Genomic DNA, 46,711 nt, shown 5'->3' on the forward strand with positions numbered 1-46,711 from the left:
AGGCATCGGTGATGCTGGCGACGCGGGCTTCGCCATCAACGGTAACGTAGGTAAATTTCTGGTAGCTGCCGTCTGTCTGGGTGATGCTGTCGATGAGATTACCAGCTCCTACATAGGTGTAGCTGGTGACGTAGACTTTGCCATCGGCGATGCTGGCGTCTTCCGGGCTCAGGTCGAGCAGGACCTGGCTGAGGCGGTTCTGGGTATCGTAACTATAACGGGTGTTGCTGGTGACTTTGCCATCAGCGGCGACGATGCGTTCCTGGGACAGGTTGTTGCCAGTATAGATAAATTCAACCGACTCGCCATTGGCGTTGGTGATCTTGGACAACAGATCACCGTTGTAGCTGTAGGTGGTGACGTTGCCGCTGGTGTCGCTGGCTGTGGCTAACTTCCACGTGCCATTACTGCCCTGGTAAGTTTCTGTCTGGTGGCTAACGGTGTCTGTCCATGTCCACGTCGTGCCGTCGCTGCTTAGGGTGTCGAATTCCGCATTACCGGGGACACCTACATAGAACTGCCTGGTCGCGTCGTAGACAAATTTGCTGACGCTGCCGTCTTGCCCTACGCGCTGGACTTCACTGCCAGCGGTATTTAATGTGCCTGTGAGGTTGGTGATGCGGCGATAGCCATTGATCCACCAGGCGTCACCATTGTCATCAGACATTTTTCCCTGGCTGTTATAGGTGCGTAATAAAGAAACATCATCACCACGACCTGCCAGAACGGCATCATTGTCTTGTATTACGACGTTGCCGGTCGCTACATTGACGTAGGTTTTTTCACCTGCCTTGTTTGATCCGGATTGCCCCAGATTACCGCGCCCGCCCAAAGGAGCCAATGAAGCCTGATTCAATCCAACGCCATTTCCACCAACGATAGCAACCATGTGATTTCCTAATATGTTTTATTCAATTGTTTGTTTGACAGGAGCAAACTGACTCAACTGTCATTGTTCAAGGCAATAGTCCAAACATTTGAGGAATTGTTAAGGTGAAATCGAAAATAATTTGCATATCCATTGATTATTTTTATATTTGATAATTTTTATTATAAAAATAAAGCAATAAATAAAAATATTCCGAATAAATGATGGCCTCTTAATTTTAATGAAATTTGTTTTTAAGCTATTTTCGTGATCAATGCTTGTTGAACAATCCGGCAAAATCCACACTTAAATCTGCTTACTTCCCAATTTGTTGGCTAGAATGACGCCGTGTTTGCGCATTTGCAGCAATAATTATTGGGAAATTTATCGATGAATACTTCTACTGCCCCGGGCTTTGATGACGTCTTGCAAGAGGCTTTACGCGTCAGTCAGGCAAATGACGGTCCGGCGGCCATCAGCTTGTTTCAGCAGGCGTTGACGCTCAACCCTCAGTCAGCGGCAACTTATTGCCTGCTTGGTGCGGAGTACATTACGCTTGGCCAGATCGCTGAAAGCGAGGCGGCATATGCGAATGCCTTGGTGCTGGCACCTGATTTCCACGTGGCGCGGTTTCAGTTGGGGCTCTTACAGTTCACGTCTGCCAGAGTGGCGGTTGCGCTGCTGACTTGGCAGCCATTATTGGCTTTAGGGGATGATAAGGCGCTAAAGTTGTTTGTGATGGGATTTGCGCATATGGCGCAGGATGAATTTGAAACGGCTGTAAATTACTTTGAACGCGGCATTGTTTTAAATGCCGATATCCCGCCACTGAACATAGATATACAGCGAGTGATATCTGAAATCAGAAGCTTGCAGGAAAAATCTGAATTACATGCCACGACTTCAACCAACACAACCCTGACATCTACGACAACAGAAGACCGCACGCAAGAAGCGGATGCGGACGTGCATTTCTTGCTCTCAAATTATCAACAGCAAGGGCCTTTACATTGAGTAGGCTCTGATATGAGCAAGTCGATTTCCCCTGAAATTGATACCGCTTCGCTGAATAATTTCGTCAATGCGACCTGCGTTTAGCTCAGCCCTACACGTGTCCGCTCATGCATCTTAAAATCAAAAGCCACCTTGCGGTGGCTTTTAGACTCTATTACCAAGATGGCATCACCGGCTTAGTTTCCTCAAAAAGGAGCGGGAGTGGGATCACGTTGGGCTATCCGCAAAAAGCTCCAATTCTGCGTCTCGACGTTCAAATCGAGACCAGATAAAAACATCAATTTATGTGTAGTAGTTTCGATTTGATCTGACAGTAAGGCCTTGCCAAAGGTGAGGTTACCCGGTTTGATAGAGGTGCGAATCTTTATTAAACCAGCGCGTAAGCGCCAAGGAATAACCTCATGAATAGTATTTCTCAGGACGTCATTAAACACAAGGTCGGCTTGCTCAACCTTGCTACTGAACTTGGTAACGTATCAAGGGCTTGCGAGGTGATGGGCTTTTCCAGAGATACGTTTTACCGTTATCAATCTGCAGTGGATATACCAACAAACCTTTGTTGATACCTATTCGAAATGGGCCGCTGTCAAGCTATACACTACGAAGACACCCATCACCGCAGCAGATCTGCTTAACGACAAGGTCTTACCCTTCCTGGAAGAGCAAGGTATGGGCTTAATCCGTGCTCCGACAGATCGCGGGACGGAATACTGTGGCCGACCAGAAACGCATGACTATCAGTTGTATCTGGCGCTGAATGATATTGAACACACCAAAACGAAGGTGCGTCAAACACCTATTATTGAAGTGAAACGGCGGCTAGATAGCCGCCGTTTAATTTAACAAGTCTCAACTACTTTGACAGAAATCTCAACTTCTGCGGCAAGAATCTCACCTTCTGTGGCACTTTACGTGACATCAGAAGTGAGGGCCAAACACTTCAGATGTGGTACGTACCATGACGCGGCTATTCGCCGGAGTAGAAATATTCGACCACACCCAGTTGTGATGCTCCACTATCTTTTCTGCCTTCAGGTGGGGCCTGTCGCCAGTGGTGTGCGCATCCGACAAGGCAATCACATCAAAGCCATGTGAGGCAGCGGCGCGTATTGAGGTGTCGACGCAAAATTCAGTCGTCAATCCACACATGATAAGAGTATGGGCACCTGTGATTTTCAGGTGCGTAAGCAAACCGGTACCAGCAAAAGAATCACAGGCTGTTTTATCGACAAAGACATCACCAGGCGTAAAAGGCAGTTCCTGTATGACTTCCCATCCGGCAGAACCGACTAAAGCATCATCATTGGCATGACGTACAAAGATAACCTGGCCACTATGTTCACGGGTATAGTCAGCTGCATGGCGGATACGGGCAATGACATTTGTCTTGTCAAAACGCGGGGTTACGCCGTGCAACCAGGCATTTTGCATATCGATAATGATTAAGGTATTCATTTGGCAACACCTCAAAGGCCTAAAGCCACATGATACTGCTTTCAGGCCTCATGCGTGCAGTGCAGCAATATTAAGCTTCGTTGTATGTGATCACATTTGCAAAAAACTTGTCAAACCAGCATAGTCTGCACCATTTCACTGGCAAACAGAGCGATCAAATGATCTGCCACCGCCCTTACCCTGGGTGAACGCCTGACATCATCATGCATGACCAGCCAGAGTTTTCTTTGCAAAGGACAGGCTTCTTGCTCAATACGGCACAGGTCGCGATGACTCTGGCGCAAATAATGGGGTATCACCGTCACCCCTACGCCAGCAGCGGCGCATTGTGCCAGCACCATCTGGTCATTGCTGCGCAGTATGACCTTACGCTGCCCCAGATAATCTTCCAGCCATTGATGGTGTGGCGTGGCAGAATTTTTTTCATAGGCAGCAAATTCCCAGTCTTGTTGCTGATGCTTCTTCAGATAGGCTTTGCTGGCATACAGTCCATATCCTATGCTGGCCAGCGGCTTGATGACCAGGCCCGCCGTTTGTGGGCGTGCCATTCTCAAAGCGATATCCGCTTCGCGCTTACCCAGACTGACATGATGACGTTCCGCCAGCAATTCCAGCTCCACACCTGCCAGGCTGCTACACAAATTCTTAAGCTGAGGTGCTAGTACGAACGTAGATAAACTTGGTGGTGCAGAAATGCGCACTACACCTTCCATTTTACTTGCACTGAGTGCTTTTCTCTCAAAGCTGAACCAGCGTTCTTCTACTGCCCGCGCATGCTCAACCAGCTCATGTCCTTCCGTGGTCAATTGCCAGCCTCGCACCAGCCTGTCGAACAGGCGTAATTTGAGTGCCGCTTCCAATGTATCGATGCGACGGGCAACTGTCGTATGCTCAACCTGCAGGCGACGTGCCGCCCCGGTCAATGTACCGCAATCGACCAGTGCCAGAAAATAACGTAAATCATCCCAATTCATCATGGTGCAATTATGCACAGTCCAAGCGAATTTTTCAGCAATTTTCTTTCTGACCTAATTTGACTAAGCTGCAAGTCAGCAATCGCAGTGATCACCGTGATCAGACTTGTGATCCGATCAAACCAGCAGAGAGAGAATATGCAAGCCATACAATTATTATCACAAGGTGGACCAGAAGTACTTGAAGTTCGTGATGTTCCCATGCCTGTTCCCAAGCAGGAAGAAGTGTTGGTGCGCGTTGATTATGCCGGCATCAACTACGCCGATGTATATCAACGCAACGGGCAAAACCCGGCTAGCCTGCCCTGCATACCGGGGGCAGAAGGCGCAGGCATCGTGGTCGAAGGCAATGCTGAGCTGCCACCCGGCACCAGGGTAGCCTGGCTGTCACAAGCTGGCTCTTATGCCGAATACCTGGCCATACCAGCGTGGAAACTGATCGTTTTGCCAGCAGAAATCAGTGCAAAGGAGGCTGCAGCCGCCATGTTGCAAGCAGTCACCGTGCAATATTTATGTGAGACCAGTTATGGCGTACAGCCCGGCGATACTGTATTGGTGCATGCTGGCGCTGGCGGCGTTGGTCTGTTGTTGACCCAGGTCTTGAAACACAAGGGCGCAACAGTCATCAGCACTGTATCCAGCACAGGAAAAGCAGAATTAGCGAGAGCTGCCGGAGCCGATCACGTGATTTTATATACTGAGACAGACTTCATCACGGCCACCAGGGATTTGACACAGCAAAAAGGCGTGCATGTCGTTTATGACTCAGTCGGCTTGAATACCTATCTTGGTAGCATGGCAGTATTGCGCCCGCTGGGCAGCCTGGTCTTGTTCGGTCAGTCCAGCGGCAATGTACCGCCTATCGACCCCATGCATTTATGCCGCCAGGGTTCACTGTTCTTTACTCGTCCCACACTCGCCCATCACGTCGCCGACGCTGAAGACCTCAAATACCGCAGCCAACGCGTTTTGGGCTGGTTACGCGAAGGCATATTGCGCCTACGCATACATCAGGTATATCCACTGCAGCAGGCTGCACAAGCACACGCTGATCTGGAATCGCGCCAGACCACAGGCAAATTGCTGCTGGCTGTAAGCGCAGACGCAAAAGCCGGATTAGCCGGAGACTAAGATGAGCAAAATATTTAAAAATATCGTCAGCCTGATCTGCCTCGTTGCCTTAAGTTTGCCTGCCTGCGCTTTCACAGAACAGGATGCAGACAAGAATGAACAGGCACAAAAATATCTGGCAGGTACCTGGGCACTGATAGCGGCACCTGAAATCCGCGCCGATGGCAGTCGCGGCGAAACCTTTGGTGCAAATCCACAAGGCTTGCTCATCATCGACGGCACAGGTAGATATTCCTTACAAATATACAGAGCGGAGCGCAGCAAGTTCGCCGCAGGCGACAAGCGCAAAGGCACAGAAGCTGAATACCGTGCTGCAGCGATAGATACCAGTTCGCATTATGGCCGCTGCTTTATCGACACCGAGAGGAATGTGCTGGTGTTCAGGATAGAACATGCATCCTTTCCGAATTGGGATGGCAGTGAACAGGCACGGCAATTTGAGTTAAAGGCTGACGTGCTAAGCTATCGCGTACCAGCCGACGCTAGTGGCAACGGCACTACTGCAATTTCGACCTGGAAGAAGTTACATTAGCAAAGCTTATTAAATACGTAAATGCTCCACCGCGGTCTGTGTTGAAACAGCCGCAGTCAGCAAGAACAAGCACTAATCCACTTGACTTAATACCAACCCCATGCGATCGTCCATGCTCTAAAAAATTAAAGTGCATGGGGAAAACACTAGCATGGATAGCTTTCAAAACAATGACTTTTCAACAAGTCAACAGACACCATCTGGCACGCTGCAACTGGAGTTCAGGGGCAGCGGCAGCGAATATTTCCGCATCTGGATAGTCAATTTATTGCTGAGTATTATCACCCTGGGTATTTACACCGCTTGGGCCAAGGTACGCCGCAACCGCTATATCTACTCCAGTACTCATCTCGGTGGCAGCAGTTTTGAATATCATGGCAATGCCATCGCCATACTCAAGGGCCGCATTGTCGCTTTCGTGTTTGTCTTTGGCTATCAACTGGCATTCAAATTCTCTATAGGCCTGGGCTTTGCGATGATGTTGATGATGGTCGCAGTCATGCCCTGGCTGGTCTGGAAGAGCTTGCAGTTCAAACTGTATAACTCCAGCTACCGTGGCATACGTTTTGGTTTCCGTGGCACCGCGGGTCAGGCATACAGCACCTTTTTGCTCTGGCCTTTGCTGGCAGGTTTCACTTTGTATTTATTGGCACCTGTATTTCACCAACGCCTGAAAAGATTCCAGCATAACGAAAGCCGTTTCGGCAGTACGCATTTTTCTTTCAATGCGGGCGTTGGTCAGTTTTATTGGGCCTACCTGGTTGGTGTAGGTATCATGCTGGCAGGCATTATTGTTATCAGCGTAGGTTTTGGCAGCACAGTGCTGGCACTGTTTGCTGGTGGCCGTGGGGCCAAAGTTGATGTTGCTGCAATAATGTCATTTGCCCTGTTTATGTTCGTCCTGTATATGTGGATGTTTGCCATCTACCCTATCTTCCTGACCTTGCTGCAGAACCTGATCTGGAACCATACCAAGCTGGGTGATCATCAATTCAAAAACAATCTGCAATGGGGTCGCATGACTTTCATTGCCATCACCAATATACTTGGCATTGTATGTACGCTTGGTCTGTTTATTCCTTTTGCGCAAATTCGTTCACTGCGGTATCGCGTTGAAAGCCTGGAACTGGAAGTAAACGGCAGCCTCGATGATTTCATCGCTGAAACGCAAGAGCAGGTCAACGCCACTGGCGAAGGCATGGCCGATTTACTGGATTTTGATTTATCTTTATGAACAAAGTTGCCGCCATCTATTTTGATGGCAAAACCTCGCGCCTGCACCATGTAGAATTTTCGGTGCAGGGCGACGTAGCCTATGTAAACGACCTCATCACTGGCCCTGACCAGCAAATCATCCGCAGTTGCCCTCTGTCTGAACTGCGGGTATCAGAACGTACCCGTCATGCCGCGCGGAAAGTCACCTTCAGCGATGGTGCTTATCTGGAAATCACCGATCATGCGACCTTCAATGTGATACTGGAAAATACTGGTTACCAGGATTCAACCGTGGTTCAACTGCAGCAAAGCTGGACTGGCACACTGGCAGCACTGGCCGCTGTCATCATCACACTTACTGTGGGTTATGTCTACGGCCTCCCCGCCGCATCACGCGTCGTAGCGTTTTCCGTTCCGGTATCGGTAGAACGCAAGCTGGGTGATGGTTTGCTGGCGTTTTTGGACAAGCATATATTCCAGCCATCAAAACTGCCGGCCGCAAGGCAGGCTGAATTGAGTGCACGTTTCCAGAGCCTGCGACCACCGCGCAGTGGTAGTCCGAAATATCAACTGGTGTTCCGCAAAAGCGCCATAGGCCCAAATGCCTTTGCGCTACCATCTGGCGACATTATCATCACCGATGAGATCATTGCGCTGATGAAGGACGATGATGCGGTAATGGGCGTACTGGCGCATGAACTGGGCCATTTGCATGAGCGTCACCTGACGCGCCGCATCATACAAAGCTCAGCGGTCGGCGCTGCGGCGACTTTGTTGTTTGGTGACGTATCAGCAGTCATTGCCAATATCCCGACCCTGATGCTGGATATGAAGTATTCGCGTGATGCTGAGACTGAGGCAGATGACTACGCCATGCAAATGCTGGATGCCAATGGCATCGCCCGCGAACACCTGGCAGCGGCCTTTGAAAAGCTGGAAGCCCTGGCTCCTGGCGTATCGCCCTATATATCCAGCCACCCCTCTGGCAGCGAGCGTGTCATGCGCATACGCGGTAATAATTGAGATCAGGTAGAAGCCAGCAATGATCTGGCTTCTACGTTCTACCAACCTCTATAGCAGATACTGCAAACACAATATCCAAATAATCAGCACCCGTAGTCAAGGTGCTGATTGTCATTCATGGGGTGCTTTTGGCAACAGTTGCAGCATCAGATTTCACCGGTTTTAGTGTCTGCAAACGCTGCTCCAGTAATTTCAGACGTCCACGTATTTCTTCACCAACTGAAATTTGCGGATTGGAATACCCGTCGCTCTTGCCTGCTTCTTCTTCACGCTGTTTGATGACGGGTCTTGCCGCTGCATGCGCTGCTTCAAAAGACAGGGTCTTGTTGCGCAATTGTTCGTCATACATGGCGCGACCAAAGAAGGTGAGATCGGATTTACTGCCACAGCCATAAGAAGTATGATCCGCATCCGACGCCGTCATGATCAGGGAATTCGCATCCGACAAGGGTGCCACCCAGTTACCCGCATAACAGGCAGATATGGAAATGACGCGGTATTTGATACCCGCCTCATCCAACCAACCCTTCAAGTCTTCTGGTGTGACGGATTTGACGCTGAGTGGCCACATGCCGGCAGACAATTCACCGTCACTGGCACCGTGAGAAGACATATGCAAGAACAGGATATCTTCATTGACATCCATGCGCTTGGCCATGTGTTGTATGGCCCGCTGCAAATTCAATGGAGTAGCCCAGGGTAAGCTATTGATGGTTCCTGGATTATTCGCCAGTTGCAAGCTGCGTCCAACGGCATCAAAGCGGTTTGCCATCACTTGGGTGACCATGCTGGTTTCATTCAGGAAGACTTTTTCTTCACCATAAGGGGCAAAGCTCAGGCTATACAGGTCAATAACGCCTGGCCTTTGTGCCTGAATATCAGCCAGTTTTTGATTCAACAAGGCGGCTTGCTCTTCAAAAACCTCCTGGCTAATTTCTGGTGATTTCTCACCACCTTCTTCATCGTTTCTTTCTACATACTTCGGATACCAGAAATGTGGGGGATTGGTGGTGATTTGCATAGCTATACTACTGAGCGTCACTAAGAATATAAGCGCTATGGACGAAACACGGCGATCACATGCCCTCCACAAAAAGACTGACTGAATTGCTATTGTTAACAAGAATGGTGCAAGATAGATCAGCCAACTAATGACCTGGCTAAAACTGTCATACGTGATCCCCCCCAGGTACATTGCCAGGCAAAAAGGCAGATTAAAGATCAAGGACAGAAACAGGCCTTGCGCCATGGATAGTACAAATAAATGACTGGCGCTGGGTGCAACACTGCCATTTTCTCCATCTGGATTAACAGGATTACGGCGTAAGCTGAAGCAAAGCCAGGCCCATGATGCAAAGGCAAACCAGTTTGCGCCTATGGCACGAAAATGGAAATCAGCAGGCCCAGCTATTGCCAGCCGCTGCAAGCACATCGTAGTCAGTATGTACCCAATAACCAGGATCAGCATGACGAAGGGCGAGGCAGGTATTCCTTCCCAGCGTGGGTGCTTCAAGAAGCTGGTTCTTAAAACCTCGCTTACTAAACGGGGCCATCCTGTTTTTTCTTCTGTACCTTGGTTTACCAATGAGATGGCAGGAGCCTGCGGTTCCACTCCGCTTCCTGCTTCTCCAAATTCATTTGCGGTATTGGTGATGTTGGATTCTGACATAAAAATTCAATATGATAATTACTGGGATTAAGTTTAAATTGGACGGTATTCGGAAGATTGACTGACAAATTCACTTTGCATAACTAAGGTCAAGCGACAAAGTTAGCGAGGCAAATTTATGCAATCAAAAAAAGACTGGCTCTATCTCTAACTTGACTGCAAATTTGACATACACATCTGCCTGCACTGCCTGTGCCAGCGCTCTCACCTCTGCCCCGGTGGCACCGCCATGATTAACCAGTACCAAGGCCTGCTTTTCATACACGCCTGCCTTGCCTAGTTGTCTTCCCTTCCAGCCACACTGATCTATCAACCAGCCTGCTGCCAGTTTGTAGTCACCATTATCCTGTTGATAGCTAACCAGCTTGGGATACACAGTCAGCAAACTGTCACGCTGGCTTGCCGGTACAATCGGGTTTTTGAAAAAACTGCCCGCATTACCTATTCGGGACGGATCAGGTAATTTGGCCTGGCGTATGGCAATGATGGCGGCACTGATATCCCTGGCTGTCGGGCTGTCAATCTGGTGCTGGCCCAAGTATTGTGCAACATCAGCATAAGCCAATCTTGCCTGCCAGCGTTTTGGCAAAGCAAAACGTACACTGACGATGACCATGCGGTCTTTATATTCCTGCTTGAAGATACTGTCCCTATAAGCGAAACGGCATGTAGCCTTGTCAATGTCGACTTGTTCTCCAGTGACAAAATCAAAGGCTGTCAGGCTGGTGAAGACCTCCTGAATTTCAATTCCATAAGCACCGATATTCTGTATGGGTGCAGCCCCCACCGTGCCAGGTATCAGGGACAGGTTTTCCAGTCCACCCAAGCCCTGCTCCAGCGTCCACAGCACAAATTCATGCCAGTTCTCGCCCGCTGCGGCTTGCATATAAACATAATTCTCATCTTCACCAAGAATTTGCCTGCCCTTCAAGCCCATATGCAAGACCAGGGCATCAACCTGGTCAGACAAAACAAGATTGCTACCACCACCCAATATCAGGCGAGGCATAGCCTTGAGATCAGCATCAGCAAAGATCGCTTGCAGTTGCGCCAGTTGTTCTATACGCAAAAACTGGCGGGCACGGGCCGCTATACCAAAGGTATTCAGGCTTTGCAGAGAATAATCTGCTGAAAATGTGAGTAAATTCGTCATAAGAGCCAAATTATAGCCTTTGCTCTCTCATGCCTGCCTGCATTTGCTAAAATGACGCTTAATTCATAATTTTAAGCAAGGAAGCAAGATGCCCTCATTTGATACCGTCTCTGAAGCCAATATGGTTGATGTCAAGAATGCCATTGATCAAACCAATAAAGTGGTCACCAACCGCTTCGACCTGAAAGGCAGCAGTGCCAAAGTTGAACAAAAAGACCGTGAATTGACTATCTACGGTGATTCTGAATTCCATCTCGACCAGGTTCGTCTGGAATTGACCATGACGCTGGCCAAGCGCAATGTCGATGTGCGCTTCCTGGACATGGGCAAAATAGAAAAAATTGGTGGCGACAAAGTCAAACAAGGCATCAAGGTCAAAAACGGCATAGAAACCGAAGATGCCAAGAAAATTGTCAAAGCCATCAAGGACAGCAAGTTGAAAGTACAAGGCAGCATACAAGGTGATGCAGTGCGCGTGACTGGCACCAAGCGTGATGACTTGCAAGCCGCAATGGCGATGTTGCGCAAGGAAATCAAGGACCTGCCTTTGGAATTCAATAACTTCCGCGACTGAACCAGCATGCGCTTGCCTGTGAAAAAACTGAAACTTTTAAGTACCCTGTGCCTGCTGGGCTGTGCTGCAATGGCTCATGCCACTGATATAGGCGTGGTCGGTTTATTTCCTGGCAAAGCTATCCTGGTGGTAGATGGTGCGCCACCGAAGACGTATACCGTTGGCAGCAATATCAGCAGCGACGCCAAGCTGGTCGATGCTGACCGTGAATCAGCTACTGTCGTGATCAATGGCAAGCGCAAAGTACTGACCATGGGGCAAACCGTACATCGTTCTGCGCCAAGCAGTGGCAACAGCGTTGTCCTGAAAGCAGGTGATCGCGGTCATTTTATGGCACCGGCCATGATCAACGGTGTCGGCATCAATATGCTGGTGGATACGGGTGCCAGCCTGATCGCTTTGCCGGCTGCAGATGCAATCAGGCTAGGCATTAATTACAGGCAAGGCAGGCAAGGCACCGCCAGTACTGCAGGTGGTGTAGTCCCTACTTATCTCATCAAACTGGATACCGTAAAAATCGGCGATGTTGAATTGCATCAAGTGGAAGCCTCCATCATCGAACAAGGCCTGAACGTACCCTTGCTAGGCATGTCCTTCCTGAACCGCATGGAAATGCGTCGTGAAGGGGATCAGATGACCTTGACGAAGCGGTATTGAGACTCATAGCACTAACTTGTACATCAACGATTAATTGCAACAGGTTCTGCGCTCTCAGGTCGTTCTGGTATTTCGGCCAACAGACATCGCGCACGTCTGTTGGCACATTAAGTCCACATCAAATTCAAGTAATTACTGCGCTGGCTTCAATAAGACTGCTTCAACCGTCTTTGCTTGACGGATTCTGCCAAGTCTTCGAGAACCTTGATGCTTGATTCCCAATCGATGCAACCGTCAGTCACTGACTGTCCATAAACCAGTTCTTTACCTGGTACCAGATCCTGGCGACCAGCAACCAGATGGGATTCAATCATGACGCCGACAATGCGAGTGTCGCCATCGGCAATTTGTTTGCCGATATCAGCGCAAACCGGGATTTGGTTGGCGGGATTTTTTGAGCTGTTGGCGTGCGACGCATCTATCATCAGGCGTGATGCCAGGCCGTTGCTGGCGATGTCCTTGCAAGCTGCATCAACACTGACAGCATCATAGTTAGGTGTTTTACCGCCACGCAAGATGATATGGCAATCTTCATTGCCATTAGTGGAAACGATAGCCGAATGGCCGCCCTTGGTGACTGATAAAAAATGATGTGGCTGCGATGCAGCCTTGATCGCATCAACGGCGATTTTGACATTACCGTCTGTACCGTTTTTGAATCCTACCGGGCAAGACAAACCGGATGCCAGCTCCCTGTGGACTTGTGACTCTGTGGTGCGGGCACCGATTGCACCCCAGCTGATCAGGTCAGCTATGTATTGCGGGCTGATGACGTCGAGGTACTCAGTACCTGCAGGCAAGCCGAGTTCATTGATGTTCAGCAGCAGTTCTCGGGCAATGCGCAGACCATCATTGATGCGGAAGCTGTTATCGAGGTAAGGATCATTGATGAGCCCTTTCCAGCCAACGGTAGTGCGTGGCTTTTCAAAGTACACGCGCATGATGATTTCCAGCTCACCGGCAAAGCGCGGGCGCTCTGCTGCCAGGCGGTGTGCATATTCCATCGCTGCCTTGGTGTCATGAATGGAGCATGGGCCTATCACGACCATCAATCTGTCATCCTGACCATGCAGGATGCGGTGCAGGGCTGTACGGGCATTGGCTGCGGTTTCCGACGCTTTCTCGGAACAGGCAAACTCACGTATCAAATGTGAGGGTGGAACCAGTTCCTTCATTTCGCGTATGCGTAAATCATCGGTGCGTTGCATGTTTTCTCCTGGTAAATACTAAAAAATATAAATCTATTCGCGTGTTAAACAGCAAGACCTGAAGACTTACCACAGAGGCACGGAGACACAGAGGGGGCACAGAGTAAATTCCATAAACTCTAGAATTTCATGTATTACCTGATTCGTTTTCCTCTTGCTCTTCTCTGTGTCTCCGTGTCTCTGTGTTGAGGGGTCTTGTTTAAAAAAAGCCATATCTATTCATTAAAACCTAAGCAAAAAAAAACCGCCTGATCGGGCGGTTTTTTAGAATTTTGGTTTGGCTCTTTTTCTTCGAGTGCTTACCGTCTTTCCACCGCCGCTGGCTTGGAATAGCTAAAATAAAAGAAGAAAAAGAAAGCAATGTGTTTCATATCAATATTTGCGTAGTATTCGGCTCAATTATTGTTTTTACATGGTTTCACTCGCCAAAACGAGTATTTCAAAACTATAGTGCCTCAGAATTCAGCAATTTGCAAGAATGTTCCCGAAATAAGCTTATTCATTTTTTGACACTTGCATGCATTCATACTCGTTCATACTCATTTTTTCCACAATGGTGGTGGCTCTGGTGGAATATCCCCTTGATTAGGATAAGCGCCAGGTACCGGGGCTTTTCTTTGGATGGCTGCTACTTGCGGCGTATTGCGGTTCATCCAGTTACGCAATTCATTCAGGTTGGCAGCGATATCGGCACGGTTGGGTGCCAGGCGGTTTGCCCGCTCCAGCAGGTTGAGCGCTTTTTCATTATCGCCTTGCGCAGCCAGAGCCACCGCCTGGTTATTCAATGCGGAAGCATCAAACGGGTTGATCTTGGCGGCTTCTGCAAATTTTTTACTGGCTGCACTATTATTTCCTTCCGCGAGGAAATTACGGCCTTCTGCATTCGGGTCTTGCGCATACGCATTTGCAACTGCACCTAGTACCAGCAAACTGGTACCGAGCATTTGAATAATTGATTTCATGACTTTCACGATCTCTAACTTTCTAAAAATTCTTAGTTACCCTGACTCAGTTACCCTGGTAGTAAGCCTTGGGAGCGACAGGCGGGAATGCTACCGGGGGCTTGCGTGGCTCAAAACTATAGCGCAGATATAAAGCCGCCGAGGTGTCATTGAAATCACCCGAGTTGTCTGCGCTGATCTTGCCACCCAGGAATAAATGCGGGGTCAGCTGGTATTCGGCTGCTCCACCCACTTTAAACGCAAACGCGGTCCTGGTCTGACCAGGGTAGCTGGTCTGAATGTTGATGCCGGGGTTGGCTGCGGCAAATTGTTCTAGCTCTGCCTGGTCTGCTGCTGAATTCGGATAATACAGGGCGGACAGTTCTCGGAAGTGCTGGACACCGAGCGAGGTGGCGAGCTGATAAGAGAATCTGCCTTTGCGTCCTGCTATCTCCAAAGGAATACCGAGCGCGACATAGGATTTGGGGCTGAAGTAGCCACCATGTCCATAGGTGAAGTAGCGCAGGTTTTTGTTGTAGAAGAAGGAGGTGAGTCCCAGCCCGGTGGTGAAGCTGAAGTCATTGGTTTTGTAGGCGCGCCAGTAGGCTCCGACACCAACTTCTGCTTCGGTATTCTTGGCGACGTTTTTACCTGTGAGTCCGTAGTAACCGAGGGTGGCGTAGACGCCACCATCTTCGCCATCGTAGGAGGTGTCGATCTTGACGCCAGTACGGGTAATACCACCCCAGGTGAGTCCGTAGAGACTGTCTTTGGCTCCGGCATAGGAGAGGTAGCTGTCGGTGACTGAGCGTCTGGCGATTTCTATACCTAAGCTGGCACCATCGTCGCTACCACTCCAGCGCAGGCCGCCGACTACGTTCTGGACGGGGAAGCCTATGGGGCTGGAGCCTATGTCGGCTCTGACACCTGCCATTTCGTAGCTGAGGTTGAGGGCGCCGCCTTTGGCTTCTTCATCTAGTGTGGCGACGTTGGATAAACCTTGCTGGCGGGCGATGGTGGTGAACGGGACTTTGCTGTATTTGGCGCGTTCTACCACGATGGCGTTGCGGCCAAACTGGCCTGAGATGGCGGGGTCGTTCAAATACAGGGTGCCTGCATCCACTACAACGGGGATGATCTTGAGGCCGAACTGGCCGAGACCCAGGGTGTTGATGCGGGCTTCGATCGGGATTTCTATATCGGTCAACGCGGACAGGCCTTTTTCTCCGCTGCGTGTTCTTGTGGCGACTTCGACTGAAACCTCTGTACGCTTGAGTTCGTTGATCGAGTCGATTTCTTTCAACAAAGCCGCTTCTTCGGCGCTCACATTGGCTGCCTTGACTGGCCTCGCTTTGCTTACCTGGGCTACGTTAGCGGGGGCAGCGGCATATTGTTGCGGCACAGGTACTGGTGCGGCTGAATAACTGGTCTTGGGTGGTACATAAGGTGTTAGTGGCGCATTGCTGGCACTGCTAGCACCGCTACTACTGGCATCGTAATTACTTCTGGGCGCAGTCTGATTTTGCAACAAATTAGCTTGTACAGGTGCCGCTTGAGTCAACGGACTACGGCTCAAATTTGCCGGTGGAATCTGATATACAGTAGCGGCCCCTGTCCCACTGCTGACATTACCGCTGGAACCACCCTGCACTGCCGCAGGCACTGCATTGCTTGCATAGGCTTGCTGAGTTACAGGCATAGGTGCGGATACAGGTGCAGGCGCTTTATTAAATGCGCTGGCAGGCAGTTGCGGAATAGTCGCCATAGCTGGTGGCGCAACGACCACCGGATTCGTTGCACGGGTTTGTGCAGGCGCCATGGTTGTAGCTGGCAGTTGCGGTATCACGTACTGCGGTGAAGCTTGTGTTGGCTGAGGTACCTGCGCGTATTGAGGTTGTGCATACTGCGGCTGCATATATTGAGGCTGTGCAGCCTGCAAAGGCACACCTACCGGAGCAAAAATGGCGCTCCTGGGATTAGGTGCCAGTACCTGTGGCGCAGGTGTGGCATAAGATGCGACTGCAGTCTGCGTTCTGCCGCTGCGGTCAGCAAAGGGATTGACGCTGAATTCATTGACATTGCCTGGCTGGGCTTGCGCGACCAGGCGTATCCCATTTGCACCCATATCAGTACCCGGCCTTTGCGCCTGTTCCAGCGCCAGGGCTTGCCTGAAGTATTCAAGAGCCTTACCACTATTACCGCGCGCACGTGCCAGGTTACCGGCCAGGGAAATAAAACGCGGATTAGCTGGCTGCTGTTGCATCAGCGTTGCCAAGTGCTGTTCTGCAGTGTCAAAGTCCTTGACCTGTATGGCGGCATATACCAGACCTTGCAAGACTTCAGGATTATCGGGTTCTGATTGCAATACGCGTTGATATAAATCCTTGGCAGAATCAGTATCACCCGCAGAAGAATAGATGCGTGCCAAAGCCAGCAATAATAAATTGTCTTCAGGGTCAGCCATCAACATGGGCTGAATAAAATTGAAAGCGCTGGCATAGTCACCCGCTTCGCGCGCGCGCTCGGAATAACGCATCGAGACTATGCGTTGCAAGTCTTTGTAATCAGTAACCTCTTCTGCCGTCAACTTGGGCATATCGGCAACCTTGCGCATGACAGCCAGCACTTCAGCTTCCTGATTTGCCCGCAACAAGGCCATGCCATATTGCAGCAACAAACCTGCCTGGGGATTAGGTGTGCTTTCTACTGCACGCTTGACCAGTGCCAAACCATGTGCAGGATCACCGACCTTCATATGAAAGGCCGCGATGATGCCAACAAATTCTGCATCATTACCGGCAGTATTTTCTATGATACCGAGCAATTCGCGCGCTCTTGCGGTATCGCCGCGGTTGACAAAGACATTCAGACGATCAACCTGCACCCTGGTCCAGAGACGCTTTTGCAGTTCGAACATTTCCGGTTTTCTGGCAGCGGCAGGCAGGCGCTCCAGCGTTATCAAACCTTCCCACCATAATTGCTGCATGGCGCTCAGCAAGGCGCTGGCATACAGGGCTTCGGCCTGTGGATTTTCTACATTGGCGATGGCATCCATGAGGGCACGTGCTGCGCCTGGGGCATTCTGGCCCAGATAAATCTTTGCCAAAGCAATGCGCAACCAAGGGTTGTCAGGCGTGATCAGCACCGCATCTTCCAGATTGGCCTGCGCCACGGCGATATTACCCGCTGCTTCAGCCGCCTTGGCCTTGTCCCATAGCTGCGTTGCCTTTAATTCAGACAACACCGTCATCTGGCGCGGCGACATATAGGCGCTCAACTCTTCCAGATCCTTGATGCGCTTCTGCAGAGCCAACAGGCCTATCAGACTGTCCAGCGCACCCAGATTTTTTTTATCGTCACGCAATACCAGACGGAAATTTGCTTCGGCACCGACCACATCATTTTCTGCCAGCAAGGCATCGCCTAGCTGCAATATGCCGACCGCTTCCTTGGGGTCCATTTCCACTGCTTTGCGCAACAAGGCAATGCCTTTGCTGCTATTGCTGTCTTCAAATGCAGTACGTGCATCGGCAATCATGCCCCAGTAATTGGCACGGTCAAAGGCTGGTTTCCATTGATCCTTGCGATTGGAAGGTGACAATTCCACCGCTTTTTGCAAGAGCGTGCGCGACTCGACAAATTCATCCTGGCGCATTTTTACCAGGCCCATGCCACCGTACCCGGCAGAGTCTTTGGGATGCGATTTGATCAAAGCCTGAAAAGCAGCTTCCGCTGTTTTCAGATCATTGTCGTCAAGTGCCTTGAACGCAGCGATGCGTGCTTTTTCTGGTGCTTCACTTCCCGACTTTGCCTGTATCTCGCCCTTATTACTGGTTTTGGACTCGGACCTGGATTCAGCCTTAGATTCTGGCTTGGATTCGGCCTTGGCAACAACCTCAGGTTTCGGTGCAGCTTCTATTTTTTGCTTGCTTTCGGCTGCGGCCTGCACTGCCGTGCTTTGCTTGGCTGCTGCCATGAGCTTGGCCGGGTTGGGTTTTTCTTCTGGCACTACCGGTGCGGCAGGGTGACTTAAACTGGCAAGACGTTCGCTGATGACTTGATCATTCGGGAATTTATCGAGATAACGGCGGAAGTGCTTGGCGTTTTCATTCTTCACGCCCATCCAGCTCAAGGCCTGGCGCCATGAATCGCCAGCTTGCTTGCCCACGTCCGCCTTGACGGTCAATTGCTCCAGCGCCGCCATACCTTCCACGCGGGTCGGTTCACGATAGGTCAACACCTGTGCGTACGCCAATGCATAGCGGGTATTACCCGGATTTTCTTTTTGCAGTTTTTCCAGGCCACGTTTGGCATCGGGATAGCCCGCCTTGGTACCTGCCAATACCTGGAAATATTCGAAAGCGGCGTCGCCCTTGAGTTTGGAAGGGTCGCCCATTTGCTTATAGGCTTCTACTGCACTGTCGGCATCACCCTGCTTTGCCAGTTTGCGCGCTTCTTCCAGTTGTCCGCCGCTACTACTGCCTCCCTGCAGGACGGCATTTTCAGCTGTGCGCAGTTGGGTGATCGTTGCTTGCGAACCGCGGAGTTTGGAATAATAAGACTTCGCCTGTGCTGTATTACCGGCCTTGGCCTCAAATAAAACCAGTGCCAGCAAGGCGTCGGCATTGGATGGTTCTATTTTTAATACTTTGCGCCAGGCATCAGCCGCATTTTCATCCTTGCCACGCTGTGCCCAGAATTGCGCCTGTTCTTTCAATTGTTGCGTCAAAGGGGAATTAGCGAGAGCCGTCCCGCTTTCCAGATATGCCGTCAAAAGCGCCAGTACCAGCGCTTTCTTCTTAAAAGTCATTCATGTCCCCTTTTCACTTCTTGGCTGGTGAGCGTATTGGCTAGCGATGTCTTATATACAAACACTCACTTCACCAGCATTTTGAAGTAAGCCAAGCTAAATAGGAAGTGTATGTGTGGCAGGAATTGTAAATCTATTGTAAATCCAATAAAAAAACCGCTCTATCTGAAAGATTTGAGCGGTTTTTTCGTATTTTTCGTATTTTTCGTATTAATAGCTTTACTGCCTAATTCCCCTGATAGTAAGCCTTGGGAGCGACAGGCGGGAATGCTACCGGTGGCTTGCGTGGCTCAAAGCTATAGCGCAGGTATAAAGCCGCCGAGGTGTCATTGAAATCACCCGAGTTGTCTGCGCTGATCTTGCCACCCAGGAATAAGTGCGGGGTCAGCTGGTATTCGGCTGCTCCTCCCACTTTAAACGCAAACGCGGTCCTGGTCTGACCAGGGTAGCTGGTCTGGATGTTGATGCCGGGGTTGGCTGCGGCAAATTGTTCTAGCTCTGCCTGGTCTGCTGCTGAATTCGGATAATACAGGGCGGACAGTTCTCGGAAGTGCTGGACACCGAGCGAGGTGGCGAGCTGATAAGAGAATCTGCCTTTGCGTCCTGCTATCTCCAAAGGAATACCGAGCGCGACATAGGATTTGGGGCTGAAGTAGCCACCATGTCCATAGGTGAAGTAGCGCAGGTTTTTGTTGTAGAAGAAGGAGGTGAGTCCCAGCCCGGTGGTGAAGCTGAAGTCATTGGTTTTGTAGGCGCGCCAGTAGGCTCCGACACCAACTTCTGCTTCGGTATTCTTGGCGACGTTTTTACCTGTGAGTCCGTAGTAACCGAGGGTGGCGTAGACGCCACCATCTTCGCCATCGTAGGAGGTGTCGATCTTGACGCCAGTACGGGTAATACCACCCCAGGTGAGTCCGTAGAGACTGTCTTTGGCTCCGGCATAGGAGAGGTAGCTGTCGGTGACTGAGCGTCTGGCGATTTCTATACCTAAGCTGGCACCATCGTCGCTACCACTCCAGCGCAGGCCGCCGACTACGTTCTGGACGGGGAAGCCTATGGGGCTGGAGCCTATGTCGGCTCTGACACCTGCCATTTCGTAGCTGAGGTTGAGGGCGACGCCTTTGGCTTCTTCATCTAGTGTGGCGACGTTGGATAAACCTTGCTGGCGGGCGATGGTGGTGAACGGGACTTTGCTGTATTTGGCGCGTTCTACCACGATGGCGTTGCGGCCAAACTGGCCTGAGATGGCGGGGTCGTTCAAATACAGGGTGCCTGCATCCACTACAACGGGGATGATCTTGAGGCCGAACTGGCCGAGACCCAGGGTGTTGATGCGGGCTTCGATCGGGATTTCTATATCGGTCAACGCGGACAGGCCTTTTTCTCCGCTGCGTGTTCTTGTGGCGACTTCGACTGAAACCTCTGTGCGCTTGAGTTCGTTGATTGAGTCGATTTCTTTCAACAAAGCTGCTTCTTCGGCACTCACATTGGCTGCCTTGACTGGCTTGGCTTTGCTGCTGTTGCTATTAGCAACAGCATATTGCTGTGGCACCGGCACTGCCGCCGTGTAGCTGACTTTGGGAGGCACATAAGGGCTGGCTGGTGTGTATTGGGCCAGCATGGTTTGCCCTTCAGGATAAGGGCTTTGCATGGTCGCGCCATTACTGTAGGTATCCGACCTACCACGGTTTGGCTCTGGTGGCGCACCGACTGCCGTTGGCATCTTGGGCTGCAAGGTATTGGCAGGTGGCGGCGCAGAACCCGCAGGCACACTGGCTGGAGCCGGCTGAGTTTTTGGAGCTACAGGCAAGCTCGGTAAGCTTGGAATAGTTTTGGGCACTGCACTGCCGGGCGCTACATTATTCAGTGGAACACCCGCTGGCGCAGGAGGCGTAGTCAGTGGCTTGCCGACTGGCGCAAATATACCGCCGGTAAAGTTACTGTTTGGTGCCTCTTTCAGAGCTGGCCCTGACGTTGCTGTCGGCGCGACCGTTTTCAATTGCGGTTGTTGCGAGGTAACTACGCCGCCAGATTTACGGTCAGCAAAAGGGTTCACCTTGAAATCATTCACCGTGGTGGCAGGCGCAGTATCCACCAGACGCAAACCATTCGGGCCTGAACCGACCACGGTTTTTTGTGCCTGCTCCAGCGCCAATGCTTTTTTGAAGTAACTGAGGGCACGGCTGTTATTGCCCTGTGCCCTGGCGACATTGCCTGCCAGTGCCAGGTAACGCGGATTATCAGGTTCCTGGCGCAGCAGCACACTCAGGTATTTTTCTGCGTTCTCCAGATCGCGCGCTTCCATTGCTGCGTACACCAGGCCTTGCAAGACTTCCGGGTTTTCTGGGTCGTTTTGCAAAACCTTGACATACAATTCCCGCGCAGATGCAGCGTCACCTGCTGCGGTATAAATACGTGCCAGTGTCAGCAACAACATGTCGTCGTCGGGTGTTGCGATCAGCATGGGTTGTATGTAGGCGTAGGCCGTTGCATAATCGCCCGCTTCACGGGCGCGTTCTGCATAGCGCATGGCCAATACTCTTTGCAATTGAGTGAAGGCGAGAATTTCTGCCTCTTGCAGATTGGGCATGGCTGCGACCCTGCGCATGGTGGCTTCGAGTTCACCTTCCTGATTTGCCTGCATCAGCGTACCAGCGTATTGCAAGAGCAAACCTGCTGCCGGTTTGGGGGTGTTTTGCACGGCCTCGCGCAACATGGCATAACCGCGTTCCTTATTTCCCAGTTGTATGTACAGATTCGCCATGGTACCGGTGAATTCCATATCATTGCCTGCGACCTGCTCTACGTTCGCCAGGATGTCTTTGGCCAAACCTGTATTGCCGCGCTTTGCCAGCAAAGTAATGCGGTCTATCTGCACCCTGATCCAAAGGCGTTTTTGCAGGTCTACCATTTCTTTCTTGCGTGACGCTGTCGGTATTCTTTCCAGTGTATTCAATGCTTCCCACCAGAGTTGCTGCATTTCGCTGAGCAAGGCACTGACATATAGCGCTTCAGGATCAGCTGCCTCAACATTGGTCATGGCTTCGATCAAGGCCCTTGCCTGCCCTGGCATATCGCGCTTCAGATAAATCCTGGCGAGTGCCATGCGTAACCAGGCATTGTCCGGCTTGATCATGATGGCATCTTCCAGCATTTTTTGCGCTGTATTGATGTCACCTGCAGCTTCGGCTGCCTTGGCTTTATTCCATAAATCTTCTGACTTCAGGTTAGCGATAATTGCCAGATGACGCGGTAACATGATGCTGCTCAGCGCTTCCAGATCAGTGATGCGTTTTTGCAAAACCAGTACGCCAATCACACCATCCAGAGCCCGGATATTGGTTTTATCTGCATCGAGCACACGGCGATAATTTTCTTCAGCGCCTTTCAAATCATTTTCTGCCTGTAAGGCATCAGCAAGTTGCAAGATACCGGCAGGTTCCTTGCCATTATGGGCAATCGCCTTGCGCAAGAAATCTATACCCTTGGCACTGTCGCCATCTTCAAAGGCATTCCTGGCTTCTGTCACGGTTGCCCAGTAGCTGGCATCGTCAGAGGCTTGCTTCCATTGGTCCTTGGATTGCGATGGAGAATAATCTACGGCTTTTTGCAGGAAGCTGCGCGCCTCTATGAATTCTTCCTGGCGCATCTTGACCAGGCCCATGCCACCATAGCCTATCGGGTTTTTGGGATAATTTTTGATCAGGCCCTGAAACTCTGCTTCAGCGGCCTCGATTTGATTGTCGTCCAGTGCTTTAAAGCCAGCGACACGGCTTTTCTCTATGGGATTTTCTGCCACTGGCTTGGGTTTTGGTACAGCTTTTTCAGCTTTCTCAATCTTCTCTGCTTTATCTATTTTCTCGGCAGCCTTGCTTTCACTTGGCTTGACGGTATGAGCAAGCGGAGGAGTCGGAGTAGCAGCAGGAGTCACGGTGGGGGGTACTGCCGGTGCTACCACAGTTTTGGACAAGCCCGCCATCCTGTCCCGGATAAGTTGATCATCAGGATGCTTGTCGAGATAGTGACTGAAGTATTTGGCATTTTCAGGCTTCATTCCCATCCAGCTCAATGCCTGACGCCAGGATTCTGTGGCTTGCTTGCCGACATCCGGCCTGTTACCCAGACCTTCGAGCAGCGCCATACCCTCTACTCTGCTCTGCTCGCGGTAGGTCAGCACCTGGGCATGGGCGAGTGCGTATTTGCTATTGCCTGGATTTTCCTTGATCAGTTTTTCCAGTCCCTTACGGGCTTCGGCATGGCCGTTCTTGGTACCACCGAGGACCTGGAAATACTCGAATGCGGCATCACCTTTGAGTTTGGAGGGGTCACCTATTTGCTTGTAGGCGTCGACTGCTGCCTCGGTATCGCCCTGTTTGGCAAGCATGCGGGCATTTTCCAGTTGGCCTACGCCACCATTGCTACCCTGGCGCAGCGCTTGTTCAACATTACGTATTTGGGCAGAACTTGCCTGCGTACCGCGCAAGCGCGAAAAATAGGTTTTAGCTTGCTCTGGATTACCTGCCTTGGCTTCGAGTACGGACAAGGCCATCAGGGCGTCGATATTATTGGCATCGACTTTCAACAATTTGCGCCAGGTATCCGCCGCATTGTCATCGCGGCCACGTTGCTGCCAGAACTGTGCCTGTTCTTTCAATTGCTGCGTCAGCGCCGTTTGCGCGAACGCAGTTTCGCTCTCAAAAAAAACCGTCAAAAGCGCAAATACTATCGCTTTTTTCTTGAAGACCATTTACTTCCCCTAATGATCGCTTTTTTCTGTGAGTCAGCTTCTTTATCGTCACCTCAGAAAATCAGCACTGTGTCAGGTTTTACATTAAAAGAACGGGCAGCGTTATCTGTTAATTTTACTCTTCAGATAGAACGCTGCCCCTCTCAATTTAGTTCAATTATTTCTTTTTATCTTCCAGCGCCAGGCGGGATGCCGCTTTTTTGCGCAAGAAGCGGAACAACATGGTCGCAGCAATCAGCGAAGCCAGCATCAGGAAAATAATCATGATAAAAGGCTGGGTAGACAAATGCCATTTGATCCATGTCCACCAGGGCAAGCTACCGGAATAATAAGTTTCACCTATCTGTGCATTGGCGATACGATCGCCCTTGATGAGAACCAGGTCACCCTGAAATTTACTACGCAGATCAGCCTTGTTCAAGCCCATGGTCAGGTCAGACAAACTGGCAGAGTCACCCGAGGTCATGACGATCACACTATGACCGCTGGACAAGGGCGATTCAAACTGCATCATGGCACCAAAAGCATTACCGGTTTTGGCCAGCATTTCACCGGCATGACGTTCCATGGTATCCAGGTCGCGGCCTGCCCAGCGTGTCACCAGACGCAAGAAGCCGGTAGGCAATTGCAGGCGGTTGCCGTTTTCATCCATGCTCATGGGCATATATTTTGACCATTGCTTGAGCAAAGGCAGGTTGCCACTGGCACCGATCAACAGGAAATCCTTATCGCTATGTTTTTCTACATCGGCACCACGGATCAGGCTGCTATTGAGCACAGGATAGCCAGTGGATTCGCCCATGCGGCCCATGACATTCAAGAACAATTCCATCTCTTGTGTATTTGGGCGGTCAGGCATGACGATGGCGGTTTGTGCCAGATCTGCCATACGGGTGAATGGGAAACCTGCATTCGCCATGTACGCCAGATTAGGCATGGCCGCATAGTGCGGCATATTCGAGAAATCGATCGTCGAATCCGGGTCTATGGCAGAGCGCACATTGTCCAGGTACACATCTTTACACGCACCCTGTTTTGGATAGTCGTAAAAGAAGTGGAATTGCAATTGGTTTTCTGCACCGATGCGGAAAGTCGGCACCTGGATTTCATCCTGGGCATAACGCTGACCATCCTTGAAGAACAGCATGACCGATTCCTTGATCTTGCCTTTTTCTACCTGACCACCGGACAAAGGCAAGGAGCGTACAAACTCATCATTGATACCAATATTCAAAGTCGATTTATCAACGGTAGGACGTGGCGTGAAGCGATAACGCAAATCGATAGGCACACCTTCTTTTTGCCAGGTGAACAAGTCAGGTGCAACGCGCAGATTCACACGGATCAGGTCAGGCGTCAGGCCATTGACTTTCAGTGCAGGAGGAGCAGCGAGTTCACCAAATTTGACTGGCCTGTCGGTAGGTAGCCACTTGGGTGCATCATAAGCTTTGCGTGGGTCGATTTCTTTCAAATTCTTGATCAGGGCAGATTCACCAGACATGGCCATTTGGCCCATCGTCAGCGCCTGCACAGCAATCTTGAGCTCATTGACATCACGTCCCAATACCAGCAATAACTTGGCTTTAGGATTGGCCGGGTTAGCCATGATGGCCAGTGTCGGACCTGCAATCGCTGGCAAAGTAATGCCTGCTGGCGCTTCATTGGCAGTGGCAAACAAGACAGCATTACCACGTGGCAGGGTATTGGCTTCGATAGGGAAACGCGCACCACGGTAAGAAGACAGATGACCAAACCAGGAGGCAACCACACCGGCATTGCGCAAGACTTCCAGTGACGGCGTCGCTGGCAGGATGAATGGCAGTTCCAGCAATTTGTTATCACGCCTGTCAAAGAACGGCGCTGGCAACATGCCCAGGTCATTTGCTAAAGTCAGTGGAGAAACCGTGAGTTCCAGATTGGTGGTATGACTGAGCTTTGCCCACAGGCTGGAGTGATAAGGGTCTTCACAATCCCTGGTGTAATGGCCTATGAGTTTGAAGCTGAGCTGGTTAAAGTCAGCGAAAAACCTTGGATCGATGACATCTTCACGCACGATACCTTTTGAGGTTTCTTTAGGCAAAGGTACCACGCTGACCAGTTCATTGTTGACCAGCACCTGTATGTGGGAAAGATCGGGCAACAAAGCAGGTGAATAAGCGATGCCATATTTGACCTTGGCTGCGGTAATCACTTCATCGCTGCGTACAGTAAAGGGGAAGGAGCGCTCGCCTTCTGTGCCGCGCAATTCAACGCTGGAGCTGACACCTATCATGTCCTTCAGGCTGATGTTATAAGTCTTTTGCCCGCCGATCACCGAAGTCGGCTGCAAGTCTTCCAGAGCCACTTTGTCAGTCGCCACAGGCTGGGCAGTGGCCACAGCACTGGCGCTTGCGCTGGCATGCTTGGATTTGGCTGATACATCATCATGATGTACTACACCTGTCAGGCCGCAAAGGATGGCCAGAGCCGTGCTACTGCCTTTGCGCGATAATTTAGCCCGAACACTTGTCACTATGGTTTTCACGATGGACGCCTCATTTATTTTATTCATATGCCCTGTTCTTTCCGCTACGTATTGCCTGATACTGGTACCAAACCTGCTGAAGCCGCGCATGCTGTGGTATGCGATTTCTTTCAATCCATTCAGCGGGTGGTCGATATCCCTGTCATTTGACCAGCTGAGCCAGACGTCGGCGCGGCCTATGGTGCAATTGATCAAATCCATTTCTTGCTGCAAATCCAGCGGCATGAATTGCACACTGAGCAGATTATCCTTGAAGAACACGGTCTTGGCAGGGAAGACTGACTCCCCGTTGGTGCCATACAGTGAAACCATCAAGTCTTCTTCCTTGTGCATCTGAAAACCTTCAGGTACACGGAAAGACATGCCGCCCATGGAGAAATCCTCAGTCCGACAGACTATGGAGTGACCATTATTCAAACGCAGGGTGGCATTCAATACTGCCCTGACCCTGTGGGTACGCCTGACCTGTTTGGATTCTGTGGCCACCGCCAGTGTTGCACCCAGGATGACCAGGTTATAGATCGTCCACAGCATATTGAGGATAACGGTATCCATCTCATAGGTATTCCACCACACCGCCCGGCCTATGCCGACAAAGAAGCCCAATATATTCATGCCCAGCATGATCAGATAAGGCTTGGAAATAGACCAGTCAAAATGCTCTTGCTCCACCAGACCACCTTTGGCAGTCACGTTGAACTTACCCAGTTTGGGGTTGATCAGCGCCACCAGCGTGGGACGGAAGATATACCAGGCCAGCGTTGCCTCATACACCTCGGCCCAGAAGGAATGCCGGTGCGCGCCCTGTATGCGTGAGTTGGTCAAATTGGCATGCAAGAGATGCGGCAATGAATACGCCGCAATCGACAAGGCCGAGGCCTTGATGATATGCACTTCAAAGAACAGGTAGGACAAAGGTGCCAGCAAGAACACCATGCGCGGCAAGCCATAAAAGAAATGGAGCATGGCATTGCTATAGCAAAGCCGCTGACCAAAACTGAGTCCCTTGCCAAGCAAGGGATTATCAGTACGGAAAATCTGCGCCATACCACGCGCCCAGCGTATGCGCTGACCAACGTGGGCAGACAGACTCTCAGTCGCCAAACCTGCTGCCTGTGGCAATGCCAGATAGGCAGTATTGTAGCCAAGGCGCTGCATTTTCAATGCGGTGTGGGCATCCTCAGTCACGGTTTCAACCGCAATGCCACCGACTTCTTCGAGATAAGTGCGGCGCAGGATGGCGCAGGAACCACAGAAGAAAGTCGCATTCCACAAATCATTGCCGTCCTGGATCAGGCCATAGAACAGCTCACCTTCGTTCGGTACATTGCGGAAGGTTTGCAAATTGCGTTCAAACGGATCAGGTGATAAAAAATGATGGGGTGTCTGTACCATGGCCAGCTTGGGATCAACCAAAAACCAGCCCATCGTATATTGCAAAAACGAGCGCGTCGGCATGTGATCGCAATCAAAGATCGCGACAAAATCGCCAGTGGTGCGCTTCAAGGCGGCATTGATATTACCGGCCTTCGCATGATTATTATCAGCACGGGTAAAGCACTGCACACCCACCGATTCTGCAAATTCGGCAAAGGCAGGACGGCGGCCATCGTCCAGGATAATGATATTGAGTTTGTCCTTGGGCCAGTCTATGCCCATCGCTGCCAGCACGGTGGGCTTGACTACGGCCAGGTCTTCGTTATAGCTGGGGATGAACAAATCTATGGTTGGCCAGGTCGAGGTATCTGGCGGCATCATCACCGGCTTGCGCTTCAATGGCCAGGCCGTTTGCAAATACCCCAGCAACAGCACCAGCCAGGCATACACCTCAGCCATGATCAGTACCAGGGCAAAGAACAGATCAATCAGATTGTCAGTGCCTATGGTGTAAGTAATACGCCAATAGATATAGCGACTGGTGGCACTGATGGAAAACATCACCATCACCAGTGAAATAAGCGTGCCGGTATAACGACGCAGATACAGCGCGGTACTGAAGATGATGATGGAAAACAGTGTTTGCAGCGGCAAGTCCAGCGGTATGCTGATACTGGTCCAGTACAAAAAGACTGCCACCATCAAAGCCAGAAAGCGTGGCGTCTTGCGCTCCCAACCCGGCCAGTTGACCATGGCACGCCCCAGGTCGTTGAGGCGACCGTAGAGATATCGGGAGTTAAGTATCGAACGCATTTAATCAACCAATCTGAAATTCGTTTGCAGCCAGGCCGTCAGCTCTTGCATATCATGGGTGGCAGAACAGTGCTGGGAGTAATACGACACCGGCGTCTGGCAAGCCAGTGCTTCGCTGACTGCTTCATCTTTATGAATGGTGACCGGTATGAAGCGTTTTCCCAGACTGCTGCGCAACATGCCAAAAACGTCACGGCTCAATTGTTTTGCTGCATCCATCTGATTCAACAAATAACAATAACCCAGAAATTCCTTGCGGTCGGCACAGTAATATTCGATCAGTGATTCTATGGATGGAATCGTTGAGTAGGAAGCAGCATCCGGCTTCAACACCACCAGCGCATAATTAGCTGCATGCAGTACCTGCTGTAAATAAATGCTGGGACCAGGTGGCGTGTCGATCAGGACCACGCTGTTTTCTGCCAGGTTCAAAGAAGCAAGCCGTTTTGCCAGCCACTTTGGATTGGCCTTGATCTCTTGCTCAAAAACTGCGCGCTGAGCTTCATCTACGCTACCGTAGGGCAGGAAGTCAACGCCATAGGCGCTTTCAAACAAGACATCTGCCCAGCCACTGTCCATTGTTTCTTGCTGCGCAATGCCACTGGCATCATCATGTGCCATACCAAAATGCAATCTGAGTGCATTTTGTGGATCCAGGTCCAGTATGGTGATGCGAGGACCAAGACGAGCCAGGGATGTCGCCAGATTGGCGGTGACGGTAGTTTTACCTACCCCACCCTTGGGAGAAATGACGGCAACTACCCTCATGGTTTAAATATTTTTTTAAAGAATGAATTGGTACCCGTATCAACTGGCTTGGCTTCTTCCTGCTTGCCAGCCAGACGACCAAAGACTGCACTGACAGGCTGGTCTTTGGCTGCGGATTTGTTCGTTATGCCTGGTTTGCGCACTTCTTCAACATGTTCTTGTACAGGCTTCACCGGCATGGCGTGTGCTGAAGGTATGCTATGTATGAAGGTAGCAGCAGGAGCAACATGTGCAGGAGCAGTGTTCACAGGCTTACGTGCACTGGCAATCGGCGCGACGCTTGGCGCAACATGTGCGGGGGCTTCGACTTCACGGGCAGGCGCGGGTATAGGCGCGGCTTGTGCCCTGTTGGAAAACAAGCCACTGCTTACAACTTCTTTTTGATTCGCAGCGCTTTGCTTTGTCGTTGCAGGCAAAATTCTTGATAAAAATGGTGATGCAGCTTCTACATCAGGTTCTTGCTCTTCGGCTGCAGCTTTTTGCATCAGCATTTGCTTTAAGGGCAATTGCGAGCTGTGCTTGATATTTGCATGAACCTCTGGCGCTGCTTGTACGGGGCTGGCTTTGACTGCCGTTGATCTGCTCACCGCAGATTTCGCGGCAGCGGGACGAAACGGGCTGTCATTCAACTGTACTGGCGCAGCCGATTCTTCTTCACGATGTTGTACACGTGCGGGTGCTGGCCCCGCATGCAAATGCACATCGCGCAACAAAGGCCAGCGTTGTCTCGCCAGTTCACTGTCTGCATCACGATTGATTTCGCGATACGCATCAGTTGATTGTCCAAATTTCTGAAAAAGATTTTTTACGTCATCATCCATAATGTCCACCAGTTCCGGTTACTTGCAGCGTCACGATCAAATTAACGACGTGTGAAATAAGACGGTTCTTCTGACTGCTTCTTCAAATCAAATACAAATAACTGCCCATCTTCGAAAACCCCGGCACGCTGCGTCAGGCGCAAGGACTTGTCCATGCCCAGGCCATCGAACCATTGTGCATAAACACCCTCCAGCAAAGCTGGCGACCAGTCCAGTGCATTTTCGCCGAACGCTACTTTCAGTGGCGAAGCATGATGGGCAACCACCAGGGCATCGGCCTCTTCCACCAGCTCGACCCAGCCCCAGTTCATTTCTGACCAGACCTGATTCATGCATGCTTCCAGCGCTTGCAGACTACTGCCATCATTCACATGAAAACCTGCTGCCATGGTACGACCCAATTGGTGCATGAATGCACGCAAATCTCCGGGTTCGCCCTTGGAGGCGAATTCAGCAGAAAATGCTCCCAGGAAAGATCGCCACTGGACTGAGCATTGCTGCTCTTCGTAATAACGAATAGTATTTGTCGACATGCTTATTGCACCTTTGCGTTAACTTTTTCTCTATGGCTACTATCGTGACACGCAAATCATAGAGAGTGTTGATTCGTTGCGACTTTACCACTCGCCTTTATTGCTAGTCCAGCCTATATGAATGGTGAAATGTCAACAATTAATAATAAGACCAAGCATTTATAAAAATTTAATTATTTTGCAAACCATTTTCACAATTGCAGAGCTAAAACCGCACTATTCCTTACTTTTTTCACTAAGCACGACACACTTACCAATGTAGGCAAGTGCGTCCACAAAAAACAGCAGGATAGTGATACAGGCGGAAGAATTTCAACCAGCTTGCGCAATTTGAATCTCAGCGCCCGCTCTTTAATCCGGCCAGCAACCAGTCTATGATTTTTTGTATGCTTAAAGACGCAGGATTGTCCGGCTTGTATTCGAGTACCGGACGCTCATAAGCGAGCGCTTCCTCGACTTGCGGACTTTCCTGGACGATGAAGGGAACCATGCGTTCACCCAGCCTGTCGGCAATCAGGGCAACGACATCTTGCGCCAGTTGCCGCTGCGAACCCTGGTTGACAATATAGGCTGAACCAACGTCAGCCTGACTTCTGTGGCCGTAGGTGGAAATCAATTCTTCCATTTCAGGCAAAGTGGAATACGAAGCAGCATCCGCCAGCACCACCACCAGCAAAAAGTCTGCTGCATGGATGGCCTGTTTCAGATAAACAGAAGGACCTGGTGGAGTATCAAGCAAAACGATGGCATTGGCTGGCAATTTTGCAGCCTGCAGTTTCTTGCGCAGCCAGGGTTCTTGCTGTTCCAGCACGTCTTCAAAGCGCATACGCTGTTTTTCGCCACCATTACCAAAGGGGACGAAGTTCAATCCAAACTGGCTGGTGTAACAAGCATCCATCAGTTTGGCACGCGCTGCCGTCAAGAGGCTGATGCCATTTGTCTCGCCTTGGTCAAGACCACCGAGATGCCATTGCATGGCATTTTGCGGATCGAGATCAATAACAGTGACAGGAAAACCACGCTGCGCCATGCCGACACCCAGATTGGCGGTGATCGTGGTCTTGCCGACCCCGCCTTTCGCAGAGACGATGGCAATCACGATCATGCGTGCATCCCCAGCTTGTCAATACATGGCTTGGCACAGGCCATCAGGCAGTTCCCCCAACGGTAAGACCTTCTATGCGCAGACTAGGCTGGCCTACGCCTACCGGCAAACTTTGACCTTCCTTGCCGCAGACACCGATACCGGAATCAAGACGCAAGTCATTCCCTATCATGCTGACATGGTTCAAGACTTCAGGGCCATTGCCAATCAGGGTAGCACCCTTGACCGGATAGGTGATCTTGCCGTTTTCTATCATATACGCTTCACTGGCTGAAAATACGAACTTGCCATTCGTTATATCGACCTGACCACCGCCAAAGTTGACAGCGTAGAGACCATTTTTTACAGATGCCAGGATTTCTTCAGGGTCCTTGTCACCAGCCAGCATGTAAGTGTTCGTCATGCGTGGCATAGGCAAATGGGCAAAGGATTCACGGCGGGCGTTACCAGTCACCGGCATTTTCATCAGACGTGCATTCATGGTGTCCTGCATATAGCCTTTCAGGATACCGTCTTCAATCAATGTCGTGCACTGGGTAGGGTTGCCTTCGTCATCCATGTTCAGAGAGCCGCGACGATTCAGCATGGTGCCATCATCAACGACCGTGACGCCTTTGGCAGCTACACGCTGACCTATGCGGCCAGAGAAAGTGCTTGAGCCCTTGCGATTGAAGTCCCCTTCCAGGCCATGTCCTATCGCTTCATGCAGCAATACCCCAGGCCAGCCTGGGCCAAGTACCACGGTCATGGGGCCTGCAGGAGCTGGACGTGCTTCCAGATTCACCAGGGCTGACTTTACAGCTTCATCTGCATATTGCTCCAGCAACGCATCAGTAAAATAAGAATAATCATAACGACCACCACCGCCGCTGGTGCCCACTTCGCGGCGGCCATTTTGTTCTGCGATGACCGTCAGCGAGACGCGTACCAAAGGACGGATGTCCGCAGCAATCACGCCGTCGCTGCGGGCTACCAGTACCACGTCATATTCACCTGCCATGCCAGCCATGACTTGTACTATGCGCGGGTCTTTGGCTCTGGCGATTTTTTCCAGTTTTTCCAGCAACTGGACTTTTTGATTGGCATCCATGGAGTGCAGCGGGTCATCGCGCAAATACAGGGAGCGGCTATCCAGACCTTGCAGGCTGGATGCGACCTGGATTTTTCCGGAACCCTGGCGGGCAATAGTACGGGTTGCCTTAGCAGCATCAAACAGAGCTTGCTCGGATATTTCATCAGAGTAAGAGAATGCAGTTTTATCGCCAGACACGGCACGCACACCAACGCCCTGGTCGATGGAAAAACTACCGGTCTTGACTATGCCCTCTTCCAGGCTCCAGCCTTCATTGCGGGTGAATTGGAAGTACAGATCGGCATAATCCACTTTGTGGGTAAACATGCTGGCCAGCACCTTGCTGAGTTTGGCTTCGTCCAGGCCAAAAGGAGTCAGCAAAATATCGCGGGCAACGGCAAGATGGTTTAAAGCGGGTTCAAATGGGGTCATAGAATAAATTATTTATACAGCAAATCAAATTAGCGCACTTTGGTAGCAAAATCTGGTATCAAAAAACAGGCGCATACACTTACATTGTAGAGCATCTACGGGAATCGCTGGGCTGCATGCTCAGGATGCTGTCAGCTGATACATTAGCTTATACATCCGCTTATGCATGGACATGCCTCATAACTTGCGATGGCGCAGTGCAGGCAGGCTTTCGCGTATGCTGGCAATCAGGCTTTCATCAATATCACCGCTGACGATGCCCTCGCCTTCTTCCAGTACATTGACGACTTTACCCCAGGGGTCTATCAGCATGCTATGGCCCCAGGTGCGGCGACCATTGACATGTTTGCCGCCCTGACCACAAGCCAGTACATAACATTGGTTTTCTATGGCACGGGCACGCAAGAGTATTTCCCAATGCGCCTGGCCTGTCGTAAAAGTGAATGCGGCAGGCACGACGATCAAAGAGCACGTCCCAAGTGCACGGAACAGCTCAGGGAAGCGCAAGTCATAGCAGATAGAGAGGGCAACCTTGCCAAAACCGGCATCAAAGCTGCCGACCTGGTTACCGGCGACGATGGTGCGCGCTTCTTCATAAGACTCTTCACCCTTGCTAAATCCAAACAAATGGATTTTGTCATAGCGGGCGACCTGCTGCCCCTGCGGATCATAGACGAGCGTGGTATTGAGTACCTTGCCAGGTTCATCCGACTGCAGCGGAATAGTGCCACCGATAAGCCAGACACCCAGACTGCCAGCCATGTCGGCCATGAAAGTCTGCAGCGGGCCATCTCCGGGCATTTCTGCAATATCTACTTTGTCAGTTTCATGCAGACCCATCAAAGGCCAATATTCAGGCAGTAACAATAATTTTGCACCAGAGGCGGCGGCCTCTTGCAACAAGCGTCTGGCAGTTGCTATATTTTCCACCGGACCTGGTGTGGATATCATTTGTATTGCTGCGATCTTCATATCAATCCCCCTATTTCCCATGTTGATGGCATCGTCAAAGATTCAAGGCTTGCTTGCAGCCTTGATTGCTGACTGACTGTCACGATTTTCAATTTTAGTCACCGTTGGTTCTTTCCATGAACCACTGACTTTGTATTCAAACGTAAATGCCCTGCTCAAAGGCTCTTTCAAAAACAACTGAGCAAGAAAAGTGCCAAGGCCTATCACTGGATTCACAGCCAGGCCATAAACGACTGAAGCCGTGCCTACATTGACGACAGGGATGACGGTCACATGCAAGTCTTGAGCTTCCCGGACAATATCAGCATTTCCTTCCAGCAGCACAGTCGCATTCACGCCCAGCATCTTGAGGTTATCGGTTTTTGCCACACCTTGCTGTATGTGGGCAATACCTGCTATTGAATCGAAGGCAAAGCCATCAGAAAACACATCGCGAAAATCAAGCGTCAAACGGCGCGGTAAAGATTGCAGACTGAGTACCCCCAACAGCTTCGCTGCACCGGGATCAACTTTCAAGAATTGCCCGCTGGCAAGCACCATCTTGACCTGGCCGCTCATGCTGGGTATGTCCATGGCGAAAGGCAGACCATTCCATTGCACTTCTCCTTCCAGCTTACCCTTGCCACCACGCAAGACATCAACAAAACCAAGGCGCTCCAGCAACTTGCCTGAATTCGTTATATCCAGCACGTAGTTGAGTTGGGTACGTCCATCACCACCGTGGCTAGCCCACTTGCCGCTAGCAATGAAATCTGCATCGGGATTTCTGAGTAACAGCCTGTTGATCTGCCATTCACGTCCATTACCCTGACTGATGATTTGATTCACCGCCTGCAACTCCAGGTGACCCAGCTTCTTATTAAACAATTCAAAATTTTCAGCAACGATATCAAGGCCTGGTATTTGGGTCGTGGTATTTTTCCCTTCCAACAACTCACTGACATCGGCAGCTGCCGACTGCGGGATAATGAGATTACTCAGTCGAGCCGTGACGCTGCCCAGCCCTTGTCCACCCGCACCATCGCTCCAGCTCAGGTAACCTGCCACCTGATTCGAATGTATGTTTGCCTGCCAGACTTTATTTTGACGGGAGACTCCGACAACGACATTTTCCAGTTGCTTGCCCATGATGTTCAACTGCGGCGTCCTGGCCGCCATGGTAGTCGGCTCCAGATAGGGTGCCAGGTCAACTTCTGCACCATCCCTTTCCATACCAGTTGCACTTGGATTTGCCTGCTGGACTATAGCCGTTGGTGACATCAAACGACGCCACTCATCGATATTCAGGGACTTCAATTCTATATTGGCATTCAAGCCACTGTCAGGTTCAGGTGCAGGTGCATTCACGCCTATGCCACCGCGCACTACCTGCCAGGGCCCGTTACCCTGCTTTTGGCGGGAATATCTGGTATTGATAGAACTGCCAAGACTGACACGGATTTCATCGCGCAAAGTCTGCGCATCCTGAGCTGCCTGTGGCATCAGCTCAAAATGCAGGGGCATGAGCTCTGCCGTATTCTTTTTCAAGGGCGCAGGGAAATTCAATGCCATGCCTGACAGTGTTGAATCAATGATGATTTCTGGCTGGCGCTTTTTCACATGGATGCTGGCGGTATAACGGCTGGCACCACTGATACGGTCAGCCACTTTATCTATCATGCTGACAGGCATGATCTTGCGTATGCCTTCGGCGGTGACTGTGCCATCAAGTTTGACTTTGACGCTATTGTCCTTTTGCGAGCCGCCAGTGATCTGTACCGGGCCACCAAGTACCATGCCTTTCAGCATACCCAGGTTGACGCCTGTTTCGTTAAATTCCAGCTTGCCATTCAAGCCCGTTACCTGAGGGATGCCGGGCTGTAGAACCACATCATTATTGGCAAATTGCAGCACGCCCAGAACTTTAGATTCAATCAAATGCTGCAGAGGCAATTGCAATTTCAATTGCAAGGCTGCTGGCGCCGAGGTTTTTGCCTCTTTCAAAAAATGCCCGAGCCAGCCACTGACCGGGCTGGCACCGACATAAGCCAGCATGCTTTGCAAACTGCCGCTGACCGCACCATCAATATTTAAAGTAGCACCATGCTGGGATAAATCAGGAATAATCGCTTTGACTTTTTTGAGATCCACACCCAGAGTCCTGGCAGTGTCACCCGTAATTTCCATCCTGGCTTTATCAAAAACAAAGGCACCCTTGATATCTTCAATCACTGGCCACAAGGGCTTACCCTCTTCATTCAGGGCACCAGCAGAAAAATCGAGTTTGGCACCAGCCAGATTACCCTTGATCAGGAATTCACCCTTATGGGCTTTTTTACCATCCGTGTTATGAAACGGAAAGTGTGCCAGGTCGCCACGTATGCGTACGCTGACATCATTGGCCTTGCCATCCAGGATGGAATTCAGCAGCCAATGCCGTAAATGTTCTTCTGCACCAGCAGGGACGTAACGATCAAGCTGCTTCAGGTCAAAGCCTGAAATACTACCCGTCAAATCGACTTCTCCCGGCTGTGCATCGGCACCATGGCGCATGGACATGATGTGCTTACCGGACAAAACCGCACGCATACCTTCGTGCTGTGCTTCCATCCTGTGAATCTGGAAAACCAGCTTGTCTTGCTCGACAAACTGCCATTGCGCATGCATGTTCAGTCTTGAGAACGGCATGACAGGATCAACAAAATAACTGGAAAGGCGCAAAGACAAGTCTTTTGAATCCAGTATAAAACTGCCACCCTTGTCATTTGCCTCCAGGCTGCCCGAGAGGTTTTCAAACCCGGGGATGGCAGGTACGGCAGCTTTTGCAGGTGAAGTCGCAGTCTTCGCCCTCGCCAACTGTGCTGCTTGCGCCGTCAGGGACAAGTCGATGAACTGTCCTTTAACGCTATAAGAAACGACGTCTGGATAAGTCCCCTGCCATCTGGCGGTAAAGTCCCTGAGTTGCCCTTTGGGTGCAAAATCCAGCATCATCTGGCGCTGGTCAGCAGGCAAAGGCAAATGTTCGGCAAAATTTGCCAGGGTCTGCAAGTCCAGGGTCTTGGCGTACAACTCCACTTTTTCGGGCTGGCCTTTTTCGCCGGGCGTAAAAGTCTCCTTGATGGAGGTCACTGGCAATTGCTTGCCATCACGGGTTAGCATGGAAAAATTGATGAGCGAGACGCTGTGGCCAGCTTTTCCCACCAACGCTGCCAGAAATTTGTGCGTGGAAGTCTGGGTTTCACTTGCGACCAGGCGACCACTGACGAGGGCCATGTCCAGTTCTGGTAAATCGGCACGGAATTTACCAAAAACATCTGCCAGACTCATATCAGCTGTCAAATCAGCCAGCCTGCCCTTGTCCAGATGCAGCCAGGCGCGCACCGAGCCATAGGCTTTTTTGACATCTGCCGGGTAATCTATGTACGCCTTCAGTGCAGCCAAGTCAGTACGGCGCAAATCCGCATAGAGATCGCCAGTCCATAAAGAGAAATCTGAAATCTTTTTGGCAAAAACCGGATGCTGGAAATCACCACGGATATCCAATGGCGCAGACAGGCTGATATCAGGTGTGGCCTTGAGCGCAAACCTGTGTCGGCGCCACTGGTTTTGCAAAAGAAAATCGACGTCAGGCAATGTCAGCTCAGCGGCATTGCGCATTTTATCTGTCCAGCGCACTGAGCCATTACGTATCAAGACTTCATGCTGTGCCAGGACCCAATCCAGACCCTGCCCTTTACTTTCAGCGGCTGGATCTATTTGAAAACCACCCACATAAATCTTGCCATCCGCAGCCCGCTGTATATCGAGGGCAGGTTTATTGATAACGATACGTTCAAAACGCAAATCCGCGACTGCCAGCGTCCACCAGGACATGGTTGCAGAAACCTCGGGCAGCACCAGCGCCTGGCCGCCCTGCTTATCATGCAAGACGACATTTTCCAGCATCAATTGCGGATTGAGTCCTTGCCAGGATGCATGCAGATTGGCAATCTGTAATTGCCGCCCCAGTGAGCTTGAAATTGCCTGCTCTATCTCAGGCTTGTACTTATCAACATTGGGCAATACCACATAGCGTAATACCAGCACCAGTATGCAAAACAGGAAATACAATGCGAGTATCAACCTGAGCGTGAAGCGCAGGCTCTTGTCGCAGGTCCGCCAGGTAAAACGACAAAGCCGCCAGAAATGACCAGGCTTGTTGTCCTCGGCTGCGTTGTTAGCAATGTTTTCTTGATCAGCTTGTGTCATTGCTAATGTTCAATTTATTTGTAAGTAAGACTTGCGCAAAAACCATGCACTTGCCGCTAAGCAAGCTTCATTACCCTTGCGCAAATCCTCACATGCCGGGAAGCATAAGCACAAAACCCCGAAATTTCTAACATGCTAACAATTCAATACATCGTCTTTATTATTGTCTCTAATATTATTTCAGCAATCAACATAGTGGTCAGGTATAAGCCCAGCGTTTCAGCTGTAATAAATTTATACTCCCCTGGAGTATAAATTTATTTCCAGCCAACTGCATAGCCCTGGCAGCCAATACCACCCTGCGCAGCTCTAATAGCTTAAAATCAATCACAACACTGACCAGAACAGCCCCATTATGACTGCAAGTACCACCAAGAACACCGAAATACTTCAGGCTTCCCGCTTTTTCACTCATTGCATGGAGGCAGATGCCAGCCGAAATGAGCAGTTGCAACAAGTTTCTGGATTATCCTTGAGCCCGGAGCATTTTGCGCAGTTTTTACAAAAAGAAATATACGCGGGTGCCTCTCTTAACAAAGCCATGCGCCGCTTGCGCAAACTGGTGGTCTGTACCCTGATCAAGCGTGACTTGTGCGGCCAGGCCGATCTGGATGAAGTTATAACAACAATCAGTCTGTTTGCTGACTTTGTTGTACAGCAACATCTGCAAGCCCTGAGTGTTGAAATGCAAGCCATGCATGGCATCCCCATAGGAGAGGAAAGTGGCAAGCCACAAACCATGATCGTATTGGGCATGGGCAAGTTGGGTGGCTATGAGCTGAATGTTTCTTCTGACATCGACTTGATTTTTTGCTATGCCGAAGATGGTGAAACACAGACGACAGATTCCACCCAGCGCAGCCTGTCAAATCATGAATACTTCAGCCGCCTGGGTAAAAAACTTATCGCTGCCATTTCTGAAGTGACTGAAGATGGCTATAGCTTCCGCGTCGATATGGCATTGCGCCCGAATGGCGTATCTGGCCCCTTGGTGGCCAGCTTCAATATGATAGAAGAGTATTTCCTGATACAGGGGCGCGAGTGGGAACGCTATGCCTGGGTCAAGGCCAGGGCAATGACCGGCAATGTCGATGATATCGCTGCGCTGGAAAAAATTATCCGTCCTTTCGTTTATCGCCGTTATCTCGACTATGGTGCAATCGATTCCCTGCGCTCCATGCATGCCCAGATCCGGGCAGAAGTCGTGCGTCAGGAAACCAAACATCCCGAACGCAGCAACAATGTCAAACTCGGACGCGGTGGTATACGTGAAGTGGAATTTCTGGCGCAGGTATTCCAACTGATACGCGGTGGCCGCGACGCCAGCCTGCGTGAGCGCTCTACCCGCCTGACTTTGCAGACCCTGGCAGAAAAAGGCATCATGGATACGCCCATCATAGAAAAACTGCTGGACTCCTATACCTTTTTGCGCAATCTGGAACATCGCCTGCAATATCTGGATGATGCACAGACCCATACCTTCCCGGCAAAGGATGAAGACCAGCAAAGAATCGCACAAATGATGGGCTGTGCCAGTGTTGCTGAATTACTGGACCAATTACGCCCTCATCGTGAATTCATCGCCGAACAATTTGATGCAATCTTCCGCGACAAGGCTGAGAACAATAGCGAGAATGATCAAGGCATGCTGGCAGTCAGCCTGTCCAGTCCTGATAGTGATGAATTGATTGCTGCCCATCTGGCGGGTCTGGAATTTTCAGCTCAAGATGCAGCGGCATTTAGCCAGCGCTTGCAGGCGACATGGCAATCACCCAAGGTGCAATCCCTGTCCGAGGCCAGTCGCATGAAGCTGGTGGCACTGGTCAACAATGCCCTGAACATTATCGCCAGACAAAGCAGCAATCAACTACTGGCCTGGAACCGCCTGCTCGACTTCATGGAAGCCATTGCCCGCCGTGCAGCTTATCTGGCACTGCTGACTGAATACCCGCATGCGCTGGCGCGAGTGATACGCATGATGGCGGCATCTGACTGGGCTGCCAAATTTCTTACCCGCCACCCTCTGTTGCTGGATGAATTGCTGGATGAGTCTTCACTCCATCAACGCCCAGACTGGCCAGCATTTCGCCTGGATTTGCAACAGCATCTGGCGCAACACGCAGGCGACACTGAAAGGCAGATGGAAACCCTGCGTGAAATGCATCATGCCATGCAATTTCGCTTATTGGCGCAAGACCTGGAAGGCCAGCTCAGCGTAGAACATCTGGCCGATGAACTCTCGCAACTGGCGGACATCATCATCGATGCTGTCTTGCAGTCTGCCTGGCTAACTATCGCTACCAGACACAAAGCGGAACCCAGCTTTGCGGTAATCGCTTATGGCAAGCAAGGCGGCAAGGAACTGGGCTATGCCTCCGACCTTGACGTGATTTTCCTGTATGAAGATGAAGACCAGGATGCGCCTGCCAATTATGCCAAACTGGCGCAACGCTTCATTACCTGGATGACCTGCCACACTCCGGCAGGAATACTTTTCGATATCGATATCGCCTTGCGGCCTGATGGTGCCAGTGGCTTGCTGGTGTCTTCAGTCTCTTCCTTTGCTCGCTACCAGGAAAAATCAGCCTGGCTATGGGAACATCAGGCACTGACACGTGCTCGCTTTTGCGCTGGTGATGCCAGCATAGGCGCACAGTTTGAGCAAATACGCGAACAGGTCTTGCGCCAGCAAAGAGATATAGACAAGCTGCGCGCTGAAGTGATCAGCATGCGTAAAAAAATGCATGACGCAAATATCAATCGCAGCGACTTGTTTGACCTCAAGCAAGATGCGGGCGGCATGATAGACATAGAATTCATCGTGCAATTTCTGGTATTGAAATATGCAAACCAGTATCCGGAATTAACAGCCAACAAAGGCAATATCGCCTTATTAAAACGCTGCGGTGAGCTGGGCCTGATTGATTTGCAACTGGCCAATCAAACTTCAGATGCGTATAGATTATTCCGCAAATTGCAGCATGGCATACGGCTGCAGGGTGAAGACCGCGCCAGGGTGGAAGGCGAAAGAGTCAGCACAGAAGCGGATGCGACCAAAGCTTTATGGGATAGCCTGTTCGCTTAATCCAGCAGAACAAAAAAATGCCGCTCAGTTTATATTCTGAGCGACATTTTTTAAGCAATTTTTATAAGGTGGATAAAGATATCCCCTTATTTTCTGCTAGCGACGTGAACCAACTACTTCCACAGTCACACGACGGTTTTTGGAACGCCCTTCGCTTGTTTTATTATCAGCGATAGGCTGGGTTTCGCCCTTGCCTTCGGTATAGACGCGCGTAGTGTCAATACCTTTGCTCACCAAATAGGCTTTTACAGCTTCGGCACGACGGATGGATAATTTTTGATTATATTCATCACTGCCTACCGAATCAGTGTGGCCGACGGTAATCATCACTTCGGTATTCATGCCCTGCAGCTTATTCAATAAATCATCCAGTGCCTGCTTACCCAGTGGTTTGACCACGGATTTATCAAAGTCGAACAAGGCTTCTGCACTGAAGGTGATTTTTTCAGATACTGGTTGTGGCCTTGGCGGTGGAGGCGAATTTTGCGCAACCGTAACTGGGATGGGATCTTGTTGCATCACAGGTACTGGTGGTGCTACATAGGCTACGGGTCTGGCATAAGCCGGCTTGCCAAACTTGTAGACGAGACTGATAGAATAAAAATCCACATCACCACGATTATGGACAGCATCGTTGACCCGATATCGCTCTGCCTCTCCACGCAATGCCAATGCTTGCGTGAATTTATATTCAAGACCAACACCGACTTTTGGGTTCAGCTTTTTCTCGGTAGGATTAGGGTCTGTTATCGCGAACAGGCGATTACCGCTGAAGTGTGCATCAGCCCTGGTGTAGTTTGCGCCGACACGTCCGAGTAAAGAAAAACGCTCAGACAAAGGCAACTGCCCCACCAGATCCAGATTAAAACCGCGAAAGCCAACTTCACCATTGATAGACCCTGGTGGTGTAGTAGTCGCATTGAATCCAAATTTGCCTAGGTCAAAGTAGCCTGCTTCTATGGCAAAGTATCGATTCATTTGCTTGCCCATAAACAGCTTGAAGGCAGTATCACGCTCGTTTGATCCGAATGCCACCGAAGTTGCGCCATTGTCCATCAAGCTGCGTACCAGTCTGTCTTTGTCAATGCTGGTATTTGCACGACCAGCACCCGCACCAAGATACCACGCACTATCTGCCCAATCCTGATTGGTCCATGGTTCATCAGCTTGTGCCAGTTGACTAGCAAGAAGTGCACAAGCGAACAAATTAAGTGTTACTAATTTTTTTGGCAGCGCCATATTTTTCTCCTGATGAGTTTGCCTGAATTTATTGAAACGTTTATTGAAAGACTTACTGAAAGAACTCTCTGAGCTCTTTCAGCTATTCATACATGTTTAACGTGCTATCACATTATTTTTAAGTGTCACTGCACTTCCCGACAATACCCGGCCATTTTGCAGCGTCGCAGTATCACCCATCGTGATGGCAGCAGATTGCCCCATGATGTTTCCCTTGAACACGCTGTTTGCACCCAGGGTTGTTGCTGATACAGGTACCCAGAACACGCTGGCTGCTGATGCACCACCATTTAAAGCAACGATGGAATTCGCTGTCGTGTTTAGAGTAGAACTACTGCGAAACAGATACAGGCCAGGGCCATTCATCGTGAAAGTACCGGTGATGGTGATGGCACCGGCATAGCAATACACACCAGGCGTGAACGTTTGCCCACCCAGATCAATGCCGCTGGCGGAATTGACAGTGCAAGTGCGGCTATTCGCATCAGCTATGGCGACTTGCAGGTCGGCCAAGGCAGTGTTCAATATTGCACCGGACTTGTAGTTGCTGAAACCTGCAGCCTGCACAGGATCAACCGTTTGCGATGGTGAACCTACGTCGCCACTTACCAGGGTAATGCCGCCAGAGTTATTGGTAATCGATGCCCCTGCCAATACACCAAAGCTGGCTGCACCACCAAGATTGATACTTGCCACTGGTGCAGCTGTCACGGTAAAACTGGTACTTGCTGTCTGCACACCTTGCGTCGCGGTGATATTTGTCACACCTGCTGCAAGTGCCGTAGCTTGTCCAGTGGATGAGATACTGGCGACACTACCCACACTTGAATTCCAGCTTACTGTGCTGCTGATGTTATTGCTTGTGCCGTTTGAGTAAGTGCCGGTCGCCGTAAATTGCTGCAATGATCCAACAGGTACTGAGCCATTGACTGGCGCAAGCGTAATGCCTGTCAGAGTAACAGCCGACGTGACTGTTACGCTGGCACTACCCAGCTTGCCCGCAAAACTGGCGGTAATAGCCGCCGTACCACCAGACAAGCCATTCGCAACTCCCGTTGCTGATACCGAGGCAACTGCCACATTGGCGGAAGCCCAGTTGACAGAATTGCTGATGTTAAGGCTGCTGCCATCTGCAAAGCTACCCGTAGCGACCAGACTCTGTGCGCCATTGACAGCTATGCTTGGCGAGGCTGGGGTCACTGTGATGGAATTTAAAGTTGCGACGGGCAACACATTAATCGTCACTGAAGTAGATTTAGTGCCAGATATCGCCACAACAGGTGTAGTACCAGGAGAGACTGCAGTCACCAGCCCACTTGCATTTACCGTTGCAATCGTACTTGCACCAGAACTCCAAGTGATGGTGTTTGTAATATTGGCGGTACTGCCATCTGAGTAATTGCCTGTTGCCACCAGATTCTGTGTAGCGCCAACAAGCATGCTTGCAGGCGGTGCGGCAATGGAAATCGAAGTCAGGGCCGGGCTGGATACGACTGTGAGTGTGGCTGTCGCAGATTTAGCATTGAGGCTTGCCGTGATCACCGATGTACCCGCCGTCACACCAGTTGCTACACCGGTCGACAATATGCTTGCAACCGAGCTGCTGCCGGAACTCCAGGTAACCAAATTCGTCACATTGACATTGCTGGCATCAGAGTAAGTACCAATCGCTACAAATGCCTGGGTAGAACCTATCGCCAGATTTGCAGTGACGGGGGTGATCGCAATAGAGTTCAAAGTAACCGCAGGTACGACAGTCAATGCGGCAGAACCTGTTTTACCACCCAGCGTTGCTGTGATAAGTGCAGGGCCGGTAGCCACAGCAGTAGCAAGACCATTTGGCAAGATAGTTGCAACCAAGGGTGAGCTTGTCGCCCAGGTCACACCATTGCTGATGTTTGCTGTACTTCCGTCAGAATAACCGCCACTGGCGACAAATTGCTGGGTACTGCCAACCGCAACATTAGCATTAGGTGGTATCACGGTAATAGTAAGCAGCACGGCAGAGCTGACGTTGATTGTGGTTGTCGTGCTCATGCCATTAAACGTCGCCGTAATAACAGAGGGGCCAGTAGCAATTGCAGTCACCAGGCCATTGCTGGCTGCGACAGTCGAGACTGTTGCATTGGCAGGTGTGGCAGAACTGAAGCTGGTCGCCGCCGTCACATTCACGCTGCTACCATCTGAATATTTAGCCGTAGAAGTCAGCTGTTGCGTCGTACCTATTTGCATAGTCGGATTAGCTGGCGTCAAAGCAATGGAGAGCAAGCTTGCCGGTGTCACGGTCAGCAAGGTCGATGCCGTCCTTGCACCTGACGCTGCACTAATGACAGTTGAACCGACTGCTACACCTGTCGCTAATCCAGTGCTGCTGATCGTGGCCGATGCAGGCGTGGCTGACGTAAAGCTGGAGATCGCTGTAATGTCACTGGTGGTGCCATCAGAGTAAGTTCCCATCGCCGTGAATTGCTGCTTGCCACCAACAGCTAAAGAAGGATTTGCCGGAAGCAGGCTGATCGACTGCAGAGATGCAGGTGACACTGTCACAGTAGCAGAAGCAAGTTTGCCACCGAAGCTGGCGGTGATAATCGCCGATCCACTCACCAGGCCTTTAGCAACGCCGGTATCACTGACGACACTAGCTATCGCTGGGCTGCCAGAACTCCACACGGAAGCCGTCGTGACATCACGGGAAACACCGTCGGCAAAGGTTGCTGTAGCCACAAATTGTTGCATACCACCACTTGCTACGGTGGCAGTTGCAGGACTGACGGTAAGTGTAGACAGAGTGGTCGACGGCAATCCCAAAATCGGATCACGGCCTTGATCACCACCGCCGCAACCGGCAATGAATGATGTGATGAGCATTGCAGAGACGCATGCAAGCGGCCTCAGGTAGCGCTGTAGGATATTCATTTTTGCCTTTTTTAATCAGGTGAAACCGGTGCCGAGTAATTTCGGTGTGGCCGCAATACGGTGCTTCTTTCATATTTCAGAAAGCGACCTTGAGGTGAAATGAATAACCAGGATTAGATTCATTGGTTACATTGGTTTCACATGGGGGAGGCAGTCTTTATCCGTCCGACTTTGACAGATTGACCAGGCAATTTCTGCTTGAGTAAGGTATCAAGCATCCCTTATCTCTCTTTTCATGATGGGCGATCTGTGCGATAGCGCACAAAAATCCAATTGAATTTCTCATTGTTTTTTTAAACAACAGTTACAAGTATCTTGCGCGTCTGGAACGATGCTCTGGTGATGATACTTTCTTACGCGCATCAAATGAAAAAAGCCGCCGGGGATTCTCTCCCCGGCGGCTTTGTATATTGACTGATTCAGGTTCAGGCCATAAACCTGGCCAAATACTCAGGCGAATTAATAAACTGCCCAATCAGCGTGACCACATCCGTACCCGATTGACTCAGCAAAGCATCAAAGGTCGCCTGATCCGGCGCATGCCCCAAGAGACCGATGTAATCCAGCGTCAATGACACTTTGGATTGCGAATTGGCCTTGAACTCGGTCGACTCTGTAAAGCCCGCCAGCATATCGCCACGGCTTAATCCATTCCCCAGTTGTCCCAGCCAGTAAGCCTTGCCTGCCGCATCTGAACTACGGTGCAGCACATTCTGATAAACCCGGTCCACAAAGGCCGTATTGTCCAGCGCCCCATAAGTCTTCTGGAACTCCGCACTCGACACAAAGGACGCACTGATCTTGGAGAGATTCATGCCATCTTTTTGCGCCTGCATCCAGTAAGCCAGACCATCAC

The 46,711-nt window shown here is 50.7% G+C and carries 30 protein-coding genes and 2 pseudogenes; 11 read left to right on the forward strand and 21 right to left on the reverse strand.

From position 1 onward, the window contains the following. Positions 1-889, reverse strand: an 889-nt coding sequence (locus ACO0LD_RS29720) for a DUF6531 domain-containing protein (protein ID WP_423012774.1), incomplete at its 3' end; no start/stop codon positions are given. 369 nt (positions 890-1,258) lie between these two features. Between ACO0LD_RS29720 and ACO0LD_RS29725 the strand changes: the two genes are divergently transcribed. The 3 genes and pseudogenes from ACO0LD_RS29725 to ACO0LD_RS29735 all read left to right on the forward strand — a co-directional run. Then, a complete protein-coding gene (locus tag ACO0LD_RS29725; RefSeq protein ID WP_423012776.1) occupies positions 1,259-1,882 on the forward strand; it encodes a hypothetical protein in 624 nt (207 codons plus the stop codon). A gap of 401 nt (positions 1,883-2,283) precedes the next feature. Further along, positions 2,284-2,367: pseudogene (locus ACO0LD_RS29730) on the forward strand (hypothetical protein); the annotation flags it as partial. A gap of 18 nt (positions 2,368-2,385) precedes the next feature. Next, positions 2,386-2,665, forward strand: a pseudogene (locus ACO0LD_RS29735) (IS481 family transposase); the annotation flags it as partial. Between the two features lie 135 nt (positions 2,666-2,800). Here the strand turns inward: ACO0LD_RS29735 and ACO0LD_RS29740 are convergent. After that, on the reverse strand, positions 2,801-3,337 hold the full coding sequence (locus ACO0LD_RS29740) for an isochorismatase family protein (RefSeq protein WP_423012778.1): 537 nt from the start codon (positions 3,335-3,337) through the stop codon (positions 2,801-2,803). 110 nt (positions 3,338-3,447) lie between these two features. Next, entirely contained in the window at positions 3,448-4,314 is an 867-nt protein-coding gene (locus tag ACO0LD_RS29745) for a LysR family transcriptional regulator (protein ID WP_423012780.1), read from the reverse strand. 135 nt (positions 4,315-4,449) lie between these two features. Between ACO0LD_RS29745 and ACO0LD_RS29750 the strand changes: the two genes are divergently transcribed. The 4 genes from ACO0LD_RS29750 (at position 4,450) to ACO0LD_RS29765 (ending at position 8,212) form a co-directional block, all read left to right on the forward strand. Beyond that, complete coding sequence (locus ACO0LD_RS29750) at positions 4,450-5,442, forward strand: quinone oxidoreductase family protein (RefSeq protein WP_423012782.1); 993 nt, start codon at positions 4,450-4,452, stop codon at positions 5,440-5,442. 1 nt (position 5,443) lies between these two features. Continuing rightward, positions 5,444-5,974, forward strand: a complete 531-nt coding sequence (locus tag ACO0LD_RS29755; RefSeq protein WP_423012784.1) for a lipocalin-like domain-containing protein — start codon at positions 5,444-5,446, stop codon at positions 5,972-5,974. Positions 5,975-6,125: 151 nt separating this feature from the next. Next, entirely contained in the window at positions 6,126-7,208 is a 1,083-nt protein-coding gene (locus tag ACO0LD_RS29760; RefSeq protein WP_423012786.1) for a YjgN family protein, read from the forward strand. After that, positions 7,205-8,212 (forward strand): M48 family metallopeptidase, encoded by a 1,008-nt coding sequence (locus tag ACO0LD_RS29765; protein ID WP_423012788.1) that lies wholly within the window; start codon positions 7,205-7,207, stop codon positions 8,210-8,212. The genes ACO0LD_RS29760 and ACO0LD_RS29765 overlap by 4 nt, the downstream gene beginning before the upstream one ends. 115 nt (positions 8,213-8,327) lie before the next feature. Here ACO0LD_RS29765 and ACO0LD_RS29770 read toward each other — a convergent pair whose 3' ends face one another. Next, positions 8,328-9,233, reverse strand: a complete 906-nt coding sequence (locus ACO0LD_RS29770; RefSeq protein ID WP_423012790.1) for a C13 family peptidase — start codon at positions 9,231-9,233, stop codon at positions 8,328-8,330. A gap of 445 nt (positions 9,234-9,678) precedes the next feature. Between ACO0LD_RS29770 and ACO0LD_RS29775 the strand changes: the two genes are divergently transcribed. After that, positions 9,679-9,912, forward strand: a complete 234-nt coding sequence (locus tag ACO0LD_RS29775; protein WP_423012792.1) for a hypothetical protein — start codon at positions 9,679-9,681, stop codon at positions 9,910-9,912. A gap of 93 nt (positions 9,913-10,005) precedes the next feature. Here ACO0LD_RS29775 and murB read toward each other — a convergent pair whose 3' ends face one another. After that, positions 10,006-11,034 carry a UDP-N-acetylmuramate dehydrogenase gene (gene murB, locus ACO0LD_RS29780; RefSeq protein WP_423012794.1) on the reverse strand — a complete coding sequence of 343 codons (1,029 nt, stop codon included), beginning with the start codon at positions 11,032-11,034 and terminating at the stop codon, positions 10,006-10,008. 88 nt (positions 11,035-11,122) lie between these two features. Between murB and ACO0LD_RS29785 the strand changes: the two genes are divergently transcribed. Continuing rightward, positions 11,123-11,608, forward strand: a complete 486-nt coding sequence (locus tag ACO0LD_RS29785) for a YajQ family cyclic di-GMP-binding protein (RefSeq protein WP_186957195.1) — start codon at positions 11,123-11,125, stop codon at positions 11,606-11,608. An 18-nt stretch (positions 11,609-11,626) separates the two neighbouring features. Further along, entirely contained in the window at positions 11,627-12,265 is a 639-nt protein-coding gene (locus ACO0LD_RS29790; protein WP_423012796.1) for a retropepsin-like aspartic protease family protein, read from the forward strand. 146 nt (positions 12,266-12,411) lie between these two features. On the opposite strand, the gene aroG is transcribed toward ACO0LD_RS29790, so the two are convergent. The 13 genes from aroG to ACO0LD_RS29855 form a co-directional block, all read right to left on the reverse strand. Next, positions 12,412-13,473: a 3-deoxy-7-phosphoheptulonate synthase AroG gene (gene aroG / locus ACO0LD_RS29795; RefSeq protein WP_423012798.1), complete on the reverse strand. Its 1,062-nt coding sequence runs from the start codon at positions 13,471-13,473 to the stop codon at positions 12,412-12,414. Between the two features lie 539 nt (positions 13,474-14,012). Then, complete coding sequence (locus ACO0LD_RS29800; RefSeq protein ID WP_423012800.1) at positions 14,013-14,435, reverse strand: tetratricopeptide repeat protein; 423 nt, start codon at positions 14,433-14,435, stop codon at positions 14,013-14,015. A gap of 46 nt (positions 14,436-14,481) precedes the next feature. Further along, entirely contained in the window at positions 14,482-19,224 is a 4,743-nt protein-coding gene (locus ACO0LD_RS29805; RefSeq protein ID WP_423012802.1) for a cellulose synthase subunit BcsC-related outer membrane protein, read from the reverse strand. 226 nt (positions 19,225-19,450) lie between these two features. Beyond that, complete coding sequence (locus ACO0LD_RS29810) at positions 19,451-23,971, reverse strand: cellulose synthase subunit BcsC-related outer membrane protein (RefSeq protein ID WP_423012804.1); 4,521 nt, start codon at positions 23,969-23,971, stop codon at positions 19,451-19,453. 157 nt (positions 23,972-24,128) lie between these two features. Then, the gene (gene bcsA / locus ACO0LD_RS29815; RefSeq protein WP_423012806.1) at positions 24,129-28,685 is read right to left on the reverse strand and encodes a UDP-forming cellulose synthase catalytic subunit; all 4,557 of its coding nucleotides are present in this window, start codon (positions 28,683-28,685) and stop codon (positions 24,129-24,131) included. Next, positions 28,686-29,453: a cellulose biosynthesis protein BcsQ gene (bcsQ, locus tag ACO0LD_RS29820; RefSeq protein WP_423012808.1), complete on the reverse strand. Its 768-nt coding sequence runs from the start codon at positions 29,451-29,453 to the stop codon at positions 28,686-28,688. Beyond that, entirely contained in the window at positions 29,450-30,274 is an 825-nt protein-coding gene (gene bcsP, locus ACO0LD_RS29825) for a cellulose biosynthesis protein BcsP (protein ID WP_423012810.1), read from the reverse strand. The genes bcsQ (ACO0LD_RS29820) and bcsP overlap by 4 nt, the downstream gene beginning before the upstream one ends. Before the next feature lie 41 nt (positions 30,275-30,315). Continuing rightward, positions 30,316-30,807, reverse strand: coding sequence for a cellulose biosynthesis protein BcsD (gene bcsD, locus ACO0LD_RS29830; protein WP_423012812.1), 492 nt, complete (start codon positions 30,805-30,807; stop codon positions 30,316-30,318). 337 nt (positions 30,808-31,144) lie between these two features. Then, entirely contained in the window at positions 31,145-31,912 is a 768-nt protein-coding gene (gene bcsQ, locus ACO0LD_RS29835) for a cellulose biosynthesis protein BcsQ (protein WP_423012814.1), read from the reverse strand. Between the two features lie 43 nt (positions 31,913-31,955). Then, positions 31,956-33,416 carry a metalloprotease TldD gene (gene tldD, locus ACO0LD_RS29840; protein ID WP_423012816.1) on the reverse strand — a complete coding sequence of 487 codons (1,461 nt, stop codon included), beginning with the start codon at positions 33,414-33,416 and terminating at the stop codon, positions 31,956-31,958. 177 nt (positions 33,417-33,593) lie between these two features. Next, positions 33,594-34,388, reverse strand: coding sequence for a carbon-nitrogen hydrolase family protein (locus ACO0LD_RS29845; RefSeq protein WP_423012818.1), 795 nt, complete (start codon positions 34,386-34,388; stop codon positions 33,594-33,596). A 42-nt stretch (positions 34,389-34,430) separates the two neighbouring features. Next, positions 34,431-38,615, reverse strand: a complete 4,185-nt coding sequence (locus ACO0LD_RS29850; protein WP_423012820.1) for a YhdP family protein — start codon at positions 38,613-38,615, stop codon at positions 34,431-34,433. Positions 38,616-38,814: 199 nt separating this feature from the next. Then, positions 38,815-39,072 (reverse strand): hypothetical protein, encoded by a 258-nt coding sequence (locus tag ACO0LD_RS29855; RefSeq protein WP_423012829.1) that lies wholly within the window; start codon positions 39,070-39,072, stop codon positions 38,815-38,817. Here ACO0LD_RS29855 and glnE point away from each other — a divergent pair. Next, positions 38,971-41,700 (forward strand): bifunctional [glutamate--ammonia ligase]-adenylyl-L-tyrosine phosphorylase/[glutamate--ammonia-ligase] adenylyltransferase, encoded by a 2,730-nt coding sequence (gene glnE / locus ACO0LD_RS29860; RefSeq protein ID WP_423012822.1) that lies wholly within the window; start codon positions 38,971-38,973, stop codon positions 41,698-41,700. The genes ACO0LD_RS29855 and glnE overlap by 102 nt on opposite strands. Before the next feature lie 96 nt (positions 41,701-41,796). Here the strand turns inward: glnE and ACO0LD_RS29865 are convergent, their stop codons facing one another. From ACO0LD_RS29865 to ACO0LD_RS29875, 3 genes are all read right to left on the reverse strand, one after another. Continuing rightward, positions 41,797-42,939, reverse strand: coding sequence for an OmpA family protein (locus tag ACO0LD_RS29865; RefSeq protein ID WP_423012824.1), 1,143 nt, complete (start codon positions 42,937-42,939; stop codon positions 41,797-41,799). A gap of 96 nt (positions 42,940-43,035) precedes the next feature. Next, entirely contained in the window at positions 43,036-45,807 is a 2,772-nt protein-coding gene (locus tag ACO0LD_RS29870) for a beta strand repeat-containing protein (protein ID WP_423012825.1), read from the reverse strand. Between the two features lie 473 nt (positions 45,808-46,280). Next, the coding region (locus tag ACO0LD_RS29875) for a DUF4214 domain-containing protein (protein WP_423012827.1) at positions 46,281-46,711 on the reverse strand (431 nt) is incomplete at its 5' end.

The sequence above is a fragment of the Undibacterium sp. Ji83W genome (assembly GCF_049340385.1).
GTDB lineage: Bacteria > Pseudomonadota > Gammaproteobacteria > Burkholderiales > Burkholderiaceae_D > Undibacterium.

Excerpts from the sequence above, each read along its gene's own strand:
- ACO0LD_RS29725 (WP_423012776.1), top strand. The coding sequence starts at position 1,259 with ATGAATACTTCTACTGCCCCGGGCTTTGATGACGTCTTGCAAGAGGCT.
- ACO0LD_RS29740 (WP_423012778.1), bottom strand. The coding sequence starts at position 3,337 with ATGAATACCTTAATCATTATCGATATGCAAAATGCCTGGTTGCACGGC.
- ACO0LD_RS29745 (WP_423012780.1), bottom strand. The coding sequence starts at position 4,314 with ATGATGAATTGGGATGATTTACGTTATTTTCTGGCACTGGTCGATTGC.
- ACO0LD_RS29750 (WP_423012782.1), top strand. The coding sequence starts at position 4,450 with ATGCAAGCCATACAATTATTATCACAAGGTGGACCAGAAGTACTTGAA.
- ACO0LD_RS29755 (WP_423012784.1), top strand. The coding sequence starts at position 5,444 with ATGAGCAAAATATTTAAAAATATCGTCAGCCTGATCTGCCTCGTTGCC.
- ACO0LD_RS29760 (WP_423012786.1), top strand. The coding sequence starts at position 6,126 with ATGGATAGCTTTCAAAACAATGACTTTTCAACAAGTCAACAGACACCA.
- ACO0LD_RS29765 (WP_423012788.1), top strand. The coding sequence starts at position 7,205 with ATGAACAAAGTTGCCGCCATCTATTTTGATGGCAAAACCTCGCGCCTG.
- ACO0LD_RS29770 (WP_423012790.1), bottom strand. The coding sequence starts at position 9,233 with ATGCAAATCACCACCAATCCCCCACATTTCTGGTATCCGAAGTATGTA.
- ACO0LD_RS29775 (WP_423012792.1), top strand. The coding sequence starts at position 9,679 with ATGACGAAGGGCGAGGCAGGTATTCCTTCCCAGCGTGGGTGCTTCAAG.
- murB (WP_423012794.1), bottom strand. The coding sequence starts at position 11,034 with ATGACGAATTTACTCACATTTTCAGCAGATTATTCTCTGCAAAGCCTG.
- ACO0LD_RS29785 (WP_186957195.1), top strand. The coding sequence starts at position 11,123 with ATGCCCTCATTTGATACCGTCTCTGAAGCCAATATGGTTGATGTCAAG.
- aroG (WP_423012798.1), bottom strand. The coding sequence starts at position 13,473 with ATGCAACGCACCGATGATTTACGCATACGCGAAATGAAGGAACTGGTT.
- ACO0LD_RS29800 (WP_423012800.1), bottom strand. The coding sequence starts at position 14,435 with ATGAAATCAATTATTCAAATGCTCGGTACCAGTTTGCTGGTACTAGGT.
- ACO0LD_RS29805 (WP_423012802.1), bottom strand. The coding sequence starts at position 19,224 with ATGACTTTTAAGAAGAAAGCGCTGGTACTGGCGCTTTTGACGGCATAT.
- ACO0LD_RS29810 (WP_423012804.1), bottom strand. The coding sequence starts at position 23,971 with ATGGTCTTCAAGAAAAAAGCGATAGTATTTGCGCTTTTGACGGTTTTT.
- bcsA (WP_423012806.1), bottom strand. The coding sequence starts at position 28,685 with ATGCGTTCGATACTTAACTCCCGATATCTCTACGGTCGCCTCAACGAC.
- bcsQ (WP_423012808.1), bottom strand. The coding sequence starts at position 29,453 with ATGAGGGTAGTTGCCGTCATTTCTCCCAAGGGTGGGGTAGGTAAAACT.
- bcsP (WP_423012810.1), bottom strand. The coding sequence starts at position 30,274 with ATGGATGATGACGTAAAAAATCTTTTTCAGAAATTTGGACAATCAACT.
- bcsD (WP_423012812.1), bottom strand. The coding sequence starts at position 30,807 with ATGTCGACAAATACTATTCGTTATTACGAAGAGCAGCAATGCTCAGTC.
- bcsQ (WP_423012814.1), bottom strand. The coding sequence starts at position 31,912 with ATGATCGTGATTGCCATCGTCTCTGCGAAAGGCGGGGTCGGCAAGACC.
- tldD (WP_423012816.1), bottom strand. The coding sequence starts at position 33,416 with ATGACCCCATTTGAACCCGCTTTAAACCATCTTGCCGTTGCCCGCGAT.
- ACO0LD_RS29845 (WP_423012818.1), bottom strand. The coding sequence starts at position 34,388 with ATGAAGATCGCAGCAATACAAATGATATCCACACCAGGTCCGGTGGAA.
- ACO0LD_RS29850 (WP_423012820.1), bottom strand. The coding sequence starts at position 38,615 with ATGACACAAGCTGATCAAGAAAACATTGCTAACAACGCAGCCGAGGAC.
- glnE (WP_423012822.1), top strand. The coding sequence starts at position 38,971 with ATGACTGCAAGTACCACCAAGAACACCGAAATACTTCAGGCTTCCCGC.
- ACO0LD_RS29865 (WP_423012824.1), bottom strand. The coding sequence starts at position 42,939 with ATGGCGCTGCCAAAAAAATTAGTAACACTTAATTTGTTCGCTTGTGCA.
- ACO0LD_RS29870 (WP_423012825.1), bottom strand. The coding sequence starts at position 45,807 with ATGCTCATCACATCATTCATTGCCGGTTGCGGCGGTGGTGATCAAGGC.